Genomic DNA, 57671 nt, shown 5'->3' on the forward strand with positions numbered 1-57671 from the left:
TAGTCCTGTTCTGCCGCCTCGTTGCGGCAGAGCATTCTAAAGTTGGTGCCGATGCACCGTTCACCCCTCAAGGAGAAGCACGATGAGCACACCTGCGAATTTCAATGGGCAGCGCCCGGTTATCGATCCCAGCGATGCGGCCATGCTGCTGATCGACCATCAGAGCGGCTTGTTCCAGACTGTAGGCGATATGCCCATGCCTGAACTGCGGGCCCGTGCCGCCGCATTGGCGAAGATGGCCACGCTTTCCAAGCTGCCGGTCATCACGACGGCTTCCGTGCCGCAAGGTCCCAATGGTCCGCTAATCCCTGAAATCCATGAAAACGCGCCGCATGCCCAGTATGTCGCCCGCAAAGGCGAGATCAATGCTTGGGACAATCCGGATTTCGTGGCTGCGGTGAAGGCGACCGGCCGCAAGACGCTGATTATCGCGGGCACCATTACGAGCGTGTGCATGGCCTTCCCCTCGATTAGCGCGGTCGCGGATGGTTTCAGAGTTTTCGCGGTAGTCGATGCGTCTGGCACGTACTCGAAGATGGCCCAGGAGATCACGCTTGCCCGGGTTGTACAAGCCGGGGTGGTTCCCATGGATACCGCCGCGGTTGCTTCGGAACTGCAGAAAACCTGGCACCGGGACGATGCCATGCAGTGGGCCGAGATCTACACCAAGATCTTCCCGGCGTACCAATTGCTGATCGAGAGCTATACCAAGGCCCAGAACGTCGTGAAGGACAGCGAGGTGCTGGACTCCGCTCGCTGATCGCCCGTGCAACCGCTGTGTGAGAGATCGTTATGTCTTTTACACAGTTGGTCGCCAATTAGCTCAAGCACCAGGCCGGCACCGGATAGTTGGCCCATTACCCGCGCCGGCCTTCAACAATTCACTCGCTTTACGAACGAGTCCTCCGCAGTCAACCCCAAAAGCACCTTTCTAGCGTGCCGGTGCCCAGCTTGATTGCAGGCGCCACGCCGACGACGACCCGTCGACTCGCGCCATGTTCGCTCCCTCGTTGGCCACACATCGGGAAGCATCGTGAAGCCACCTTCCACGCGACGAACGACGCTCCTTCTTCCACGGACAGTATTCCATGCGATCACGTCGTTCCAAATGTGGAACTCAGATATGCGCTGGCGGCATCTATTCGACCGCTTGCGCTGAACATACTTCCGGATTTTCGCGCGGAGCCCGCCCTGGAGGTGCGCGAACCTGGGGAGTGTTCGGCACGGCGATGAAATCCTCATGGTTCGTGTTCACTTTCAGCGCCGCGCAACGTGTTACCAAAAGCAAGAATTACTTTTCATAAGGCTTTCGTCATGCTTCGATCCGTCATCATCATCCTGCTTTCCAGTGCGTTTGCCAGCGGCGCCGCGGGTGCCGCGCCCACCAGCGAGGACGCCTCGTGGTTCGATCCGATTCGTCTCGGGGTCGCATTGGGTGCGGGAGATGCGGCTTCGATTGCGCGCCTCGAGGCGCGATGGAACTTGAAGAACGACCTTTGGGCGACAAGCTCGCAGTCGATCCGGGTTCGCCTGGGTCTCGAGGCTTCCGTGGGTGGCTGGAATCCACATGGCAGCAACAGCAGCGTGATGGGCGATATCGGCTTTACGCCCATCTTCCGGATCCAGGGCTCGGGGCGCTCGGGTGCTTTCGCGGAGATTGGGGCAGGCATGCACCTGCTGTCGCGGGCGCGCATCTCGGACTCCAAGGTCTTCTCGACGGCGTTTCAGTTTGGCGATCGCATTGCCGCGGGCTATCGGTTTGGCGATGTGCTCGACTCGGAACTGGCGGTGCGTTTCCAGCACTACTCCAACGCCGGCATCAAGGAGCCCAACCCTGGTATCAACTTTTACATGCTCCAGTACTCGGTACGTTTCTAAAATTACTGTCGCGTTCGAATGCGGCTGGCTCACCGCATCCGTGATCGCGACAAGTGCCAGGGCGCTACCAATTCGGGCCGCGTAGCACAAGGCGCTGCAGGCGCCAGTCTCCTCCATTCGCCTCGAAATATATATAATAGTGGCCACTATCTATCATTCTGCGAGGCCATATGGGGCCGAGAGCCAAGTCGGCAAAGACCGTAGCTGGCGAAGTCGCCACTGCTTCGCCGGAACCGCCGGAACTGGGCGGCCGCACGTGGGCTTCCCTCCTCGAGCAGTCGGTGCGGGAGGACATCATCAACGGCAAGCTGCCGGCGGGCAGCAAGCTGCGTCTGAAGGAGCTTGCCGAGCGTTATCAGGCGGGCGTGATTCCGCTGCGTGAGGCCCTATCGCGGCTGTGCGCGACGGGTTTCGTGCTGGCCATCGACCAGAAGGGTTTCCGCGTAGCGCCGCTGTCCGTGGAAGAACTCCTGGACCTCACGCGCGTGCGGCAGCAAATTGACGCCAGTGCGCTGCACGATGCGATTGAGGCCGGCGATATTGCCTGGGAAGCGGAAGTCGTCGCCGCCCATCACCGGCTGACCCGTATTCCGATGGTGCTGCCCGGCAAGGACGGCGCCCTAAATCCCGAGTGGGAAGAGGCGCACGCCGGGTTTCACGAGGTGCTGGTGTCCGGCTGCCGCTCGGCGTGGCTGCGGCGTTTTTCGATCACGCTGCGGGACCAGACCGCCCGCTATCGCTTCCTCTCGCTCGCCGTGCCCAAGGCGGCACGCACGCGCGACGTGGCGGCGGAGCACGAGGCCATTGTCAACGCCGTCGTCGCGCGCAACGCGCGGGTCGCGTGCCGGCTTCTCGCCGATCATTTCCAGGCGACCACGGAACTTGTGCTGAAGTACATGCAACAGCAAAAAGCGAAGGCCGCGCCCGCACGCAAGCCGGCCGTGGCCACCGAACTGGCCGCCTGAGTGATCACCTGAGGCGCTCTGCGTGCGGGCATTGTTCTGGAGCGGATGGCGCTGTCCCATGAATGCAAATGCCAGTAATCTTGAGCAGCGCCCTGCTTCGAAGCGCTAGTGGGCTTTCACGTGCTGAGCCACACGGAGATCGCTGATGGCCGCTTCATGGGCTCGGCGTTCCAACTCTCGGACATGATTGGTGTGGGCGTGGCGTTCGGCAAGCGCCGGCGCTATTCCATGAGCTATCGCTTCCAGCACCTACCCAACGCAGGCATCAAGCAGCCCAACTTGAGGACGAACTTTAGTCTGGGCTACGCGCGCTGTCGGTTCTGACCCGCGGGGAGTACTTCCGCGGGCGCGTGATCTGCCACGATCAGAGCGATGGCGTCGTTGACCAGTGCATCCGTTTCGCTGTCGTCCGGACGCACGCCGGTAGCCAGGGTCCGGTGCAGCACGCTGGCCAGCACCATGCCGTGGAAGAGCCGGGCACTGACTTCCGGGCTGGCTGACAGCCGTGCGCCGGCCGCTTGTGACGTGGAGAGAAAGCCGGCGACATAGGCGCAGGTTGCCGCGGGGCCGCGTGTGTACCACGCGCTGCCGAGGGCCGGAAAGCGCCGCGACTCAGCGAAGATGAGCCGCAGGAATGCCAGATGGCGTTCCTCGAGTAAGGACTGCAGGAAGCTGTGCGCGATCTTCTGCAGGCCCTGCGCGGCGGTACAGCGCGACAGGTCTAGACTCGTCTCGGTCTTCTCGAGGAAGCAGTCACAGAGCCTTTCCACCACGGCCACGAAGAGCCCATCCTTGCCCCCAAAATAGCTGTAAACATTGGTCTTCGAGCCACCGCACGCCTTGACGATCTCGTCGAGGCTGACGCCGTCGTAGCCGTGTTCGAGGAACATGTCTGCGGCGATGCTCAGAATAAGTGCGCGTTTCTCTTCACCCCGGCGCGTCATGCGCAAGGGCGGGCGATGAGGAAGGTTGGCGGAGGCGCTCGGTGGTGATTCCATTCAGTTGCCAGGAGTTGAAAAAAGGTTGGTCGCCGGCGCCATGCTCAGTGGCGTCGGCTCCCGCGCAGTCTACCAAAAGGCCGGTCGACGGGACCCGCAGCGCGCGGTGGTGACTTCAAAAAATCCGAAGGCTATCTTCCAAACAAAATAGTACCATACGGTACGGTCTGATATATAGTTGATTCCGTGAGCAGCGCTTCGTCGCCGCCGGTGTAAGGGCTCGATACGGCGGATGCTTTTCCCTTCAGCTTTCAAAGGAGCAAGTGATGAAAACGGCAATGATTAGTGCAGTGGCGATGCTGGTGATGGCTTCCGCGGCCCAGGCAGCAACAGTGCGGTCGCCGGATGTCTACACGGATGGCGCGCGTGCGGCACATGCCTCGCTGCCCGTGGCCGAGGCGCTGCAGCGCTCGCAGGCCGGCCGGCTGGCGGACGAGCAGTTCCGCAAGATCGCCGTGCGCAAGGCAGACCCGTACCTGGATGGTGCTGCCCGACCGGTCGACCCTTTCACCGATGGCGCGGTGCGCCAGGTCGTCATGGATGACCGGCGGTCCTAGAAAAGACATGTTGGAATGGTCAAGGTACCGGCATTCGGCGGAATCCAAAGCTCTCCAAAGCGCACCGCAAGCCGCACCTGCCGGCGGCAAGCCCCCGGAGGAAAAAGCCTGTCGCCGGCCATCCCGACTTGGCCGCTGAGGCGCAGGCCCGATGCGATGCGGGCGTGCCAATGCGGGAATTCTCCGGCGGCCGTCCTATTCAATTTCCACCACATCGACCACTTGCTGCTGATTCTTGTAGCGGACTTCCTGACGCATGACGAATCGCCGCGCTGGGCAATACCAGTCGGTCATGTTGAGCACGGTCGGTTCCAGTTCGATATCCGTATCGACCAGCCGAAAGCTGCCGGGATCAACGAACTTGGTATATCGGATGGGCCAGCAGAGGAGTGTGCCGGTGGCAAGTTTCAAACGCTGCAGCGGCCCCACTGTCCGCTCGGACAAGGTCAGGCGGACATTTGAACCAGCGAAATCGGAGACCTTGGTGCCGGTGCGGCGGTCCACGATACGAAAGTCGTAGCGGGACATAAACGTTTCCGCGGGGAGTACCTGGCCCTCGATCAGCGTCGGCGGGTACAGCAGCAGTCCGTTCGAGTTGGTACTCATTTCCCCGACCAGCTCAGTGTACTGCCCGTGGGCCTGAACGCGCGCATTAAGACTACGCACGACCGGTTGTCCTGAGCGCTCGTCAATCACGAGCCGGTGACGCTGCACTGTCTCGACGGGCGGCCCCATCAAGCGCCGGAGGGCGGACTTGGAGTAGATATCCAAATCGAACGAACAAATGTCGCGCTCGAGGTCGTTCACGTTCCGGAAGAACGCAAGCGTGGTCATCGGGGTCAATCCGTCCGCCTCGAAGCGAATCCGCCCTCCGTCATGAATATAGGGCGCGTCGCATATCTGTCCGGCGTGCGCGCGGTGAGATGCGGTCCCTAGCAGGCCACTTGCGGCGAGCCAGGCGGCCGCAAGTGATCGCCAGCGCGGACTGCGCCGGCGAGTCAGCCATCCCGGTACATGGACGATCCTCCCGCGTAGTCCTTGGTCATGAACCAATTTCATATGGATAGCCGTGGAACTGGCAGCGTGCTCCAATCTGGCGGTACACCTGCCGATGACCGGTCCAGTGTAGCCGCAATCGGCATAGTGAGGTGTGCCGGCTCTGTTCGATAGGCACGTGAGCCCACGCAACGCCTCGCATGCATCCAGTTTGGCTCCAGTTCCGGAGGCTGGCTCCGAGAGTAGCCATGCCTGTAAAGGACGGCAGCCGCAGTGACATGCGACCGCTTACGTGGGCAACACCAGAACGTGCTTTCTGGGGCTTCCCCCTTTTGTGATGACCGCCTCATAGGCTTGCGGGGCGGCTTCAAAGCTCCAGGTCTGGACCTCAGGTGGCGAGAGAAATCCTTCATCGAAGCCGGCGCGCATCTGATTCAACATCGCGACGACGTCGGGGCCGGAAAGCTGCATCGTGTCGACTCCGATCAAGTGCTTAAGCCCATGGTAGAAGTCGACCAAATTAAAGCTCACGACCTGCGGATTGCTCGCGATGGCGATCTGACGCCCACCTTGACGCAAGGCGCTGATGCATTGCTCAAACAATGGCCCGCCAACAACATCGAGCGCAACGTCCACACCTTTTCCATCTGTCAGCGCGATGGCCTCCCTGGCGAGGTCCCGCTCCGTCGTGTCGATCATCGCATCGGCACCTGACGGATTTGCCAGCGACGTGGCTGCGCCAATGACACGCGCCTTGCGCCAGTGGGCGATCTGGGTGGCTGCGCGCCCGACCGCGCCAGACACTCCTGTTACTAGCACGGTCTCGCCGGCCTGGATCTGCGCGGCAGTCACCAGCCCGGACCAGGCGGCAAGGTAAGGTACACCAATGGTAGCAGCAGCCTCCATTGCCATGCCATTGGGTTTTGTGCTGACCCAGGTCGACGGCATGACGATGTACTCGGCATGCACGCCATCACGCGTCACGCCGAAGCCCGGGCCGCTTCCCCAGACTAGCTCGCCTTCGCGACCTTCGCCGTCAACAATGAAACCGGCAAAATCCCTGCCTGGAACGCGCGGGGTGGTGGATTTGAAATGGCCGGCGACATTCTTGACATCGCTGGGATTGATAGCCGTCGCCACGATCTTGACGAGAACCTCGCCTCTTTTCGGCGTAGGAATGTCGCGTTCCTGCAGCTGCAGCGCGGCGGGTGGACCGTACCGCTCGAAGCACCAGACTCTCATTTTTGCCATGACGGAAACTCCTTCGATGCGGAATGGATACGGTGTGGGCGCAGCCGGGGGATCGTTCCTGTTCAGACGGCAGCCCGGGGCAGCGAGATGTGCGGCTACTTCCCGGATGCCTCCCGACGTGCCTGAAGATGGTCCACGATCAGGTATCCGCAGGTCATCGACACGACCAGCAACGCACTCATGATCCAGGGAGGCGCAGGGGAGGGAATGCCGGTCGCACGGCACAGGAGGCCAAGGGAGAATGCCAGAAGGCCGGAGATCGTCTTCGCGTAGGTGGAATATCGAGCAGCGCATTGCCGAGCTGCACGCTCTGCCCCGGCTTGACCGGGGCCATGCGATTAACCGCCGACATGATACTTGCGCGAGCATTCTCTGCTTGCCACCGACTGAATGACATTGGTGTTCGAAGCGAGTTTAGAGGAAACCTCCGCAATGAAGTAGCCCGAATACCAAGAACACCAGGTTTCCAAAAATCGAACGATGCCGCCCGCATCGAGGCTCATCAACGCGGCGCAAAACCACGCAATTTGTCCGCCAGCGCCACAGCCTGAGGGTTATCCATTAAACATATATAACTATATTTTGTATATATTTCTGCGAATGATAGTTTTTCTGGGTAGCCGAACTTTCGGCATATGGAGCTTGAACCATGGAATTGGGTCTTAAAGGGCGCGTTGCGGTGATCACCGGCGCTAGCAAGGGAGTCGGCAAGGGTGTGGCGCGCGCGCTGGCGGCTGAAGGGGTGAACATTGTTCTCATTGCACGTGGGCGCGAAGCCCTGGTGCATGCAGCCAAGGAACTCGAAGAGACGTTCAGCGTGCGCGCGCTGCCGGTGGAGGCCGATGTTACCGACACCGGTTCGGTGCAGGCGGCTGCGGAAACTGTGCGGGAGCATTTCGGCTTGGCGCACATCCTGGTCAACAATGCCGGCGCGGCCATCCGCCGGCAGGACCGGGAGATCACGTGGGACGACAGCGACTGGATTAACCAGGTGCAGATCAAGTCTGTGGGCGCACTGCGCATGATCCGCGAGTTTCTGCCGCTGGTGCCGCATGATGGCACGGGCCGCATCATCAATGTTGCAGGCGCGTCCGGCACCATGGCCTGGATGCCTGCGCTGACCTATGGCCTGAACAACGCGGCGTTGATGCATGTCACCGGCTATCTGGCCGCCGATCTTGTCGACGAGAACATCACTGTGAATGCCATCGTGCCTGGGCTGGTCGGTACCGAGTGGCGCGAAGACTGGGCCGCGGCAACCGCGGCCCAGTCTGGCAAGCCGAAGGCCGAATGGCTTCGCGACTTCTGTCGCAGCAAGGGAATCCTCTCCGGCCGTTGGGGAACAGTCGAGGAGATTGGCGATCTGGCAGCATTCATCGCCTCGGACAGGGGGGGATACTTCAACGGCGCCAAGCTGGCCATCGACGGTGGCTTGACGGTCAATGCCCGCTGAATCATCCATCGCCTTGCCGAGCCACATCATGAATTCATATGACATCGGGCTGTTCATCGGCAGCTTGCGCCGCGACGCCATCAATCGTCGCCTTGCCACGGCGCTCATGCAAGTCGCGCCCGCCGAGCTGCGTTTTGGCTGGGGCGGCACTCGGAAAGTCGTCTCCTGTCTTCGTTTACTCGCCGCTCGTCGGCCTTGATTTTGTGGCCGCTCGCGTTGGGGCGGCATCGATACCGCTAGATCCCTCCTTTGAGTATGCTGCGCTCACGGTGTGGGGCGAGGTGGACGTTGCGGGGGAGAAGCTCGCCCCCGGTACCTTGCTGTACCTTGGCCTTGGCCGCGAGCATCTAAGCTTGCGCTGTGCCGCGCCTGCACAATTGCTCATCATCGGCGGCATCCCGTTCGATGAGGAAGTCCTGCTGTGGTGGAATTTCGTTGCGCGCAGTCCGGCCGAGATTGAGGCTGCGACGCATGACTGGAACAGCGGCGGCGCGCGCTTTGGCGAGGTCAAGGGCAGCGACTCGGCCCGACTGATCGCCCCCGACATGGCGGGGCTTCAGGTTAAGGGACGTCGCGGATGACGTCTGTTGCACATGCACGCGCCCATTCTGCGAATGGCGGGATCGCAGCCCCAAAACGTTCGATTCAGTGGAAGGACTAGTACATGATAAAAATTCTGGGGATTTCCGGCAGTCTTCGTGGGCAGTCGTACAACACGGCTCTGCTGCGGGCAGCGCAATCGCTGGTCGGCCCGGCTGTGGCATTCGATATTGCGACCCTGCACGATATTCCGCTATATGACGGCGATCTGGAACAGCAATAGGGGCTCCCCAAGGCGGTTGTAGAACTCAAGGACTGTGTCACGGCCAGCGATGGGCTGATGCTTGCCACACCTGAATACAACAATGGCGTTCCCGGGGTCTTCAAGAACGCCATTGACTGGCTATCCCGCCCAGCGAGTGACATTCCCCGCGTCTTCGGAAACCGGCCCGTCGCGGTAATCGGTGCCTCGGCCGGCAGCTTCGGTACCATCCTGGCCCAGAACGACTGGCTTCCAGTTCTAAAGACGCTCGGCACGCGCCACTGGACAGGTGGGCGCTTGATGGTCGCCAGGGCCAATCATGTCTTCGTCGAGTCAGGCGAGATAGCAGACGACACCGTGCGCCTGCGGTTGAAGGATTTTCTAGATGGGTTCCTGCAATTTGTTGAGTTTTCCCGGGTTCCTGGCGCTGGCGAGCAGTTACGCGGGTGAAGAAAGTCAGTTCAGCTAGAACGTGTAACTAGCCGCGATATAGGTGAAGTTTGTGTTGTGCCCGCTCACTGTGCTCAAGATCTTGGCAATATCCACATGTACGAAGCCGGCATTGATTAGAATGTGGCGGTGATCACGTTGGAGGCGCCAATCAGCCCGGCCTGATTGAAGTACGCCAACTTCGGAAATAGTCCGCTGTATGTGCCAAGCGTTCTGTCGTGTGGATTTCGGTCGCCGCTGCTGGCGGTCACCTTTAACCCACCCCGAGGTTTCCAGTCGTAAGCCGTTAATGCGTAGCCCGTATCGGTTGAAAAGCCCCACGCGCGGATTTGTTGTTGGGCGAAGGTTCCGAACTGGCCGAGCGCTTCCCAATCCCAATCCCAGCCGCCGCGGTGGCCAAAGATGCGTGCTCCGATCGAGTGCCGCCGCTCCACGCCCGTGCCGATTTTATACAGCGCATGGTCGTTCTCAAAACCAAGGTAATAGAGATCGAAACCGGAGTGTGGGATGACGCTGGTTGGCACTGTCGCGTAGACGCCCCAAAAACCCTGAGGATGGTTGGGTTGACCATCGAAGACACCGTCCCGCAATAGTTCGGGACGCGTGGCGAAGGCGTCGAGGCGAACCCGGTCGACTGTTCCGCCCAGGCGCACACCATCAAACGAGCGGCGAACGTTTGGCGCATCCCTGATTGAGATCAGGCGTTGCGCGCCAAAGGCCATCTCCTGGCGCCCAAGCCGCAGGCCGGGTCATCGTCGGGGCTGTCAGTCAACGGGAATCGCACGTCAAGGAACGCCTGTTGCACGTCAAACCGGTCACTATAAGGTGGAGCGGGTACATCTTTGCCTGGTGCCAGCTGATTCCCAAATTGTGCGAAGCCGCGGACAAGATCACCCGCATGCAGATCGGCATGGAATAGGGCACGGTGCAGCACGTAACTGTCGGCTTGCTTGCCTGGCACGACAAAATTGGTAGCCGAGTGATCCTCGAAGCGTTCCCGAACTTCGCCGCCGAGACTGAGATACCAAGTGGAGCTGCCTATCGGAATATATTTGATTGGATCCCAGAAGTCGTTCCGTTTGGCGGGGTCTTGCAGGTAGCGGTAGTCTTCATCGTAGCGCAACTGTTTGTAGGCTGGCGCCGTGCTTGTCATTGTTAAAGACTGATGTGTAGCAGCGTTTCGCTCTTGCGTGGTCAATCCGGCCACAGTCGGCATGCGGTTTGTGCCCCCTCGTCACGGGTGGGGGCGGGACTTGCCGTAACACCTATGCTTATCCCAAGGACAGCAGTGTACGCCTGATCGCTAGGCCGACAAGCAGATGTCATAGCTTGCGCACGGCAGATGCCCACCAGCGCCCATGACGACACGACACTCTGGGAGCGGGCAGTGAAAGCGGGACAGAAATCATTGCATGCAATGGTGGATAAATGGATTGGCGGAATACCAAGCCGTGTCACGCACATTGGCCGCGCGAATTCGAACGGTCAGCGTTATGCCCACGTCGAAGCGATCGGGCGCGCGGATGTTCTGGGTATCTACTTCTTCCGGCACGCTGATGGCTCCTGGGGGGTGTTTCCCTCAGTTGGTGGCGCGGTTGTAGCCGGTTAGCGTGCAAGTCTCTCGGGCAGGCTGTTGACCAATTCTGCAAATTGAACCTGCGAACCGAACCTAGGGGCCAATCAAGGCTCCAGCGTCGACCGTGTGCCATATCGATCGAGAGAAAACCTGCGCTTGCCTTGGTTTGGCCACTCCGCGCTCGGGGGCCAATCTGTCTAGGGGAAGGCGGCTTCCTCGGAGAGACATCCAGCTTCGATTTACAAAGTTGGCTGCGGTTGCGTAGTTGACGCACATGTCGCGCAGGATTCATGGTCTAGCGGCGGCCCTCGCGGGGCCTCATGCACTCGCCTCCGTACAGTCTTACTTGCCCTGTGAGATCCCAAGTATTTCGCTTTTGTTGGGGGATATTTCAGACAGGCATGCTGCTACAAGCAGCCGCAGCCGCAGCCGCAGCCGCAGCCGCAGCGGGAGCGCTACTGGAATGCGGCGCGTACCGGCAGGCTGTGAAGCCGTGCCATCCGCCGGCACTAAAACTTGGAGAAAGAAGTGCGTAATCTGTTAGATGCCTTCCACCTGACGGCCATGCCCTCCGAGGCAGGGGCATTTCGCGCGGATTCCTGGAGTTACTGGCGCCCGAGGCCGTCGGCGGCGCAGGGCTGCCACTGCCGGCACTGGCGCCCATCTTCATCGCCTCTGGGCGCTATGCAATGCCAGTGCCGGCAGCACAGAGCATCGCAGCGCGTGCGCCGCTGGGCGACGCCGGCTGGCATGGTCGCGCTGGCCGGAGCCTGCCCGCGCGCGCCGGACGGTGCACTCTGCGCTGCGCTGGTGCCGTTCGGCATGACCAGCGGCCATGTGCTCGCGAACGTAGATGGTGAACTGCTGATGCTCGACACCGCACAGGCACTGCGTGCGCCCACCGGTGTGTGCAGCAGGCCGTGCGGCACGCTGACCTGGAGCAGTGAGGCAGTGGCTGCTCGGCTCGGCCGGAATGGCGAAGAGGCACGCCTGTTCAGTGCGGCGATTCACGCAGCCGCCATCGTGGGCGCCCTGCACCGGCTGTTTGGCATGGCGCTGCATTACTGCAACGACCGGTCGCAGTTCGGCAAGTCGATCGGCAAGTTCCAGGCCTTGCAACATCAATTGAGCGTCATGGCCCAGCATGTGGCTTCGGCGGACATCGCAGCCGAAATCGCATTCAGCGATGCGTGTCACGTTCGCGAACGGCTGGCGGCAGCCGTGGCGAAGGCGCGCACCGGCATGGCCGTGCCGCTGGTGGCAACGGCGGCGCACGCCCTGCACGGCGCGATCGGCGTGACGGAGGACTACGGTCTCCAGCTGTTCACGCGCCGGCCGCGTGAACGGCGCGCGGCGGATGGCGCAGAGACGTTCTGGAACCGGATGGTCCGAGAAGCGCTGCTGGCCCGGGCGCAGACCTCGGTGGCGGATTTCGCGCGGACGACGCTCCACGCCGTGACGGCATGAGCGCGCGAAGCCGGCCCGCCGTGCGGCTGCTGCCGCTTCTTAGCGAACTTCGGGCGGAAGTTCGCGAGCGCAGCCGGCTCGCGCACGCGCTCACCCTCAAACGGGCAGCGAACGGCACGGAAGATTACTACCGGCATCTGGCCGACGTGTTCGATAGCGGGATTGAGAACGCCGATCCCCATGCGCGGATCGTTTGGTTCGCTTCCGCGACGGAGTTCGGCATGGCGATGCAACGCCATGTGGATCGATGCCGGGTTGCGGCGCAGGAGAGCGGATCCGATGCGCTGCGCGCGCTATTCTGGGCGTCGCTGCGCCGTATCCAGGCGCGGCGCGGCCATGTCCCCGAAATGCACGCGCCCACGCCCCGGCCGGCGGCAGCCAGCCCGATGGCGGCTCTGCCACTGCAGAACCTTTGCGCACGTTGTGATAGCCTGCGCCACGATGTACGCTGCGCCGATGGCCACGCCGCGCTGCGTCCCGTCGGCGACGTTCGCTGGCGCAGCTTTGGCGCAGGCGTCGTCTGCCAGACCAAGGAGCATCAGTGCGCTGCGTGCGACACGCGTTGGACCCGGCGCTGGAGCGCCTCGGATCCATTCACGGGGTGGACCATGACACGCCATGCCGCACCTAATCATAACGATTGAAGCAGCGATTGAAGCTGCGAGGAGAAAAAGTCCATGTCCGATTTTCTGATGTACGAGTAGGATGGTCACATCATTACGCTGACAATGGGCGACCTGGTACGGCGCAACCCCTGACCGGAAACACCGAGGCACCGGAGTTCCTGGAGGCCGTCGACCGCATCCGGGACGACCGCTCCGTGCGTGCCGTGGTGATCACCGGTAGCGGCTCGGCGTTTTCGTCCGGCGGCAATATCAGCGACATGGGCCACCATGCCTCTTGCCAGGTGCCCGGCATAGAGATCCGGCAAGACTACCGGCGCTGAATCCAGCACCTGCCGGCGGGGAGCTCGACCTGACGTGCACGTGCGACATCCGCATTGCCTCGGAGCAAGCCAAAATCGCCGAAAGCTTCGTTAAACTGGGCATCGCTTCCGGGGACGGCGGTGCCCGGCTGCTGCCGCGGATCATCGGCCTTTCGCGCGCGGCGGAGCCAACCTTTACCGGTCAGATGATCGATGCACGCCAGGCGCTGGAATGGAACTTGGTGTCGCGCGTGGCGCCCGCCGAGGAATTGCTGCCTACCGCCTATGGCATCGCACAGGCCATCGCCGGCAACCCACCGCAGGCGGTCCGGCTGGCCAAGCGGCGGCTGCGCGAGGGCATGCTTACCCGCCTGGATACCTTGTTGGAAATGTCGGCGGCGTTCAAGATGCCGTCGGACCAGACGGAAGACCATAGGGAAGCGGTCTCCGCCTTTGTCGAGAAATGTTCACCGTCGCTCAAGGGATAAGCACGGCGCAAGCCATCACTTGGCCTTGGCCGAGCCGAACTTACACACTCGGATCACTGAACCTCTTGGGCATCTGCCATCCGGTGCTGCGGCGCGAGATGTGCAGCGGCTGGATGCTGCAGGCGAGCGCAGCCACGTTGACTTTGGTGACCTGATTCGGTCCTCGTGCACCCGTCAGCAGGTCTACAGGATGGCGATGTCGTATGTCCAATCGGTCACATCGCTCTGGAAGCTTGCGGCGGCTCGCACTGGTGGGCGCGCAAGATTCAAAGCCTGGGACATCAAGCGACTCTGCTAAACCCGCTCTATGTCCGCTCGTTCGTACGAACCAACAAGACGGATGCTGCCGATGCACGTGCGATATGGACGGCGGCGCGTCAGCCGGGGATGCCTAGCGTGCCGGTAAAGACAGAAGACCAGCAAGCTCTGTTGGGCTTGCACCGGATTCGCTCTGAGTTGGTCGGCACGCGTATGCGCAGAATCAATCCGCTTCGCGGATTGCTGGGTGAATTTGGACTGTACTTCAAGATGGGGCGCCACGCCGGGTTGGCTGAGATACGCGCTTGTCGGAAAGAAATTGAGAAGACTGTGCCGCCGGTGCTGTGGTCGGCCCTGGCCCGGCAACTGGATGAAATCCGGCGCCAGGATGAGCAGATCTTGGAGATATATAGCACGAGATCGCCAACTGGCTAAGCAGTCATGCCGCGGGACAGATGGTGCAAGAAGTCCCCGGCATCGGTCCAATTACCGCCACGGCCCTGGCGGCAACCATGGGCGCTGCCCAAGCTCTCCACTCAGGCAGAGCCTTCGCTGCAAGCTTGGGGCTGATTCCGAGACAGTCGGGCTCTGGCGGCAAAGTCCAGTTGGGTGGTATCAGCAAACGGGGCGACCCGTACCTGCGGCGCTTGCTGATCCATGGGGCACGCATCGTGCTGACCCGATCCAAAGAACGGCCGGCCTGGGCCGAAGCCCTGCTTGCGCGTCGACCTACCAGCGTCGTGGTCGTGGCACTGGCCAACAAACTGGCCCGCACAGCATAGGCCTTGCTGGCCCATGGCCGCCATTACGACCCGCAGTACGTAAGTCAGCGACCGGTGTAAGCCGACCGCCCAGGAAAGAACTGCCACTTGATCGAATCCCTTCACGGCTGCACAGGATAAGGAGAAAGCGTGATCGCAAACTAGGTCGGACCGTGGGAACCCAAACCTGTTGCTCCCCTTGGGCCATCAAGCCCGCCGTGAGAGATTAGGACGTTCCCAGCTGCTTCCATCGAGACCGCGGTCATATCACCGCACAAGGCCGGATATAAGACCGCAGCCGATACCTAGCACGTCAAAACACTTAAACCAGACCCTGGCATCCGGGGCGGTGTTCATATAAGAGGGAGTAGGAGGCGTCGTCATTCCAATCGGCTTTGGAGCACCTCTTTGGCTTCGACCTATGCTTCCGGTGCTTTACTGAGCGCGATTGCTCAGATCGTCACCGACTTGCACTCCAAAAACTCGGCAAGGCCCTCGGCACCATATTCTCGCCCGTTGCCCGAAGTCTTGTACCCGCCAAACGGCACCGTGATATCCAGCATGGCTCCATTGATCCGCACCGACCCAACCCGCAGCCGAGCCGCCACCCGGCGTGCGCGTTCGAGGTTGCTCGATACGACATAGCCAGCCAGGCCAAATGCGGAGTCGTTGGCAATCGCAATGGCGTCGTCTTCGCCGTCATAAGGGATCATGGTCAGCACCGGCCCAAAGATTTCCTCGCGCGCGATGACCATGTCGTTTCGCACATCGGCGAACACGGTTGGACGCGCATAGAAACCGCGCTCCAGCCCTTCCGGACGGCCGGGGCCGCCCGCCACCACGCGCGCGCCTTCCTCGATGCCGAGGCCGATCATGCGCTGGATCTTTTCGTATTGCCCACGGTTGGAGATCGGCCCCATCTTGGTAGCGGGATCTGCCGGGTCGCCGACGACAACCGCGTTGGCAACCGCGGCGGCGATGGTGACGGCCTCCTCGTAGCGTTCGCGCGGCACCAGCATGCGTGTCGGTGCCACGCAGGTTTGCCCGGAGTTGACCATACACTGTGCGACGCCGTTAGTCACTGCTGCTTGCAGTTCGGCGTCGTCCAGGATGATCAACGCGGACTTGCCACCAAGCTCCTGCGCCACCCGCTTGACGGTGGGCGCGGCGCTGATTGCAACTTCCACGCCGGCGCGCGTGGAACCAGTGATCGAAACCATGTCCACGCCGGGGTGCGACGAGAGGGCGGCGCCCACGATCTGCCCCTCGCCATAGATCATGTTGAACACGCCGGCCGGCGTGCCGGCGTCGTGCATGATCTCCGCAAAGATGATCGCGTCGAGCGGCGAGATCTCGGACGGCTTGAGCACCACTGTGCAGCCTGCGGCTAGTGCCGGTGCCACTTTGGCAGTGATCTGGTTCAAAGGCCAGTTCCACGGTGTGATGAGCGCAGCGACGCCGATCGCTTCGCGGCGGACATAGCTCTTGGCATGCGTGGTCTCGAATTCGAAATGGCGCAGCGTCTCCACGGCGGCCTGGATCTGCGCTAGCCCGATGGGGGCATGCACGTTTTGGCACAGCGTGATGGGCGCGCCGATCTCGGCGCGCACGGCCTCGGCGATGTCGCCCAGGCGGGCGCGGTAAATCTCGATCACGCGTTCGAGCAGGGCGATCCGTTCCTCGCGGCTCGTATCCGACCAAGCCGGAAAGGCCGCCCGCGCGGCGGAAACGGCGGCGTGGACATCCGTGGCGGTGCCCATCGCCAGCTTGCCGGCCGGTGCTTCGGTGGCGGGATCGATAAGATCCACCAGCGTGCCGCCGGCGGACGGCTCGGCCCATCGTCCGTTGATGTAGAAATGGTTCAGCAACTTCATAGTGTTCTCCGTGGGTTCCCGGTAAGTCGGGTCGAAGGATGGCTCAGACCGGACGGTCACCGATGACAGTGGCCCGCATCATGTGCCGGATCGCCGGGAAATAATCTTGGACCGCGTAGTGTTGGGTGGAGCGGTTGTCCCAGAAGGCAATCGTGTTCCGTTGCCACTTCAGGCGCACCTGGTACTCAGGTGCTGCAGCCTGGCGGAAAAGATATTGCAGCAGGTCCATCTCGGCCTGCCGGAAGTCGGAGCCGATGCGATACGGCTGCTCCTTGGCGAAGTTGGCGAGGTGGGTCGTGAATCCCTCGTTGACGTACAGGATTTTCTCGCTGGTCTCGGGATGCGTGCGCACTACCGGGTGGACCGCCGGCGGGTACTTTTTGCGCATGGCCCAGTACCGATTGTCCGCCAGCGCCTGGCCAAAGGTGGGCATGGCGTCGTGCACGCCCTGGAGCCGGGCGATGCGCGCTTTGACGTCTTCAGGCAGGTTGGCATATGCCGCCGCCATATTGACCCAGATGGTGTCGCCGCCCACTTCGGGCGTTTCCACGCAGCGCAACATCGAGCCCATCGACGGGAGCTCGCGCCACGACACATCGGAGTGGTACAAGTTCTCGCGGCCGCGCTGCCCGCCGTCGCGACCAAATACCACCAGCTCAGGATGGTCCGGATGGTGGCCGATCATGGGGTGGATCTCCAGCTCACCAAAACGCCGCGCCACGGCAACGTGCTGGGCCGGCGAGATGTCTTGGTCGCGGAAGAACAGGACCTTGAACTTCACCAGCGCTCGGCGCAGGGCGAGATAGGTATCGTCGTCGAGCGGAGCGCGCAGGTCGATGCCGTCGATCTCCGCGCCGATGGTCGGCGTGGATCGCTTGACAGTGAAGGGCCAGTTCTCGGTGTCAGTCGCCCTCGTTGCAGGCAAGTCGGGGGCGGTAACAGCAGCTTGCATTTTGTGTCTCCTCTTCCTTGGGGTTGCTATCAGCCGGCATCTGGCGTTGGCATTGCGGCAGTTGCATACCGGCTGATGCGATTCGCGTCAGCCGGACTCCCTAAGGAGTTACCGGCATCGCGCTACGCGTGGCTTCAGTGGCGCCGCGCCGTCGCTACGCGCTAATCTGCGGAAACGCGCCGCATCTTCGCCGTGTCAAGGCGCATCAGCCCAAACGCGCCGCTGTAGAAGATATTGCCCTGCGGATCGATCTTGACGGGGGAATACAGGCCATTGAAGGTTGGGTCGCTGCCCGTGCGGATCGTCATCACTGTCTTGCCGGTGTCGAGATCCATGCCGATGTGGTAGCGGTCGTTCCACTTGCCGAAGAAGTAGCCGTCGATGATCGCCATGCGCCCGGCTCCGCTGATCATCGGCACCACCGAAATGGAGGAAACGTCCGTACGCACCCATTGCGTCTTCCAGCCGTGTGCCTTTTGCTGCCATTTGAGCGTGGCAACGCCGGCTGGGCCGGGGCGGGTGGCGCCGTTGATCAGGCTGGCGAAGGAACCCGAAGGGTTCAGCTGGGGTGCGTCCTTGGTAGGGATGTTATTGACAACGAAGGCATAGTCGCCGAAGACGGACACGGATTGCTCCGACTGCACTGACTCTATCCCCGAGCCCATACCGATCTCGATCTGGTCGGCAATACGAGGCGACTGCGTGCCGGGCCTTTGCTTCCAGTGCGGCGGGATCTTGTCCCGCCAGAACGCCACCAGGCGCATTGTCTTCGCGCCATCGGTGATGACAACCAGCTTGTCTTCGCCGGGGCCGAATCCCATCAGGGTCGGGGTCGAACCCGTGCCGTCGCCGATCTTGGGCGCCGGCATGCGGATCCCGCGGTCATATGGCGACTGCCACGCGCCGCTGGCCTCGTCGCTGTGGATCTTGCCCTCCTTGTCGACCACCAGCCGGTACATGGTCGTATTGGAGGCCACATAGACCGCGCCGCCATTGGCTTCGGGGCCGGTGGCGAAGCTGTTCATGAACAGTTCGTCGTTGCCCGCGACGGTGAAGACGTCGATCACTTCCAGCGTATCGCGGTTCAGTGTGATGACCTTGCCGCCCAGCGTGTTCACCACTAGGTAGCCGTTGTAGGTCATGCCCATGCCGAACAGGATGTCGGCAGTGATGCGCGTGCCGCGCGCAGCCTTCGCGTTGTCGAATAGCGAGGCTGGTAAGGTGGCGGTCTTCGGCGCCATCATACCGGACGCTGGCTCCTTAGGGTCTTCCTGGTCAATGCGGAAGATCTGACGCCCGCTGCACCCGACAAAAGCATCATCGCGGGTCAGCACTGCATAGACGGCGCCGTTGGCGATCTGGTCTTCAGCGAACGTCAGCATCCGGTTTGGCTGTGACTTCATGTACTCAAGCAGTCCGGCCTCGTCATGTGCGTCCAGGAATGTCTTCACGGCTGCGGCCTGAGCCCGTCGCTGCTCGGGCGTAACCGGCTTGTAGTTCGGCAGGCGGACCGGCACTTCGGTGTGAGCCAGCTCGACCAGCTTGCCGCCGTCGTCCACGCTCACCTTGCGCAACGAGAACCCGGCCCACCACCAGTAGATGTCCTTGCCAGCGACGCGGTCCGCAACCAGCGGCAGGCTGGCCGACTCATTGGGAATGACCTGCACCGACTCCGGCGTTATCTCGAAGGCGCCGCGGGGCACCGCGAATTCGACGCTGTCGGTGGCGGCGTCGTTCCAGTGCGTCTGGTTGTTGTACGACTGGGCGAGATAGGGATTCGCGACGGGGCCGGCAGGCGTGACCGCATTGGCCATGGTGCCCAGTGCCGCGAGCGTTATCGCCGCGGCCTGGCGGGCCTGCTTGAAACGCCGCGGGGCGGTGGAGGTATCGCGCCCGGTGCGGGCCTGCCCGGACTCTACGTTGTGTTTCATTTTGCTCACTTCCAGTTTCATGGTTCGAATGTCATCCTTCGGATCGCCGCCGCGTGGCGGTGCAATTTCGTATCACCTGGCGGCCGCGCGGATCAGGTCAGCCGCCCTCTCGCCAATCATGATGGCAGGCGCGTTGGTATTGCCGCCGATCAGGGTAGGCATGATCGAGGCATCGGCCACGCGCAGCCCTCCCACGCCGCGCACCCGCAAATCTGGGTCGACCACCGCCATGTCGTCGGTCCCCATCTTGCAGGTGCCTACGGGGTGGAATAYGGAATCGGCATGCTTGCGGATGTAGGCACGGATGGCTTCTTCGCTGCCCTCGCCGGCGCCAAACGCGCCAGTGAGCAACTCGGTGCCGCCAGCGCTTGCCAACGCCTGCTGAGAGAAGATACGGCGCAGTGCCCTGACCCCCGCTACCATGCCCGCCATATCAGCCTCCGCCGAAAGGAATCGCGGGTCGATCAGCGGTGCCTCGCGTGTATCGGCCGACTGCAGCCGTACGTGCCCCCGGCTTTGCGGGCGCAGCACGCAGGCGAGCCCGGTAAAGCCATGCTTCATCTCGCGCCGGCTCAATCCGGTGTGGGTGGGCGAGAGTCCGGGCATGAAATGCAGTTGCAGGTCCGGCTCGGGGAGACCTGCGCGGCTCTTTATGAAGGCGCCTGCTTCGGCCAGGTTCGAGCTGACCATCCCGGTGCGCTCACGCCGGTAGCGCCGAATTTCCGAGAGCATCCGGAATACGCCCCCCAGGCTGTAGCCGTACAGATCGGTCGAGCGGACCTGCTGGCAAAGGGTGATGTCAAGGTGATCCTGCAGGTTCTCGCCGACACCGGGCAGGTCGTGTACTACGGCGATGCCGTGGTCGGCCAGATGCGATGTGGGACCAATGCCAGAGGCCAGCAGCAACTGGGGGGAATTGAAGGCACCGCCGCTAAGGATGACTTCGCGCCTGGCGCACAGGGTCTGCACCGCGCCGGCGCGCGACACGCTCACGCCAATTGCGCGCTTGCCTTCGAATACCACGCGCAGCGCCTGCGTCTCGGTCAGCACGGTCAGACCCTTGCGCCCGCCGTTCATGGCGGCGTCGGCCGCGTTGCCGCCATGCAGGTAGGCGCGCGCGCTGTTCCAGCGTTCGCCGTTGCGCTGCGTGACCTGGTACAGGCCGGCGCCTTCCTGTTCCGCGCCATTGAAATCGGCGTTCAGCGGCAGGCCGGCTTGCACGGCCGCGGCGATGAAGCGTTGCGAGAAGGGGTTGGGCGTGCGCAGGTCGCTGACATGCAGTGGCCCGTCGCTGCCATGGTGCATGTCGTTGACGCGCTCGTTGCTCTCGCTGCGGCGGAAGTAGGGCAGGACATCGTCGTAGCCCCAGCCCTTGCAGCCCAGACGCTCCCAAAGGTCGTAGTCATTGCGGTGGCCGCGGATGTAGACCATGCCGTTGATCGAAGAACTGCCGCCCAGCCCTCGGCCGCGCGGTTGGTAGGAGCGCCGACCGTCGAGGCCCGCTTGCGGCACGGTGCGGTAAGCGTAATTGCGCGGCCCGCGCTTGGGTACCACGGCCGCCAGGGCGAGCGGCGTCCAGACGCTGTAATGATGGTCGTCCGGGCCGGCCTCCAGCAATGCCACTGTGACCGCTGGATCTTCCGCCAGACGCGCCGCCAGGGCACAACCGGCCGAGCCAGCGCCGACGATGATGTAGTCATACTCGGCCGCGACTGTCTGCGCGCGAGAATTCTGTGCTGCGTTGCTCATTCCGTTCTCTCGTATCGTGAAGCGTTGCTCGCCTGCCGACGTGGCCGTGCAAGAGACGAAAAAGCGCAATCGGGCACGCCGGGTTGCGCGTGTCTGGCAACTGGCGCCTCTGGGTGTCTCGCTCCGTATCTCTGGCCGGCGGTACGTTAGGCCGTACTCTTGGCGGTTCAATACTGCCACCACCTATCATAATAGGTCAAGAGGAGAGTGGCTATCCTGCTATGACAGGTATAATTCGCGGAACGCCAGCAGCGCCCCGGGATCGCCAGCCAGGTGACCCGGCGAAACACGAAGGACCCGGACCGTGACCACGCCCCAGCCCAGATTCAGACAAATCGAAGAGGAACTCCGCCAGCGCATCGTCGACAACAAGCTCGGTCCTGGCGCCAAGCTTCCGTCGGAATCCGAACTGATGGCGGAATTCGGCGTCAGCCGCATCACGGTCCGGCAATCGTTGGCCGGACTGCACGCTAGTGGCCTGATCGAGAAAGTGAACGGCAAGGGCAGCTTCGTCACCCGGCCCGCTGAGACATCGAACTTGGGGCCGCTAACGGGCTTCTATGAGTCTTCGCGCGCGCAGGGAAAGCTTGCCTATGGCAAGTTGGTCTCGGTGCGCAAGGTCAGGGCGCCGGCGTTTGCCGCAGAAGCACTGGGCCTGAACACTGGCGATACGCTACTTTGCGCCACTACTCTGCGGATGTCGAATGACGAGCCCGTGGCCATCTTCATGATCATGGGAGACGAGGCGGTGATCCGTGCGTTGGTGAAAGAAGACCTTGAAACCAACGATGTCATGGCGATCTTCGAGAGCCGGATGGGTTACCGGCTGAAAGAAGTCGCTACCGTAAGCTCGGCGATCCCTGCCGCCGGGGATGTGGCGCGGCGGCTGGGGGTCGCCGACGGGACCCCGCTGCTACGTCTGCGGTGCACTCCGATCGATATCCGCGGCAACGCGCTTTGCACCTCGGAACTGCTCTTCCGGGGCGACCGCTATTCCCACAAGGCTAGGATGACGCGCTAGCCGATGCCACTGATGGGCGTCGTTCGCGCGCGTGGCGCTATGACAAGATATCGGAATTAGATTCTGGCAATTCGATTGGGATGACGGTGTGGCTAAGGCCCATGTCCTGATCCGGCACATGCAAAACGGCCAGGACGGCGACCCGGATGTGGCGATAGACACCTTGCCGTATCCGGGATCGGTACACCTTTGATGGCTTAGCAGGTCATCGGGAGGCGTGCGATTCCCCTGATCGCTCGCTTTAGAAAATCTGGCGCACACCAACGGTGACGCCGACCATACTCTTCTGTCCGGTCATTTGCGGGTAGTTGAAGGCAAAGGCAGTCGCCGAGCTATCGAAGCTCAGGCCGCCATTTCGCGCGTAGCCGGCCGACAGATACACGTCCGTGCGTTTGCTGAAGTTGTAGTCCGCAGTAAAGCTGTACTGCTGCATGTTGGCGGGGTTGGTCTGCGGCGCGCCGACTGCCGCGCGCGCCGACTTGACGTCCGCGTAGTAGTAAGCAAGTGACAAGCCCAGCGCCGGCGTGGCCTGGTAGTTGAAGCCAGCCCACCAATAGTCATCGCGCAAGAGCGTGCTCCCACTGCTGAAGTCAGCCTTGTTCCGGCGGTAGCCGCCCATGACTTTGAGCGGACCTGTGGTATAGCTGCCGGCGGCGGCAAACTTGCGTACCGCGCCGGGCTGCCCGGTGGTCACGGCCGGTCTCCATTGGTCATACGCCAGTGATGCCCCGAATCCGTTGCTCAGGTACTGCAGCGAGGCGCCATAGGCTGTGTTGTCGCTGAAGTGCCCCGGCGTTTCGCCTGCGCCACCGTTGGCCAGCGCGGTGCTGRCATTCAACACCGAAACGCCGGTCCCGAAAGAAAAATGCGCCACTGTCTGGAGCCCGCCGAACCGGCCGGTGTACTTGACCATATTGCTTTCGCGGTAGTTCAGACCCATCCACCAGATGCCCGGCTCATAGGTGGCGGCAAACCGCAGCGGCGAGAAGTTGGCGAGGCCATCGAAGAAGCTGGTGTACTGGCGGCCCAGCGTGACCTTGCCGTAGACGTTGTTTTGCAGCCCGACAAACGACTGGCGCCCGAACAGCAAGCCCGACTGCAGGTTGCCGGTATCGGGCTGGAAGCCGCCTTCCAGCACAAACAGAGCCTGGTTGCCGCCGCCGAGCTCCTCCACCCCGCGCAGGCCCCAGCGCGATGCTGACAGGCCACCAACGCTGGGCTGTGCAAAGCGGCTGCCGCCGACGTTCGGCGTCGCCGGCGATGCTGCCACCCTATTGACGTATTCCACTGAGGCGTCGATCACGCCATAGAGGGTAACACTTGATTGTGCCTGTGCTGCACCGCTCATAGCGCTCAATGCAGCCAGGGCGAATAATGATCTCTTCATGCTATGTCTCCTCCTCGTGCTTTTTGTGAATGCCAATGACGCCAGCTACTTGCCGCTAGGGCGCACACGCATTCATTCGTGCATGCGCCGACGCTCGCGCTGCATTGCATTAGAGCGTGGAGGGCTTTTCGCGAACCCACCCAAAAGGAGTGGATCGCTGCAATGTTGGCTTTAAACCCGGAAAGCMGCTGCGAAGCAGTGAGTACCTATTGACGGACGCGGCAGATTGATTCTTGTGATTTCAGCAAGCCAGAATGGACTTGCCCGCAATGCGTGGTACCGACTGGGGGGCTGGTGTGGCCGGGGCACGCTTGGCGTGCCCGGTAGCGGGTAGTGGGGGTAGTGGGTGACGGCGCACCTTTCAGCCGAGAGGAAGGGGTTGCGGGCCGGCTGGCGGCCGGCGCTGACATGCGTGACAGGCCGATGACCGCAATGGTTGCTGCCATCGGCCGGGAAGGCGGTCCGCGTTGTGCGCCCCCCGCAAGCCGTCCTACGCTACTCCGCGCCCGTGCTGCTCCCAGTATGGCTTGCGCAGGTCGTTCTTGAGGATCTTGCCCACGCTGGAATGCGGAAGGGCTTCGCGGAATTCGACGCTGCGGGGACACTTGTATCCCGCAATGCGCTCGCGGCAGTGTGCCTGGATTTCCTCCGCGGTTGCGCTCGTGCCCGGTTTGGGGACGATCACGGCGTGTACCGATTCGCCCCATCTCTCGCTGGGCACGCCAATCACCGCGCACTGGCCGACGGCAGGGTGGCTGGCGATAGCGTTCTCCACTTCAGCCGAGTAGATGTTCTCGCCGCCGCTAACGATCATGTCCTTGATACGGTCCACTACATAGACGAGTCCTTCCTCGTCCATGTAGCCACCGTCGCCCGTATGCATCCAGCCGTTGCGCACCGCTTCCGCCGTGGCTTCGGGCTGATTCCAGTAGCCGAGCATGACGTTGCCGCCACGCACCGCGATTTCGCCGACGGTGCCGCGCGGCACCTCCTTGTCGGACTCGTCGACGATCTTGACCTCGACACACAGGAACGGTTTGCCCGCCGCCCGCATCTTGCCGCTGATGAAGGCTTCCTCCGTGTGATATTCCGAACCCAGCATGGTTGCCAGCGGGGAGAGTTCGGTCATGCCATAGCTCTGCGTGAAATCCACGCCCGAGAAAGCTTGCTGCGCCCTGCGCAGCAGCGTCTGGGAGATTGGCGACGCGCCATAGCCAATCCGCGTCAAGGAGGAGGTATCCAGGCGGGAACGTTCTTCGGGATGCTGGTCTATCCAGTCGATCAGCATCTGGAGCATCGTCGGGGCTAGCGTGAGCTGCGAGACGCGATGGCACGAGATGGCTTCCAGCGTTGTCGGCGCAGTGAATGCAGGTACCACCACGTGGGTGCCTCCACTGAGGAACAATGCGTTGACGGCGGCGAAGTTGGCCAGGTGGAACATCGGCATGGCATGCAGGTATACCGCATCCGCGCCGCAGCGGCCCGTCGTCAACTGCGTCAGCGCGGAGATGCCGAGATTCGAGTGACTTAGCATGACCCCCTTGGGAAACCCGGTGGTGCCGCCCGTGTAGAAGATGCCGGCAAGATCGTCGCCATGTCTCCAGGCATCTTCGATCGGATTGGCGTCGGCGATCAGTTGCTCGAAGTCGAGCATACCGGCCGGCGTTTCGGCGTCGCCTGCGTAGATCAGGTGACGTACGGTTCGCGCTTCATCGGCAAGCTTCTCGCCGGCGGCTTTGAAAGTATCGTCGACAATCAGGATCAGGCTGGCTGAGTCATTCAGCGCGTACAACATCTCCGCATGGCTCCAGCGGATATTGACGGGATTGAGGACACCGCCGGCCCAGGGCACGGCCATGTCGTACTCGAGATAGCGCGCCGAATTGATAGAGAGCATCGCCACACGCTCGCCGTCCTTCACGCCGAGTTCCCTCAATGCGCCCGCAAGCCGTGCGACGCGGTCATGGAGTTGCGCGAAAGTCAGGGTCTTGTCCTGGAAGCGAACTGCAACGGCGTTCGGGCGCTGTTGTGCGGAACGGTGCAGGCCTTGGGTCATGTACATGCTGGTCTCCGTTGCCCCGGCATGCGCTGCGCTAACAGGCAGGCGGCCGGAGTCTTAACGTTATCGATGCGTTGAGGTGCCCTTGGGCCCTCGCGGATGCAGGAAAATTATGTCGTAGGTGCCGCTGGCGGAACCACCCCGAAACGGGGGGTGCCGATCTGCGCCGCACCATGCAGGATGCCATCGCTGGCTTATCTCCCTGGTGTGCATCATCGAACATCGGGAGGCCGGGAAGTTGCCACTGCGCCTATATTGGCGATATGCCCGCCTTTCGCAAGTGGGAAGTCCAGTCAATGGTGGACGGCATGTGGCCTTTCCCCACGGTGCGCGGACGGTGCATTTTAACTGTGCGGCACGAAATGCCCACTCGTTCAGGCGCGGTTCGGAAGCGGAGGGGCACCCGCGCTCCGCCTTGCGTACGCGAACGGCGTACCCGACTTCAGTTCCATCCGGCGCGCCGGACGAGAAAGCCAGAGACATGACATCTATGGAACCACCACCGTCCCCCGCTGCCACTCGGCAGGTCCCGCCCCGCCTCAGCAGCCGCACCATCCCGCGCAATCACCTCGTCGCGCGTCTCATGCAGGAGCAGTACCGAAGGCTGGCGCTCATTACCGGGAGTGCTGGATTCGGCAAGACCATGCTCCTGGCGCAGTGGCGCCAGGAGCTCGTCAAGTCGGGTGCGGACGTGGTGTGGCTGCCGCTCGCTCCCGATGACAACTCGCTGCCGCAGTTCTGCGCCACCTTGCATGCAGTGTTGCAGCAGGCAGGCCTGTTGCCCGATGCGGATCTGGTGATGCTCGGCGCGTTAGATGGCGGGCCGCATGAAGTGGCACGGATCCTAGTCAACGCCCTGGCGCACTGCCAGTCGGAGCTATATCTGCTGATCGATGATGTGCACCATGTCACGGACCCCGCCACTATCGCGCTGATTCAGGCCTTGGTCGATGCCGCAGTGCCCGGCTTGCACCTGACGCTGGCTTCCCGCACCGCGTCGCCGTTGCTGGTCGGGCGGCTGCGCGCCATGGGCGAGCTGACGGAGATTCGCGGCGCGGAGTTGTTGTTCGATTTCCAGGATGCGCTCTGTTTCCTGAAGGTCCATCTGGATCCGAGGATCGATCTAGATACCGCCAAGCGGATTCATGACCAGACGGAGGGCTGGGCGATCGGCCTGCAACTGGCATCGATCGCGCTGAAGGCAAATCCGCGCGGGCGCGCGCGGTTGCGCTCGCCGGGACCCAGGAGCGCCGATCTCGCGGCTTATCTCTCCGAGGACGTGATTGCGGATTTGCCGCCGGATCTGTTCGCTTTCCTGTTGCGTGTCTCGGTGCTGCGCCGTTTCTGTCCGGAGGCCGCGGCATTTGTCACGGAATTCGCGCGCGCGGCGGAGATGATTGCGGAAATCGATGCGCGCAATCTCTTCCTGCTGCCCGTGGACACGAAGGACCAGTCTCACTGGTACCGGTTCCACCCGCTGTTCGCAGAGTATCTGAGCAAGCGCCTGGAGCAGGGCGGGGCTGACGTGCGCCGTCTGCACTGCCGCGCGGCGCAATGGTTTGCGCAGCATGATGCACTAGCGGAGGCCATGCATCATGCGTTATCGAGTGACGCGTTCGAACCGGTGGTGCTACTGATGGAACGCTCCACGCCGCCACTGAGCAGCATCATCCAACTCAGCGGATTCCTGCGATGGGTGGAGCGCGCGCCGCCGGAGCGGATTGCGCGGCATCCCCGCCTGTCGCTGATGGCCGCCTGGGCCTGTGTCATGACGGGGCGGGCGTCCACGGCCGGGAAGTGGATCTCCGCGTTTGAATCGGCCGGTACGGCGCCGAAAGATTCGTCGCAGATCGGCTTGCTGAAGGCCATGCTCGCCGTGCAGCATGATGACGTGGAGCGAGCGCATGTCATCTTGCGCTCGCTGGAGGAGGCGCGGTTTGCCCCACCGTTGGCGCAGCATCTGCGCGTTGCCCTGACCATCCGCTGCCTGAGCGCGGAAGGACGCCATGCCCAGGCCCGCCGTCTTTACAACGGGCCGGCGGCACGCGCCACCCGCCTCGCGACGGCCGAACTGGCGCTGATCGCCGGCGCCGCCATGGCCAGTAGTTGCCTGCTGGAAGGCAAGGCGAACGAAGCCGAGCGGATCAGCGCAAGTGCGCTCGAGCAGGCGGAAACACACTATGGCCGCCGCTCGGTCAGCGCTTGCGTGTGCGCGGTTGTGCTGGCCGACGCGCTCTATGAGCTGGATCGACTGGACGGCGCGAGCGAGGCGCTAGCGAACCGTCTCGACATGCTGCGCATTTCGTCCCCCGACATCATGCTGCGTGCGGCGCTGTGTCACGCCAGGCTGTTGCTGGCGGATGGCCTGCGGCGCCAGGCAGTGGACTATCTGGTCGAGGAAGAGGCGCACCTGCGTAATCTCGGCATTGATCGTGGCGCGGCACACCTTGTGGCCGAGCAGTCGCGCATCGTGCTCGGCGATGGCGACCTGCGCCATGCGGAATGCCTGCAAGCTTCGCTTGACGACCTTGCGCAGCGCTATGCCGGCACCTGCCCGCGCGATGCCGACATCGGCATGCACGCGGCGCGGTCGCGCGCCCGCCTTGCGCTGGCGCGGCACCAGCCGCAGAAGGCGCTGCAGGCGGTTGCCGCGATGCGTGGCGCCGCTACGCGCTACGGCCGGGGCGCGTTCCTGGTGAGCGTCGATTTACTGGAAGCCCAGTCGCTGGACGGGCTGGGGCGCGAGCCCGAGGCAACCGAATGCCTGCGCGCGGCGCTCGCCGCGGGATACCGGCTGGGACTGGTGCGGACCATCAGGGATGAAGGCCCGAGGGCGGTAGCCATGCTGCAGCGCCTGGGGGGCGGCTACGACGAAGCAATGCCCTCCTACCTTGCCCGGCTGACCGGGCCGGCGACCAGCGTTACGCGGGAAGGCACGCAGACCGGCAAGGGTGCGCTGGCTCCGGCGACCACGGCGGCCGAGTGCTCCGTGCTGACCTGGCGTGAGCAGGAGATCGTGGCGTTGCTGAAGCAGTCCATGTCAAACAAGCGGATCGCGCTCACGCTGAACATCAGCGTCCAGACCGTCAAGTGGAACCTCAGGATGATTTTCAGCAAGCTCGATGTATCGAGCCGGTACGAGGCCATCGTTGCCGCGCGCAAGTTGGTCCATGGCACGGAGCCTGGCTGAAGGGCCGCGTCGTATCCCATGCGGGCCGCCGCGGTGACCCACCCTTCGCGAGGGGGGAGATGTGCACACCGTTGGCCTATGCTCTACCCGTTTGTACAAGACGTCGGCTCCAGCCGGCTGCTCAAGGCAAGACGGGACATGCGTCGCGTCCACAGGATCAGGGAAGGGACTGGTGCGCTGGGGAGCGCCCGGCTTGCTGTCGGCGTCCTCCCAACTATCTCCATGCTCTCCGGCTGTCGGCGCCGACGGGCATTTCGCTCCGGCCTGCGGGCCAGGGCCTTTCTATTCCTTTGGCGGTGCGAATAGTCGGTTCGCGCGGCAATACCAGCCAGGCGCGCCGGGTCGATGGCGCTCCTGGCGCAACTGTAAAGAAAGAAGCGTTCTCGTATCGTAGACGCCATAGCTCGGAGGGACACAGGATGCAACAGGCAAGACGCCGCGTATTGCGGCTGCTGGCAGAGGGAACCGCGGCCGCAACGCTGACGGGGGTGAACATTGGCACCGCGGCGGCACAGCCTTCCGCCTTCCCAAAGCGCGTGGTGCGGTTGGTGTGGCCCTATAGCGCGGGCGGCACCGGCGACCAGTTCGCGAGGGGGCTGGCCGAAGTACTGGCAAGTACGTGGGGCAAGGCCGTGATTGTCGACAACCGTCCGGGTGCGGGCGGCATGATCGCCGCGGACATGGTTGCCAAGGCCGAGCCGGACGGCCACACCTTGTTGATGGCGCTGACCAGCGTGGTGCAGACGCCGCTGCTATATGGCAAGCCACCTTACAACCCGGTACGCGATCTTGCCGCCGTCTCGGAACTGGCAACCATCCACCAGACCTTGGTGGTCCATCCCGACCTGCCGGTGACCAGCATGAAAGGCCTAGCCGAGTATGCGCAGAAACTCGGCAAGCCCTTGCCATATGGCACCGTCGGCCTGGGGTCAAGCAGCCATTTGCAAATGGAGGTGTTTGGGCGCAATGCCAAGGCGGCGCTGATGCATGTGCCATACAAGGGTGAGGCGCCATTGATGACGGACCTGCTCGGCGGCCAGGTGCCCGTGGGGCTAGTCGCCGCGGTCACTGCCCGCCAGCATGTGCGCACCGGCAAGCTCCGGCCACTGGCGGTAGGTGGCGCGGGCCGCTCGCCTTTGCTGCCGGACGTTCCCACCTTCCAGGAGGCGGGCTTTTCTGGGATGGACCGAACCGGCTGGTTCGGGATGTTCGCGCCGGCGGCCACGCCGCCGTCCCTGGTCCAGCGGATCTCGGCTGACACCAACAAGGCGCTGGAGAATCCAGCCCTGCGCACGCGCATGCTGGAAGCAGGCATCCTGGTCAAGGGCAGCACGCCGGCCGCGTTCTCCCAGGTGGTCCAGCGCGACCAGGTGTACTGGGGCGAGCTGATCCGTTCCGCCGACGTTCGGCTGGACTAGGGGCGCATGACTGGATGTAGACGGGACCTGCCGTGAATGGCGGGCCTCGTACTGCACCGGGGCGTCAGTCCAGCTTTGCTCCGGTCATCTTGATCAAGCGTTCCCAAGGCAATGTCTCATGAGGGAAGCCTTTTGGCTCTCGATCCCGATTGCCGCGCCGGTAGCGCGGCAATGTGCCTTTCCTGCTGGGCTGCATTGCTACTATCACTACTACCCGACCCCGCCACCATGCCGAAGCGGTGGTAGGGGCGGACATTCATACTGTGGGTTGCGCCTTGCCAGCGTGCAATCACGCGGTAAGCGCAGCCCTTGACTCACAGCGCCACGACGGCGTCGCCGAGAATCTTCACTTCGCCATATTGGTTGGCCGTCTCGATGTGCAGCTTAACGCGGCGCTCGCCGCCGGCCTCGAACTTCTCGACGACCTTGCCGGTGCAGGTGATCTGGTGGCCGAGGTGGGTGATGCCGGCAAAGCGCGCATTGAACTCGCGCACCTGGGCCTGGCCGACCCACTGAGTCAGCAGGCGGCCGAGATAGGCCATCGACAACATGCCGTGCGCGAACACGTCCGGCATGCGGCCCTTGCGGGCGAAGTCGATGTCGATATGCATCGGGTTATGGTCGTTCGAGGCTCCGGCGAACAGTGCCAGCGTGGTGCGGTTGATCGGCGCCAGTGCCAGTGCAGGCAGTACGTCGCCGACCTGGAGGGTGTCGAAGCTGGGCGTGGTCATGGTACAGTTCTCCCGATTATCCGTTGCGGTGTACCAGCACATTGCGTACGTCGGCGACGTGTTCGCCGCGCTGGTTGGTGACGCGGCTCTCGCGCACCAGGAATGAAAGGGCGCCGCCTTTCTTCTCATACACGTCGGTGATCTTGCTCTCGAAGGTGAGCGTGTCGCCGGCGTAGGCCATGCGGTGGTAGGTGAACTGCTGTTCACCGTGCAGTACGCGCGCCAGCTCGATGCCGGCTTCCTCGCGCCAGTTGCTGGCCGGGCGCGCCAGTTCCAGCGAAAACAGGAACGTGGGTGGCAGCGGCAGCGTGGGGTGGCCGGCGTCACGCGCGGCGGCTTCGTCGAAGTAAATGGGGTTGGTTTCGCCGATGGCCTTGGCGAAGAAACGCAACTGCCCGGCCTCCGCGGTAACGTGCAGCGGCGGGAAGGCCATGCCGATGATTTTCTTGTCAATCATGTCGATGTATCCGGTTCAATGGGGTCATATCGAAATCAGCTCTTCTGGTAGACGGTCACCACGCAGGCGCCGCCCAGGCCGAGGTTGTGTTGCAGGGCCACGCGCGCGTCAGTGACCTGCCGGTCTCCCGCGGTGCCGCGCAACTGATGGACCAGCTCGAAGCATTGCGCCAGGCCGGTGGCGCCGAGCGGATGCCCCTTGGAGAGAAGACCGCCTGAGGGGTTGGTCACGTAGCGTCCGCCATAGGTGTTGTCGCCGTCGTTGACCATCTTCTCGCCTTCACCCTCGCCGCACAGGCCGAGCGCTTCGTAGGACAGCAACTCGTTCTGGGCGAAACAGTCGTGCAGTTCGACCACATCGACGTCCTGCGGACCGATGCCGGCTTGCTCGTAGGCGATGCCCGCAGCCTTCCTGGCCATGTCGAAGCCGACCAGGCGGATCATGTCGTTGGCGTCGAAGGTGCTGGCGGGGTCGGTCGTCATGGCCTGGCCGGCAATCCGCACATCGATGCGCAGGCCCCTGGCGCGGGCGAACTTCTCCGAAACGATCAGCGCGGCGGCGGCGCCGCAGGTCGGCGGGCATGCCATCAGGCGAGTCAGCACGCCGGGCCACATCACCTTGTCGGCCATCACTTCCTCGGTCGTAACGACGTTGCGGAACACCGCCAGCGGATTGCGCGCGGCGTGGAGGCTGGCCTTGGCGCGGATCTTGGCGAAGGTCTCAAGTTTGGTGCCGTACTTGCGCATATGAGCCTGGCCGGCGCCACCGAACAGGCGAAGCGCGTTCGGCACTTCGATCTGGCCGAGCAGCGCATCGGCCTGCGTCTGGAAACGCTCCATCGCGCCGGCGCGGTCCGTCCAAGGCGACTTCAGCGCGCCTGGATTCATCTGTTCAAAACCAACGGCCAGCGCGCAGTCTACCGCGCCGCTTTCAACCAGCTGGCGCGCAAGGAACAGCGCCGAGGAACCGGTCGAGCAGTTGTTGTTGACGTTGACCACCGGGATGCCGGTCATGCCGACCCGGTACAGCGCCTTCTGGCCGCAGGTGGAGTCCCCATACACGTAGCCGGCGAAGGCCTGCTGCACATCCTTGTAGTCGAGGCCAGCGTCTGACAGGGCCATGGTGACCGCATCGCCTGCCATTACGTCATAGGGGGCGCTTGTACCTGGCTTGCTGAAGGGCACCATGCCCACGCCGGCAACGTACGCTTTATTACTCATAGTCTCTCTCCTTGGGGATTTCGATTGAGGCGAGTGGGGCGCGGACCCCACTACGTCGGTGTGGCCGGATGACGGCTCAGAGCTTGCGCGTGATGATGTCTCGCATGACTTCGTTGCTGCCGCCGTAGACGCGCGTGACCCGAGTGTCCACGAAGGCGCGTGCGATCGGGTATTCGAGCATGTAGCCGTAGCCGCCATGCAGTTGCACCATGTCGTCGATGCACTTCCACATGGATTCGGTGGAATACAGCTTGGCGATGGCGGCTTCCTCCCCGGTCAGGCGGCGGCGCATGTGTTCGCCGAGGTAGTAGTCGACCATAGTGCGCAGCGCCACCGACTGGGCCTTGACGTCCGCCAGCTTGAACTTGGTGTTTTGGAAGTCCCACACGGTCTGGCCGAAGGCCTTGCGGTCCTTGACGTACTCGAGGGTCTGCTCAAGCAGGCGCTCGACCTTGGCGGCGGCGCTCACGGCGACGATGAAGCGCTCCTGGGCCAGGTCGTGCATCAGGTAGGCGAAGCCCTTGTTGGCCTCGCCCAGTAGGTTGCTGGCCGGTACGCGCACGTTGTCGAAGAACAGCTCGGCGGTGTCCTGCGAGTGCATGCCCACCTTCTGCAGCCTGCGGCCGCGGCGGAAGCCCTCGCGGTTGGTCTCGACCATGATCAGGCTGATGCCCTTGGCGCCGGCTGAGGGGTCGGTCTTGCAGACCACCATCACCATGTCCGAGCAGAATCCGTTGCTGATGAAGGTCTTGCTGCCGTTGATGACCCACTCGTCGCCGTCGCGCACGGCGGTGGTGCGGCAGGCCTTGACGTCCGAGCCGCCACCCGGCTCGGTGATGGCCACGGCCAGGATGGTTTCGCCGCCGCAGATCTTCGGCAGCCAGCGCTCCTTCTGCTCCTCGGTGCCGAGGCGTGCAATGTACGGGGCAACGATGTCCGAGTGCAGGCCGAACGAGATGCTGACACCGGTATAGGCCATTTCCTCGGCGATGATGGCCGCGTGGCCGAAGTCGCCGCCGCCGCCACCGTACTCGGTCGGCAGCGCGGTGCACAGCAGGCCTTCGCGGCCGGCTTTCAGCCAGGTCTCGCGGTCGACGACGCCATCCGCGAGCCACTGCTCCTGGCGCGGCACGCACTCGCGCTCCAGGAAGCGGCGCACGGTGGTGCGGAACTGCTCATGATCTTCACGATAGACATTGCGGAGGACTTCCACGTATGACTCCTGGCAAGAATGGGAATGGGTTGTTGGGGCCGCCGCGAGACCGGATGGACCGGTGCCGGTCAAGCCCCCGTTTCAATGATCCGGCGGGTTAGTTGTAGCCCCGCACGGCAATGCCGTCGTACAGCGCCTGCTCGGCTGGGTTGGCATGGCTTTCCTGGGCGAACTTTGCGGCTACTCCGCCGATGGGCAGCGTATGCGGCTGGCCATGCGGAGGCTTGCCGGCCGACATTGGATCGGGCCGCTCAGACAGATGCGCTCCTTCGGCATTGGGCTTCTCTTTCATGTCGTAATCTCCTCATGCCCGGGCCGGCAGCTGGCCGCGCGGGCCAAGCGGCGCTACCCTGGCTATACCCTGCGCACGCACGGCAAGGCATCGGACCCTGTCAGATCGCGCCGCTGCCGCCGCCGCAGATCACCACCTGGCCGGAGATATAGTTGGACTCGGGGGTGCAAAACAGGTAGACGGCGCCTGCCGCTTCCTCGGGCGTGCCCGCACGGCCCAGCGGAATGCGCGTGGCGGCGCCGTCGAGCATGGCCTTCTGCACGCCGACCTTGATCTCGCGGCCTTCGATACTCACGGTCTTGCTCTCGCTGCCGGCCAGCGCTTCAGTCAGGCGCGTCTCGATCAGGCCGAACGCTACGGCATTGACGTTGACCTTCAGGCGGCCCCACTCCTTTGCGATGGTCTTGGTCATGCCCAGGATGCCGGCCTTGGCCGACGAATAGTTGATCTGGCCGGGATTGCCGCCGGCAGCGCCCGAGGAGATGTTGACGATCTTGCGGAACACTTCGCGGCCGTCGGCCGCCTCGGCCTTGGCGGCCGCGCTGATCACCGGGTAAGCGGCGCGCAAGATGCGGAACGGCGCGGTCAGGTGGCAGTCCATGATGGCGTACCACTGCTCGTCGCTCATCTTCTGCACCACGTTGTCCCAGGTGTAGCCGGCATTGTTGACGATGATGTCGATACCCATGTAGTTCTCCACGGCGGTCCTGACGAAGCGTTCGGCGAAGTCGGACGCGGTGACGCTGCCGACGCAGGCCACGGCCTCGCCGCCGAGCTTGCGGATCTCTTCGACCACGGCATGCGCCGGTTCTGCGTCCAGGTCATTGACCACGACGCGCGCGCCGTCGGCGGCGAGCTTCAGTGCCACGCTGCGGCCGATGCCGCGACCCGAACCCGTTACCAGGGCAACCTTGCCATTGAGTTTTTTCATTGAACTAGTCTCCAGTTCCAATTTGGTGGATAGTGTGTCGGAGGGGCCGGCGGCGTCTCTTTGGTCATCCAGAACCATCCGGCCGCCTTGCACGCTGTTGCCATCACGGCCTGCCGGCGTGCAGCACGGACAGATCTCAGCGTACCGGCCTGTCCCGCTTCGCAACCCTCCTCGAAATGGGGGGGAGGGTGATTTTTGCGTCGCAGAAAGCGGATCCCCGTGCACTCACCCCAGCGCTCAGCGCGGGTCCCTTCAGTTCGATCAGCAGGTCTTTGGCCGCAATGCGCTCGCCGGGCCGGACATGCACTGCCTCGATTTCATAGTCCCGCTCGGCGACGATGTGCACATCCATTTCCAAGGCTTCGAGGTAGAAGGGCGCACTTGGGCCGGGGGCGGCATCTCCGGGGCGTGTCTCGGGTGGCTTGGTGCTCTTCCCCCCTGACCCTCCTCGCCGCGGGTGGGGTCGGGAGCGCCGCACCGTATTAGCCTGTGTGTCGTGGCCGGGTGGCGGATGACCTGCCTGAACGAATCACCAAAGAGGAGACGCGATGTTGTCAGGTATCAGGATTGTGGAGATATGCGGGATTGGTCCCGGGCCGTTTTGCGCCATGCACCTGGCTGACTTGGGTGCCGACGTGATTGCCGTCGAGCGCGAGGAAGCGGGCGGCCGCGGTAGCCCCAGCTTGCTCAATCGCGGCAAACGCTCGGTGGTGGCAAACCTCAAGACACCCGAAGGCCGGGAAGCGGTGCTGCGCCTGATCGAAGGGGCTGATGCGCTGATCGAAGGCATGCGCCCCGGCGTGATGGAACGCCTCGGCCTGGGGCCGGACGTGTGCCTGGCGCGCAACCCGAAGCTGGTCTACGGGCGCATGACGGGTTGGGGCCAGACCGGGCCGATGGCCCAAGCCGCCGGCCATGACAACAACTACATTTCGCTGTCGGGCGCGCTCTATTACAACGGCACGCCGAAAGAGCCGCCGTCGTCGGCCATCACAGTGATTGGCGACGTGGGCGGCGGCGCGCTCTACCTCGCCGTCGGCTTGCTGTCGGGCATCCTGAAGGCCCGCGAGACGGACCAGGGTACGGTGGTGGACGCCTCGATCGTCGACGGCTCGGCGCATATGCTGCAACTACTGCTCGCTACCCGCGCCAAGGGGTTGGTGACCGGCGCGCGCGGGGAGAACGTTCACGACGGCTCGCACTTCTACGGCACCTACCGCTGCGCGGACGGTGGCTTTGTCACGCTGGGCTCGCTGGAGCCGCAGTTCTATGCGTTGTTGCTGGAAAAGCTTGGGCTCAAGGACGATCCGCGCTTTGACCAGCAATGGGACCGCAAGCGCTGGCCGGAACTGCACCAGCACTTCACCGAGGTGTTCGGCAGCAAGACGCGCGATGCATGGTGTGCGCTGATGGAGAACACGGATGTTTGCTTCGGCCCGGTCCTGAGTCCGCAGGAGGCTGCGCAACATCCGCACAATGTGGCGCGTGGCATCTACTTCGAGCGGGAAGGCTTGCTGCAGTCATCGCCGGCGCCGCGTTTCGATGGCCAGGTACGTACGCCGGGGCCGATTCCGCAACGGGGGGAGCAGAGTGAGGAGATCTTGTCGGCGTTGAACAGCGCTGAACCGGGGACGGTGTGGCGCGCGTAGGGCGTTCTCGGAAAGCCGTTGTGGTTTGCGCTCTCGTGCTTGCAGGAAGGCGCCCGGCATGGCGCATCAGATGATTCTGGCCGCTTTCAGCGTTTCCAGTTGCGCACTCGTGATGCCCAGCCCGCCGTAGATCGCCTCGTTGTTTTCACCGGTAGCGGGGCCGCTGCGAGGCGGCCGAGGCGCGTACCCGGAGAATCGGGGCACCACGCAAGGCGCGGGTATCGTGCCCAGGTCGCGGTCCTCCATGCGGACGATCGCATCACGGGCACGCAGATGGGGATCGTTGACTACATCGGCGATGCTGAAGACCTTGCTGAACGGTACTTCCCGGGCTCGCAGTGCCGTTGCTACGTCTTCATAGGATTGCGCGGCAAACCACGCGGCAATCATCCTGTCCAGCGGCTCGATATTCCGGATTCGGTCGGGATTGCTCCTGTACGCGGCCGATTCCGCCAGTTCCGGATGCCCCATCGCATCGACGAGACGCCGGAACGTGGCATCCGATGAGGCAACCAGTGACACCCACACGTTGTCGGCGGTGCGGTACATATTCGAGGGAGCAGTATAGGTGGCACGGTTGCCCGCGCGCTCGCGCACTTGTCCCAGTTGCTCGTATTCCACTGCAAGCGGCTCCAAGACGCGCAGCAGCGCCTCGGTGGCGGAGAGATCGATCTCCCGGCCCGGCGCGTCCGGGGCTCTGCGCTTGTCGGCGATCGCCGTCGCAATGGAGAATGCGCCAAATAGTCCGGCCACCATGTCGCCGACCGGGTAGTTCATGTGCATCGGGCTGCCGCTCTGTTCGCCGCACAGGTTGGTAAAGCCGCTCATCGCTTCGAAGATCCGCGCGAATCCCGGCTGGGATGCGTAGGGGCCGGTTTGCCCGAAGCCGGTCAGGCGCATCACTGTCAGGCGCGGGTTGGCTGCGTGCAAGGTGCCGATATCCAGTCCCCATCGGTCCAGCGTCCCCGTGCGGAAGTTCTCGACCAGTACGTCAAACTGCGGCAGCAGGCGCAGGAAGAGTTCCCGGCCTTGCGGGGTTCTGACGTCGAGCGAGATGCCCTTTTTCCCGCGGTTGGTCACTTTCCAGTAGAGAGAAAGGTCGCCTTTGACCGGGGCCAGCCCGCGCAGCGGGTCGCTTCCGTCCGGCAGTTCCAGCTTGACCACCTCAGCGCCCATGTCGCCGCACAGGGTGGCGGCGAAAGGACCCGCCACGACGGTGGCCATGTCAAGGATGCGCACGCCGCTTAGCGGGCCTGCCTGCGAGGCCTGCGGGATCTGCCGGGCGGCGGTGGAGTCAGTGTGTTTCATGTTGGGTTACCGGGTCTCTTGAAGTCGGGCAGGACCAGCGTGGACCAAGTGGAATGGGCATGCAAGGATGGTTCCGCACAGCGAAACCGTTTTGATCCATCATTGACTTGGCTACCCGACGGATACCACGATGGAACCCATCAAGAGCACACTCGCCATGGAACAGACTCTGATTTCCGGCCTCGCTTGCACAGAGGAACTCTCCAGCGACCGACAGTTCGCGACCAACCTGGCACGCGGCGTGGAGGTCCTGCGGGCATTCACGCCAGTCCGGCCAATCCTGGGCAACCAGGACATTGTGGTCAGCACCGGACTGCCGAAAGCCACGGTCTCGCGATTGACCTACACGCTGTGTTTGCTGGGCTTTCTGAGCCGGGTCCCTAACACGCAGAAGTATCGCTTGGGCGCGGGGGTACTGGCGCTGGCGTATCCGATGCTCGCTGGGCTGGCCGTCCGGCAGGTAGCCAGGCCGCATATGGAGGCCATCGCCCGCGAAACCGGCTGCACGGTGAATCTCGGCATGCGCGACCGGCTTGCTGTGGTGTATGTCGACAGTTGCCGGCTGGACCCCGCCAACGTGTATCAGCCGGATATCGGCAGTACACGCCCGATACTGTCCAGCTCAATCGGGCGCGCGCTGCTGTTGGGCAGCAGCGCGGAGGAACGTACTGCGATACTGAACCGCCTGCGCGTGGACGATCCCGAACGGTTCAAGCTGGAGAAGCCGATGTGGACGCGGGACCAGCAGCATTTCACAGCGCGCGGCTTTTGCATCAGCCGCGGCGAGTGGCGGCCGGAGATCCATGCGATCGCCGCGCCGGTCCGGCAGAACGCGCAGCAGGAGCCGTTTGCACTGAACTGCACGGTAGCGGCACTACGGGACAAAGACGGATTTCTGGAGCGAGATGTCGCTCCGAAATTGCTAGAGGCCGTGCGGCAGATCGAGCTTGGCTTGATGCGGTAGGGCGCCACCACCTGATAAACGGCACGCAGAGGCCGCAGAAATCTTCCTGACGGAGACGACAATGAATGGAACGAATTATCCTGCCCGCCTGAAACGCGGCCTGCTCGCCTGCGCAATGCTGGCAGGCATCTTGCCGATGGCAGCCGGGGCGGCGGAGGACGCGGCGCGTTATCCGGATCGGCCGATTCGGATCATCGTGCCGTTCTCGGCCGGCGGCGTGGTCGATTCGGTAGCGCGGATCGTCGCGCAGAAAATGGCGAGCTCACTGGGCCAGGCCGTCATTGTCGAGAACAAGGCGGGCGCGGGGGGCGCGATCGGGACGGACGCTGTGGCCAAGGCGGCGCCGGACGGCTACACATTGCTCGCCGTTAGTCCAAGCCACGCGGTGGGGCCGTTGCTGAATGCCAGCATCACGTGGAGCGCGGAACGCGACTTTCGGGCGATCGGCGGGTTCGGCATGATTCCCAACGTCATCGCCGTGCCGGCATCTTCCCGGCTGATGACGCTGAAGAGCCTGCTCGACGAGGCCCGGGCGCACCCCGATACGCTGACGTACGCCAGCGCTGGCATCGGCACCTCCAATCACCTGGCAACCGCGCTGCTGGCGCAGAGCGCTGGTGTTCAAATCACCCATGTCCCCTATAAGGGGCAACCCGAAGCGTTGAACGACTTGCTGGGTGGGCGCGTCTCGATGATGGCAATTACGGTTGCAATCGCCCAGTCCCACGTTAAGGCCGGCAAGCTGCGAGCGCTCGCCGTGACTTCGTCCAAGCGCTATCCGGGGCTGCCCGATGTGCCCACGGTGGCGGATGCGGCGGGCTTGCCAGGTTACGAGGCCGGCGCATGGTTTGGACTTGTAGCACCGCGCAAGACACCGGAGGCCGTCGTACGGAAGCTGGCCGCTGCAGTGGCACAGGGCGTCGCCTCTCCCGATGCCGCTGGCCACCTTGCGGAGCTTGGCATGGACGTGTCTCCACAGACAGCATCCGCGTTCGACCAATACGTTGGCGCCGAGTCGCGCAAATGGGCCAAGGTCCTCAAGGCATCCGGCATCACCGCGCAATAACTTCTCACCAGAGGTTCACATCCCATGATCACAGACCCGTCGGGCCTGCACGCCTTGTTGGCGGATATTCGCCGTTTTGTGCTTGAAACTTGTATGCCACTGGAGGCCGGGATTGACCAGAGCGACACGATCCCCGAGGCCGTGGTGCGGGAAATGCGCGTGCTGGGCCTGTTCGGCCACAGCATTCCGCAAGCTTATGGCGGCGCCGGACTCACTGCCGAGGAACTGACGCTCGTCAATATCGAAGTGTCCCAGGCAGCGACCGTGTTCCGTGCGCGTTTTGGCGGCAATACCGGCATTGCATCCGAGTCTCTGGTATCCGACGGCACCGCGGCCCAGAAGGCACGGTACTTGCCGCGGCTGGCCTCGGGTGAGATGACGGGTTGCTTTGCCCTGACCGAGACGGAATCCGGCTCCGACGCGACCTCGTTGCGCACGGAAGCCATCCGGGAGGGGGACCACTACGTCCTCAACGGGTCGAAGTGCTTCATCACCAATGCGCCCCTGGCCGACCTGTTCACGGTGTTCGCCAGAACGGATCCCGGCAAGCCAGGTGCGCACGGCATCAGCGCTTTCCTGATCGAGCGCGGTACACCGGGGCTGAGTACCGGGCCGGCCGAGCGCAAGATGGGCCAGCACGGTTCGCCGGTGGGCGACGTCTACCTCAAGGACTGCCGTGTTCCGGCCTCGGCCATTGTGGGCGAGATGCCTAACCAGGGCTTCAAGACAGCGATGAAGGCGCTCAACAAGCAGCGTATCAACCTGGCTGGTCTGTGCATTGGCCCGGCGATCCGGCTCGTCGACGAGATGGTCCGCTATGCCGGCGCTCGCGAGCAATTCGGCCACCCCATCGCCGACTATCAGTTGGTGCAGCAGATGATTGCCGACAGCAATACAGAATTGCATGCGGCGCGTGCCCTGGTGCTGGAGACAGCGCGCAGGCGCGACAACGGCGGCGACGTGACCATGGAAGCGTCGATGTGCAAGATGTTTGCCTCCGAAATGGCGGGACGCGTGGCCGATAGGGCTGTACAAGTCTTTGGCGGCAGCGGCTACATGGCGCGCACCGTGGCCGAGCGCTTTTATCGGGATGTGCGCGTGTTCCGCCTGTATGAGGGCACCACGCAAATCCACCAGCTCAATATCGCCCGGCGCACCATGGCGGCGCGCGCCGATGCGCTCGATATCGCGGAGTCCGGGAAATGAGCGCGGCCTACCGGCCGCTCGCCGGCATGCGCGTGGTGGAGTTCGCGACCGTCGGAGCGGTGCCGTTCGCCGCGCTGCTGCTGGCGCAGCATGGCGCCGAGGTGCTTCGGATCGCGCCGCCAACCCCGCGCGACCTCGGGGTTCCGGTTGCGGCAGCAGGTGACATTGCGACCTGGGACCGCGATTCCGTGCAATTGAATCTGAAAACGGAGGCGGGAAGGTGCGATGCACTGGATCTTGTGGCATCGGCCGACGTGCTCATCGAGGGTTTCCGTCCGGGGGTGATGGAACGCCTGGGCCTTGGACCGGAAGCGTGCCACCGGCGCAATCACCGCTTGATTTACGGTCGGCTCACCGGCTGGGGACAAACGGGACCATGGGCCCATGTGGCCGGGCATGACATCAACTACATTGGCATGACGGGCGCGCTGGCAGCAATCGGCGAAGCCGGGGGCCGTCCGGTCCCGCCGCTCAATGTACTGGGCGACCTAGCCGGGGGTGCGCTCTACCTGGTGGTGGGGATACTCGCGGCGGGCTGGGATGAGTCGCGCAAATTGCAGGGTTGCGTCATTGACGCCGCGATGGTCGACGGCAGCCTGCATACGCTGAGCGCTGTCTTCGGCCGGCTGGCACAGGGTGCATGGCAGCCAGAACGCGGTAGCAATGTCATTGATGGCGGTGTGCCATGGTATCGGACGTATGAGACCGCCGACGGTAAGTTCATGGCTGTGGGCGCCATCGAGCAACGCTTCTATGACGCATTCGTTGCAGGGCTGGGCTTCGCGTTGGCGGAGCTGCCGTCGCGAAGCGAGCGTCGCAACTGGGCCGAGTTGGAGCACCGCTTCTCCACGCGGTTCAAGATGGCTCCGCGCGAGCATTGGGAGCGCATATTCGATGGCACCGATACTTGCGTGACGCCGGTCCTAGATCTGACTGAAGCCTTATCTCACCCCATCCATCAGGCGCGTCGTGATGGTCGACTCGCGGAGACGGCTGGGGCACGCCCTCAAATTGCGCCACGGTTCTGCTGGTGCTGAGCGCGCCCCGGGGTAGTCCGTGGGCTGGCGGCCGTTCCCGGTGTGTATGGGTGTCGTGGTTGAGTCACTCCACGCTGCCATTAGCCACTCGTCGCACTGGGCCTCGGTGTCGCCGTGCAGCGTAGAGGTGTGCCGGGTCAGCGCGGACGCGCAGGCGCCTGCGACTGGCCCGCCGCGAGATCCCGCAAGCGGCCTACCGCCTCGTCCCGCCCGGCTACGTTGAGCTTGGCGTAGATGTTTTTCAGGTGCCATTTCACGGTCTCCGGCGTGACACTGAGTACCCGTGCGATCTTCTTGTTTGGCATGGCCTGCGCGAGCAGTTCTACCACTTCCGCCTCGCGCTCGGTGAGAGCAGGCATCGCGCCAGCCGGATCGGCGGGCGCGTCGGCCGAAGGCTCGCCCACGGTCTGGGCGGCGGCAGCCAGCAGGCGCTGGACGTAAAACGTGAGTACTGGGTCGAGCACTTTCTGCTGCATCAGCGCATTCAGCTGCTCGGGTACGCGCGACGAAACATCGAGCAAGGTGCGCACCAGCCCAAGCCGATGACCCAGGCGCACTGCCTGGAGGAGGTTTTCGCTTGCCGAGCGGGTGCGTCCGCAGGCCTGCTCGACCAGCGCGAGCTGCATGCGCAGGCTGGCCACGCGCCGCCAGCGGCCGCTCGCCTCGGCCATTGAGATGAGCGGTACCAGCTGGGCAAGCGCGGCTTCGAAATCCTTGCGGTGCACGCACATGTCGATGCGCGCGCGTCTGGCCGCGACAGTGATCTCCCATGAGGGGCTGTGGGTGGCGTCGGCGTAGCGCACGCCGAGCCTTCCCAGCTGTGCCAGTACCGCTTCGGCCAAGTCCGGTTCGCCCTGCTGGAGGTGCCAGCGCAGGCGCGCGCCCAGTGCGTGTGCGAGGAGCCTGTCCAGGCCATGGGTGGTGGCGTATTCTTCGAGGCGATCGAGATAGGCCCGCGCTTCCTGGTAGCGGCCTGCGCGCCAGTGTGCGGACGCCAAGATCAGCAGCGCCCGGAACACCGTATCGGGTATCGAGATGCGCTCCAGCACCTCAATGCGTTCCTCCAGCATCCGTCGCGCGGCGTCGATTTCATTGAGTTCATACATGGCATCGCCCAGCAGGCCTGCGGCCATGCAGGCGACGCCGATGAAGGCTGCGCCGTACTTCTCCGCCTCCTGCAGGGCATCGCGGAAGATGCGCTCGGCGCGTACGATGTCGCCTTCCAGCGCGTGGCTCATGCCGCCCAGGCAGCGTCCCACCAGGCTGGTGCGCGGCGCGGCCTCGCGCCTGCCCTCGTCTTCCAGCACCTTGCGAGCCATCTCATACTCGCCGCGGTACATATACATCCACGACAGCACGTTGCTCCGCCCGGCGAGGGTGAGGTCGTCGGCGTCGGCCGGCACGCGCTGCAACTGGGGCAGCAGGGCCACCACCGCATCAGTATCATCGCGCTGCAGCGCCAGGCCGGCGCGCAGCAGGACCAATGCATAACGCTGGCCGATATCGAGTTCGCCACGCGTGGACGCTGCCTCCAGCTGTTCGATGGTCTGCGCGACGGCGTCCAGGTCGCGCGCGTACAAGCGTAGGTGCGCCAAGAGCAGGCGCAGGCTGAAACGTGCATTCACTTCTTCGGCCGGCAGCCGCCGCACGAGGGCAGCTACTTGGCTCAATTCGCCCTGCATGTATAGGTCGCGGGCGCAGGTCTCCACCAGATCGGCCGCGGCCTGCGGTTCGCCTGCTTGCACGGCTTGCCGCACTGCCTCATCGATATGGCCATGCTGTTCGAACCAGCGCCAAGCTGCTGCATGCAGGGCGCGCCGCTCGTCGTCGGGCAGGGCGGACAGGCGGGCTTGCAGCACCTCGCGCAGGAGTGGATGCATTCGGTACCAGGTCTCGCGGTCGCGGCCGCTGATCTGCGTGATGAAGAGATTCTCGCGGTCGAGATGCGCAAGACGCGCCATCATGCGCGCGACGGCGTGCGGTGTTCCCAGCAGGGTGGCGCACAACGGCGCGGAAAACCGGTTGCAGATCGAGATGCGGGTAAGTAGCTCTAGATCGTCCGGCACCAGCCTTTGCAGTACCTCGCGCTCGAAGTAGCTGGCGAAAGCGCGCGCATCGCGCACCTCCATGCGCGCGTATTGCGCGCCTCGCTTGGTCTTGAGGTCGAGGGCGAACAACTGCAAGCCGGCGATCCAGCCGTCGGTCAGTTCGTGCAGCACCTCGGCATCGCGCTTATCGATTTTGCCGAGCTGCTCGAGCAGAAAGCGTTCGGACTCGGTGGCGGTAAGCCGCAGGTCGCGCAGGTCGAATTCGCTCAACAGTCCCTGTGCGCGCACGCGCGACAGCGACAGCGGGAGGGCGCTGCGCGAGCCGAGCACCAGGTGCAGTTGCGGCGGCGCGTAATCGAGCAGGCACTGCAGGGCTTCGATGATGCGCGGATCGTCGATGTGCTGGAGGTCGTCGAGCATCAGCACCAGTTCGCGCGGCCTGCTTGCGACGCCATTGACCAGGGTGATCACCCAATGCTCGATTGCCGATTCCTCGCTGTCGCGTCCCATGAGCAAGGCAGCTTCGCGCACCATCTTGGCATCCACTTCTGCCAGGCTTGCCAGGAGGCAGTCGAAGAAGCGGGTGGGCTCGTTGTCCTCGGCGCCCAACGAAAGCCAGGCCACGTCGAAGTCAAGTGACAACAGCGCCTGCCGCCATGCCACCAATGTGCTGGTCTTGCCACTGCCGGCCGGCCCCTGGACCACCACGCAGCGCTGGCGCCTCGCATCGAGCATCCGCGCCAGCAGCGCTTCGCGCGGCATCAGCCGACGCGCGCCGCGCGGCGGTACAAGCTTGGTGCTGGCGATAGACCTGGCTGCATGGCCGGTGGAGACGGACATGCCTTCGGACGTGGGACAAGAGGGGCGCATTGGTGCTGGCGTGGTGATCAACTTTAGTGTTCCGCTGGCTTGCCGGCATCGTATGCGGCTGTGCAGCTGATTCCGGAGTAGAGGAGATGAGGCAGATTATAGTGCCGTGCCGGCGCGGTACGTTTGGCGCCTCGGCAAATCCAGGGAAAGTAAACTTCTCGCTGGACGCCTTCCGTGACATCAGTCGCCTGCCACCCTGGCCGGCGCCATCCTGCCCACTTTGTCTTCAGGGAGCACCGCGGGAGTGCGGACGTCTTCGAGCTTGCCCCCGCCAGCGGCGCCGGTAAGTGCGAGAAGACTTGTATCGCTCGACAGAGACTTTTATCTCTCTTTCTCACGGAGCCCAGACACCGGCACACGCCGCATCCTGGGTGGCTTTTTGCCACCCGCGTCCATGCCGATAACTACTCTTATCAGCATGAGGATTCGGAATGCAAAATTGGTCGGTTCAAGATTGGGTCAGACAGATTTCCAGCGAAATCAACGGCTTGTGTTAAGACTAGGTTCGGTTGGCCAGCCGTTGCGGGAGCGCAGCCGACCGGGTTATGTGGTCATTGCCGGTACTGCCTGATCGTCTCGCAACGGGCCAGCAAAAAGTTCGGAGAGTCGCGGCTCGGCGTGATGCTGGAAAACACACCTCGCCTTGGCACGTTGGCCGCTACGCTGCAGACGTGGCAATCGGCGACAGGAGGGGCGGGGCGACGGTACACCGGACTAGAGGGGTAATTACGGCGGAGGAGGTGGTCTGTACACTCTGGCGCAATCCTGGTTACCGTGACCCGTGCAATGGCGCAGCGATTCGAAGGCTCCCTTCCGGAGCGGTTTCATCTTTCTGGCAGTATTGGCGGCAATGCGATCCAGCAACTGCGGGTCGAGGCGATACGCGGTGGCCTGGATGTTGAAGCGGAGACCGACGCACGAGGGCGCGTGGTGGCATTCGACGTCGTGGTGCCTAGCGGCGAACGCATCCGTGTGCTGCCCAGTGGTGCGGACCCGGATGAGGCCGACACGCCCGTGCTGGTGACCCCGAAAGCGGGCTTTCCCCGTGACGGGGCGGGATGGGATCTGGCGTTGCGCCGCGGCGTGCACTGGCTGTCGCCGCTGCCGCAGGCGGCCGACGTCGTGGACGCTGAGGCCGCACGACAGCGTCGCGACGCCGCGGTGCTGAGCTGGCGGGACCAGTTTGCCTTCCGCGAGGAGGAGGTACTGGCGGATGGCGTCGTGTCGCCGGGCTTGCGCGGGCCCCAGATTGGCGCGCTGCACGCGGTGCTCGCGCACTGGAAGGTGTCCGACGACCCGGCCACCGTGGTTATGCCAACCGGTACGGGCAAGACGGAAACTATGCTGGCGCTGCTCGTGGCGCGGCGGATTCCGCGCCTGCTCGTTGTAGTGCCCTCGGATGCGCTGCGCGGGCAGATCGGGCGCAAGTTCCTGACACTTGGCTGGTTGAAGGTGTTCGGCATCGTCGGCGAGGCGGCGCATCTGCCCGTCGTCGGCATGCTCACGGAGATGCCCCGCACCCGGGAAGACGCTGATCGCATCCTGATGCAGTGCAACGTCCTGGTCACGACGATGGCGATCGCGAACGGCATGAGTCTGCGCGACGATGCGCTGACGAATTGGGCGTCGCACGTGTTCATCGATGAGGCCCATCACGTTGCGGCGCGCACCTGGGATGCCTTCAAGGCTCGCATGGCGAACGCCCGCATCCTGCAGTTCACCGCGACACCCTTCCGTCAGGACGGCAAGCTCGTGGACGGCAAGATCATTTTCAACTATCCCCTTCGCCGGGCGCAGGCAGAGGGCTACTTTCGTGCCGTGACGTTCCGGCCGGTGATGGAATTCGATCCGCTGCGTGCCGACGCAGCGATCTGCGCAGCGGCCATCGAGGTGCTCGATCGGGACCGCGCCGCCGGTCATGATCACCTGGTGATGGCACGTACCGCCTCGATTCCGGGGGCGGAGCGGCTGCATGCAATCTACCAGCAGATGGCGCCCGAGCACCGCCCCGTGCTGTTGCACAGCCGGCAGGGGGCCGGCACCCGACAGGCGGGTCTCGCTGCCTTGCACTCGCGTACCTCGAGAATCGTCGTGTGCGTCGACATGCTCGGCGAAGGCTTCGACCTGCCGGCCCTCAAGATCGCGGCCTTGCACGACATGCACAAGAGCCTAGCGATCACGCTGCAGTTTACCGGCCGCTTCACGCGTTCGGCGCATGGCATTGGAGAGGCTACCGTCATTGCCAACATTGCCGACGCGAACGTGGAGCAGAAGCTGCAGGACCTCTACGCTGAGGATGCGGACTGGAACGAACTGCTGCGTAAGCTCAGCGAAGGGGCGACCCAACGCGAAGTGCGCCGTTCGGATTTCGTCGACGGGTTCCGGGAGGCCAATCCGGTCATCTCGCTGCAGAACATCTTCCCCAAGATGAGTGCTGTGGTCTTCAAGACCGACTGCGCGGCGTGGCAGCCCGAGGCCATCGTGAGGAAATTTCCCGCCGGCAGGCTGTATGCCGGCCCGTACATCAATCGGGAGGCGCGCACTCTAATCGTCGTCGCGCGCGACCAGCTCCCGGTGCCCTGGGGCGACATTCGCGATCTCAAGGAAACGTTCTGGCATCTATACCTGCTGCACTGGGACGCAGACAGCGGCCTGCTATTCATCAACAGTTCAGACAACAGTTCCGTGCACGAGGATCTGGCGACGGTGGTGGCCGGTGACACGGCGCGACTGATCCGCGGCGAGACGATCTTCCGGTCGATGCACGGTCTGAACCGCTTCGTGATCATGAGTCTGGGCTTGCGACATCTGCTGAACCGCAACATCCAGTTTTCCATGCACAACGGAGCCGACGTGGGCCAGGCCCTCGCCACCGCCATGCGGGAGAACAAGGCCAAATCGAATCTATTTGGCAAGGGCTTCGAGCATGGTGAGCCGGTCACGTTTGGGTGTTCTCAGAAGGGCCGAGTGTGGTCGCACCGCGTAGCCTACGACCTATCTGACTGGGTCGATTGGTGCCATGGCGTCGGTGCCAAACTCAATGATGCGACTATTGCGACTGAGGACGTGTTCCGCAACGTTGTGATCCCGCGGGAGGTCGCCGCGCGTCCGGAGACGGTCGCCATCGCGGTGGAATGGCATCCCGAACTGCTCGCACGACCGCACGAGCGGGTATTGATCCAGATGGGGCAGGAGGAGGTGTCCTTCTATGACGTCGGTCTAACGATCACCTCCCACGAATTGGCCGGACCCGTGCGGTTTGCCGTGGTGGTCGACCAGACTGGCGCGGCGGCGGGGTACGAGGTCCGGATCACCGACGGGCGTGCGGCGTTTGTCCAGGTGTCGGGCCCAGAGTTGGGCATCTCGGTGCGGCGCGGGGTATTCCTCCCCCTGGTTGAGTGGTTCGCCGATAACCCGCCGACCGTCTATTTTGCCGATGGCACGCTGATGGTGGGCAACGAGCTATTCCCGCTGCCGGATGCGCACCGGCGCGTGCCTTTCCCGCTGGAGCGCATCCTGACATGGGACTGGGCGGGAACCAACATCCGCATGGAGTCGCAACGCGAGGAACGTCGCCCGGTATCGATCCAGCGCAAGGTGATTCTGGCCCTGCTCGCGGAGCCTCCCGCGACCCGTTTCGACGTGGTGTTCGACGATGACGGATCGGGCGAGATTGCCGATGTGGTAGCGCTGCGGGTGACCGGACACACGCTCCTCGTGCGCCTCTATCACTGCAAGTTCTCGAGCGAGGACGCGGCAGGGGCGCGAGTCAAGGATCTCTACGAGGTGTGCGGCCAGGCGCAGCGCAGCGTGAGCTGGAAGGGCATGGCCGCGAGGATGCTGGACCGGATGCGCCGGCGCGAGGTCGAGCGCAACCAGCAGGGCGGTACCCGCCTGGATCAGGGCGAACTGGCGACGCTGCACGACATCGCGCGCCGTCTTAACACGCTGTCGGTCGACCTGGAAATCTTTGCTGTGCAGCCCGGGGTGTCCAAGCGAGCAGTGAGTCAGTCACAGTTGGCTCTGCTGGGCGTGACGGAGAACTATCTGCGGGAGACCTACGACGCGCCATTCTGGCTCATTGCCCATCCGTAAGACGTGGCAGCCATGGCAGCGTGGAGTTTCCGGAGCGCATCGGGGCACACGCCAGATGCGATGGGGCGCGGTAGCCTTCGGGCTCAGGTCGCGTACAGGCTCTGTCGTTGCATAGCGCTACGGAATGGTTTGCGGCAATATCTTCGGACTGTGTGCGACCAAGCAGATCATGTCGAGTGGCGGTTTCTGGCCGGGAAGGAATGAGGATTCAACCGGTGAACGCGACGGCCAGATAATCCAACATCTCCCTGGTGATATTCCACGTGGGTATCAGCTGGCGGAGATCCGTCATAAACGTGGGGTTGCGAGCGGCCCCTAGTTATGCCGCGTCCGGGAGGCGGATGGCCGTCCCCGCCTCAGAACCCACGATAGAACTTCTCGACGTCCTGTAAGCGTCTGTCGCGATCTGCCGTGCTGTATAGCGTCGTTGTCGCGATGGAGGTGTGTCCCAGGTAGCCTTGCATGACGTTGAGCGCCATGCCGGCGGCAAGGCCGTGTGAGCCGAATGCATGCCGGAACGCATGCGGGTGAATCCGGCGCATGTCCGCCCATAGTTCGGGATTTTCCTGGGCCAGATGGGTGCCAAACTTCTCCGCCGCGTCGCTGACCAGTTGTCGAAGACCGCGGTCGCTATAGCCGTGCCGGCATTGTCTCTGCTTTGACCTGGCGCGCGGCGTCTTGAGAATGGCAAGCGGTGCTATCAAAGGCTCTTCCGATGGCGCTGGATCAATCGCCGTTCTGTCCTGCCAATGCGCCTCCAGCGCTGCCACCAGGCGCCGGCTGATTGGCACCATACGCTCCCTGTTCCCTTTCCCGAGCACGCGCAACTCACCCCAGACGGCGCACTGTTCCGCTGATGAGCTGTTCGCCTGGCGTGGGACCAGATTGGTGCGTGTCGCATGAGCAGCCTCCGAGCAGCGCATGCCAGTCTCGCGCAGCAGTAGTATGGCGACGCGCAGCAGCCGGCCGCGTGGGCTGAGAGAGGCCTCCGCGTCTAGCCAGACGCTCATGGCATGCCAGATACGCATAGGAACGGCTCGTTCCACTTGCAGAGCAGGCTTAGCTGTTCGCTGCGCGGGCACGCCGCCCCAGGGATTCGCGACCAGGTAGTGCCGGTCGGTCAGCCAGGCGCATAGCGACGCTAGCACGGTTTCGCTATAGGCTCGGCTGCGCGACGACAGCGGCGCGGTGAAGGGGCGCCATGCGGGGTTGCTGATGGCGAAGCTGCCGACATGGATCGTGCGCGCTGAGCGCGGTCCACACCAGCGTGCCGCCGGCTGCGGATCGGCTAGGAATGCGCGATAGGCGATGCACTCGTCGGTAAGGGCACTGGAGAAGGCCTTGCCGCGCTCAAGGATGATCCAGGCCAGAAAGCGCTCGGCTTCCTTGCGATAGGCGCGATAGGTCTGGGAGTCCGCCGGCCAGAGCGATAGCCAGGCCTGGATCGCTTGGTAGTCATCCCGCGCACCGATCATGCAGAGATCTCGCGGCGCGCGATTGATGCCGTCCGCGCCATCGAGCGTGGGCGGCAAGCGTATCGCCTCTAGCGGCACCGCCGCGCCGGAGCCGGCCTGCAGCGGCGCGGCTACCGCCGGCGTTGCAAGAGCGGTGCCAGTGACGTGCGCGCCGAGTTGCCCGATCGACGCACTGTGCTGGACAAGGATTTGCACAATGCGCCCGGCGGCCAGTGGGCCGATGCGCGGCACGTGTCGCCACCAGCTGCTGCCCCGCCGGTTGCACAGCGCGGCCAGATCCGCCAAGGTTACGACGCCGGCCGCCCGAAGCCGGCGCGCCAGCGGCGCGGCCAGCCACAATCCGACGTCATGCTCGGGCAGCGGCTGCGGCGTGCCCATGCTTTCGAGGCAGCGCACCGCCTCGATCGCGCGGTCCATGCTCTTGCCTGAGCGTCCGGGCGTGGCCGACGCATCGGCCAGGTCCTCGCGACCGTGTAGGCGTGCGCGCTGTACCAGGGCGTCACGGATGGTGTGCAACATCGCCAGTGTTGCGCGAGGCCCGGGCACGTCGTCGGGGTCTGTTGCTAGCCAGCGGCCCGCGATGACGTCAAGCGGCAATCCCTGCAGCCAGGCCCGCAAGGCCGCATAGTGGACGCGAGTGAGCATCGTCGGCGCCACGTTATGCATCATCGTCTGGTCATCGAGACGGCCTGCGTTGCGTCCCGCTCCATTATGGGTTCACCTCACCGCGCATGTCTGCGCAAGCTCGCAAGAGCCGCTCGATATCGTGATCGGTGTGCCCGGCGTTTAGCGTCAATCGGACCAGGGAGTGGCGCTTTGGCGTGGCCGGGGCACAAAAGACCGCGCCGAACACCCCGCGGCGCTGCAGGGCGTCGCGTAGCCGCAGCGTATTACGCTCGGTGCCACTCTCCAGCGCGATAATCTGCTCGGTGCCTTCGGAGAGCGCGTATCCGAGGCGAGTCAGTTCACGGCGGACATAACGAGCCGTCTGGTGAAGCCGTGCACGCCGCCCATGCGCCGTGGAAATGAAGGGCAATGCGGCGTCAAACCAGGCGATCTCGTGCGCAAGCAGGCCCGAGCTGAAGATGGCTGGGCGAGACTCGCATGCGAAATACTCTTTGAACTCGCTCGAGCATGAGATGAAGCCGGCCCTGCCGGCAAAAGCCTTCGCAAGCGATGCAGTACGGAAGTGCACTCGTTCAGCCAGGCCCAGCTCGCAAACCAGGCCGCGGCCGCCGGGGCCGTGCGTACCGAGGGCGTGGGATTCGTCGACCACGAGGATCGAGCCCGTTGCTTCGGCTAACTCGACGAGCGCTGGAAGCGGCGCAACACTACCGCTGGTGCTGTAGACCGAGTCGACGGCGATGACGCCGGCACCGTGTTTGGCAAGCCGCGATCGCGCGTGCTGGACGTTGTTGTGCAGGAACGGAACGAATCGAGCCCCAGCTGCTAGCGCGCCTTCGCGTAGCGAGGCGTGCGCGTGCATGTCCAGATACACGGGAATATCGGGGGCTGCCAGGGACTGGAGCAAGCCAACGTTGGCCGCCCAGCCGGATTGGCAGATCACACCGTCTTCGGCGCCGATGAAGTGGGCAAGGCGGCGCTCGAAGGCGTGCTGGGGCGAGTCGCGATGCAGGAAGGCCGATGATATGAGCAGCTCGCGCTTATTGTTGAGCAAGACTTGGGCTTGCTGTTGCCGCAGGGCGGGCTCGTCTAGCAAGCTGAGATAGTCGTTGCTCGAAAAGTGCAGGGCATCCGGTGGGGGTGTCATGTCGCGGAGTGGATGCGATCCACCCCATGCGTTCTGCAAGCGGTCCACGTAGTACTCGCGCAGGCGTCGCGCGACGAAATCCGGGAAGCGGTGCGGGGCGCTACGGCCTTGCGCATCGCGTAGCTGGTGATCCAGATTTGTCATGGTGGGGTTGATTGCGGCTGTGGCAGCCATTGGAAATGCCGGCAAGCCGGGAATCCGGTACATCCGAGGAAGCGGCGGCCGGAGTCCTTCATGACCCGGCCGATCAGTCGGCCGCCRGCACAGCTGGGGCAAGGCGAGCCGGCGACAGCAGGCACTGGCGCCGCCGCGCTCGCCGCCAGGGGCTTCGCCGCCTGGCGGGCTGGCCCAGGTAGGTCCTGACGAGCGGTCTTTCCCTGTACGTCGGCTGGCCGCACGCCCGGCTTGCCGCCTTCATCCGGTTGGGTGTAGTTGCAAGCTGGAAAGCCGCTGCAGCCCCAGAAGGGTCCTCGGGAGCTGGTGCGCTGTCGCATGGGCTTGCGGCAATTGGGGCAGGGATAAACAGGGCCGGCCGTTGACGCCGAGGTGGCGCGCCGTTGTCCAGGTCGGCCGTCGACGTCTGGCAGCGTGGCGCTGCAGTCTGGGTAGCCTGAGCATCCCCAGAACGGCCCCTTGGCGCTCTTGAGCGATCGCATGGGCTTGCCGCATGATGGGCACGGCACAGTGCTGTCCGGCCTGGCGTGAGGCGTGCCCGGTCGTTGTGGCGCCGTACGTACGACGGACTTCAAGCGAGCGATGAGCTCGGACAACCAGGTGCCAAGCTCCCCCTCAAAGACCTCAAGCGCCAGGGTGCCTGCTTCCACCTGCATCAGGCGGTCTTCCCACTCGGCAGTGAGCACCGGATCGGCCAACTGCGGTGCGTTGGCCTCGATGAGCGTGATCAGGGCCTCGCCTCGTGGCGTGGGCAAGACCTGTTTCTTCTCCGTGGCCAGGTAGTCGCGCTTGAACAGGTTTTCGATGATGGCCGCGCGAGTGGCGTCGGTACCGATCCCTGCCTTCTCCTTGTTGCGCATGATCTTGCGCAACCGTTCATCTTCGATTTCCTTGTCGATCGATTCCATGGCGGCGATCAAGGTGCCTTCGGTGTAACGCCGGGGCGGCTTGGTTTTCCTGGAAACGGCATCGCAGTTGAGGTTGCGCGCGGCATCCCCCGTTTGTGCTGGCGGGAGGGCTCCGACATCCTCCGCCGGCGGAGCGTCCTTGGTATTCGGCTTGTCCTGGACCTCGGGATAGGCACGCTTCCAGCCTGGCACTTGTGGCGTTTTGCCGGAGACACGAAACCGCTCGCCGGCGCAGATCACCTCGATCACCGTCTTGTGGAAATGAAAGTCCCCGAGGAACTGCGCCAGGTAGCGCCGCACGATCATGTCGTAGATCGTCTGCTCGGATTTCGACATATTGCTGACCGAAACCCGAGGATTGAGAGATGGGACGATCGCGTGGTGGGCGGTGATCTTGCGGTCATTGAAGGCTTGCGAGGTGCTGCTTGGGTCGGCGCAAGACAGCAGGCTGGCCAGGTCAGGCCGTGCGGCCCGGATGCCCTGCAGAACCGTAGCCGTTTCTGCGAGCATGGAGCTAGGCAGGTACTCGCAGTCCGTGCGTGGGTAGGTGGTCGCTTTGTGTTTCTCGTACAGCGCCTGGCAGGCGTCAAGGACAGTCTGTGCTTTGATGCCATAGCGGGCAGAGGCCTCACGCTGCAGGCTGGCGAGGCTGAATAGCCGGGGCGGTGCTTCGCGCTCCGGCCCGGCCTCAACATGATCGACTCGACCAGGCTGGCCCCGAACCTTGTCCGCGACGGACCTGGCGGTCGCCACCTGCGCCACGTGGCCATCCGGGTCCAGTAGCGTCGACGCCGGGCGCCAGGCCATCGGCACTGGGACACCGGCGAGCTCGAAGCTTGCCTGCAGCTCATGGTAGGCCTTCGGCACGAAGGTGCGGATCGCCCGCTCGCGGCGCACCACCAGGGCCAGCACGGGCGTCTGTACGCGCCCGAAATGCAATGTCCCTCCTTTGCCACCAGTGCCGAAGCCGGTGGTGAGCATCATGGTCACGTTCATGCCGGCGAGCCAGTCGGCGCGCGAGCGACCAAGGCCCGCGGCATACATCGGCGCCGTTTTGGCGCCCGGGAGCAGTTTGCCGAGCGCCTTGCGCACAGACGCATCGTCGAAGGCAGATAGCCACAGCCTGGAGACAGGGCCCCGATAGCCGGCGGCCTGCATCATCTCGCGGGCGATGACCTCACCCTCGCGATCCGCATCGGTGGCGATCACCAGTTCGGACGCTTGCTTAAGCAGGCGGATGACGACACCGTACTGCGTCTTCACCGCTGGCTTGACCTCCAACCGCCACTGCGCGGGGATGACCGGCAGCAGCTCGGGATCCCAGCGAGCCAAGCGCGGCTCGTATGTTTCCGGCTTGGCTTGTTCGAGCAGGTGGCCGATGCAATAGGTGACCGTCACGCTGTCACCCGTGAAGCATCCGTTGTCGCGCTTGCGCGCACCGACGTGTCGGGCGATCTCGGCGGCCTGGGATGGTTTTTCACAGAGGAAGAGTTTCATAGCATCGATCCTCAACGCAATTCACTACGTGAATCAAGCGGCATGTTTGGTGCTGCGGAGTTGGTGGCCGAGAATGACGATTCGACGGATGCGTTGCCTGGAACTTGGGAAAACTCTCATTGCGGATCAGTATCGCTCCTATGCCCTGAGATCCGAGGCGATGGTGCCGTCCGGCGCATAGTTGACGGTCCGGCTTCCAATGTCATGGGCGGCATCGCGCGCCAGTTCCTGCAGCAGCCGGTTGGGGACGACCAGATCCAGGTCGGCAAGCTTGGCGGCGTAGTACAGGAGATCCGTGCACCGGGTTACATGACGATCCAGCAGGTTGCTATACAGATACTCGTCCTCGGCATCCTGGGGCAGATCCGTGTAGCTCACCACCAGGAAGTGTCGTTGCAGGGGGCGGTCCCATCCCATTAGGATGCAGACTGGGCGCCCATGATGGATCGATTGATAGAAATGCTGGCTCATGGGGCTCCAGATGTCAGTGGGCGGTCGTGCCAGGGTCAGAGTCCAGCGGAGCCGCCGCGGTGAACTCGATGCCAGAGGGAAACCGTCCAGTGGCTTCGAGCGCGCCAAACAGCGGCAGGTGCATTCGGGAATCGATGCAGCATGGCCGGGGCGGGTACGGCCGAGACCCCTGGCGCAGCGGCCGCACGGCTCAGTCGAACGGACGGTCGTCGTGGTTTTCCAGCGATGGGTTGTCGCCCATATTGCCAGTGACTTCAATGATGTTGGACATTGTCAAATACTCCGTGAGATGAGCGATCACTGATTCGGTGGCGTTGCGGGGCGTTGATGCTCACAGCAGTCGCTCCGTGCCGGCTCCACTCTTGTTGGCTTGCAGTGTCCGGAGTTGTGCGCGCAAGGCGCGTTCGGAATGGTTCAATTGCTCGGCCTGCAGACCCGCGCGGTTGAACCAATGGCGCATGGTTGGCTGCAGGCGGCGGATCAACTTCAGGGCGCGATCGGCCGTCAGATGCTTGTGATCGGAGGCGCGCCACCGCAACGTCACGCCGTAGCCCTTGCGGGTGTACGTTTCGAGGTAGCAGGGGCGACCTTCGACAGCCTTGGTCTTGATCGATAGGTCCTTCATCTTTCCGTGGATGGAGTCGAGTTGTTCCATGATGTCGCGTTGCCAGCGCATGTCGCTGTGTGCTCGGTAAATATCGTTGAAAGATAGCGGCGCACGTCTTGTGAATCCACTTAAAACCTGCGGCTTAACATGCAGGTTTCTTGTTGACATAGCGAGCGCCGCGTGAGCCCAATCAGAGGCCGTGGCAGTGGGCGCGAGCGGCACGTATGGTGTCTCCCGGCTGCCGCCGATATCGCGATGCAGCAACGCTGCTCCGCAAGGACCAGGCGTGTGGTTGGGCTACGGCCGCTAGCGATAAGGATCTTTGGTTTGTGGTTCGCCATCGCAACATTCAGTTATATGGAACTGCGGTGACGGGCCTGCTTGGTCGCGAGGAAACGGGGCGGCGGCATGAAGCCAAGGCTGGCGCGGAGCGCGGACGGGACGTCGGCGGCGAACGTGTCGCCAGCTAGAGCCTTCATGCGGTCAATCCTGGCTCGCATCGCTGTGAACAGACTCGTGTCGAGCATCGCCATGACGATCGCGCAGGCAGGCAGGCGCGCCGCTGCCATTGCAAGCGGTGCGGGAGAAGCACATTCGGCCTGGGCCGGCCGATGGGCGCACCGCAGACTCCAACGCCCTGCCCCTTACCCTTAAAGCCCTTTGTGCAACACACTTGTTGACAGAACACAGGCTCACAGCAGCGGCTCCTCATCGTCTGGCGCAGTCTCCGCTGTCAGCGACACGTTCTGGAGCACATCCCGCTGGGCAGCCGTCAGTCCGACACGGCGCTTTGTATGGCGGGGCAGGATCTCGCCGGTGAAGACCTCCCGCTTCACTTCCCCGAGCAGTTGCGTTGCGGCACGCACGCGTTTGCACGCAGCATCATCCAGGTCGCTCCAGTCGGCTCGGCATAGGCCTTTGAGTCCGTCGTCCATCAGCTTGCGCTGCGCAGGGATCAGCTGTTCGAAGATGGACCGGACCCGACTGGACAACTTGTAGAGGCTTTCCCGGCCTTCCTTGTCGTTGATCCGGGATTTGGCTGTCAGCGTTTTGATCAGTCTGGCGTAGAAGTCGAAGTCAAGGATCAGCTCGGCGACCATGTAGCCGTAGGGAGATCGAAAGCCCAGCTCCACGTCGATGGGCTTGCGGGATCGCATGACGGACAGTTTCAAGCCACGTTGCTGGCTTTGTTCCAGCAGTCGATTCCTGGCGGCAATCTCGGTCTCCAGCGTGCGGCGCAGGCTGTCAATGCGTTCGGTGGTAGTGATCAGGAGT

General features: G+C 63.6%; 50 protein-coding genes and 3 pseudogenes (2 of these 53 cut by a window edge). 24 read left to right on the plus strand and 29 right to left on the minus strand.

Features of this window, described 5'->3' with window-relative positions; genetic code table 11:
- The 5 genes and pseudogenes from AB4061_RS19840 to AB4061_RS19860 all read left to right on the plus strand — a co-directional run.
- Positions 1-3 carry the final stretch of a pirin family protein gene (locus AB4061_RS19840; RefSeq protein WP_441636753.1) on the plus strand. It extends 864 nt beyond the left edge of the window, so only the last 3 of its 867 coding nucleotides appear in the window; its start codon lies beyond the left edge, outside the window; it ends in the stop codon at positions 1-3.
- A gap of 79 nt (positions 4-82) precedes the next feature.
- Positions 83-760 (plus strand): isochorismatase family protein, encoded by a 678-nt coding sequence (locus AB4061_RS19845; RefSeq protein WP_441636755.1) that lies wholly within the window; start codon positions 83-85, stop codon positions 758-760.
- A 554-nt stretch (positions 761-1314) separates the two neighbouring features.
- Positions 1315-1878, plus strand: a complete 564-nt coding sequence (locus AB4061_RS19850) for an acyloxyacyl hydrolase (RefSeq protein ID WP_441636757.1) — start codon at positions 1315-1317, stop codon at positions 1876-1878.
- Between the two features lie 170 nt (positions 1879-2048).
- The gene (locus AB4061_RS19855) at positions 2049-2843 is read left to right on the plus strand and encodes an FCD domain-containing protein (protein WP_441636759.1); all 795 of its coding nucleotides are present in this window, start codon (positions 2049-2051) and stop codon (positions 2841-2843) included.
- Positions 2844-2945: 102 nt separating this feature from the next.
- Positions 2946-3167: pseudogene (locus tag AB4061_RS19860) on the plus strand (acyloxyacyl hydrolase); the annotation flags it as partial.
- Here AB4061_RS19860 and AB4061_RS19865 read toward each other — a convergent pair.
- Positions 3146-3841, minus strand: coding sequence for a TetR/AcrR family transcriptional regulator (locus AB4061_RS19865; RefSeq protein WP_441636761.1), 696 nt, complete (start codon positions 3839-3841; stop codon positions 3146-3148). The pseudogene AB4061_RS19860 and the gene AB4061_RS19865 sit on opposite strands and share 22 nt — an antisense overlap.
- Positions 3842-4107: 266 nt before the next feature.
- Between AB4061_RS19865 and AB4061_RS19870 the strand changes: the two genes are divergently transcribed.
- A complete protein-coding gene (locus AB4061_RS19870) occupies positions 4108-4398 on the plus strand; it encodes a hypothetical protein (protein WP_441636763.1) in 291 nt (96 codons plus the stop codon).
- 195 nt (positions 4399-4593) lie between these two features.
- Here the strand turns inward: AB4061_RS19870 and AB4061_RS19875 are convergent, their stop codons facing one another.
- The 3 genes from AB4061_RS19875 to AB4061_RS19885 form a co-directional block, all read right to left on the minus strand.
- A complete protein-coding gene (locus tag AB4061_RS19875) occupies positions 4594-5232 on the minus strand; it encodes a hypothetical protein (RefSeq protein ID WP_441636764.1) in 639 nt (212 codons plus the stop codon).
- A gap of 450 nt (positions 5233-5682) precedes the next feature.
- Positions 5683-6645 (minus strand): quinone oxidoreductase family protein, encoded by a 963-nt coding sequence (locus tag AB4061_RS19880; protein WP_441636766.1) that lies wholly within the window; start codon positions 6643-6645, stop codon positions 5683-5685.
- 95 nt (positions 6646-6740) lie between these two features.
- Entirely contained in the window at positions 6741-6905 is a 165-nt protein-coding gene (locus tag AB4061_RS19885; RefSeq protein WP_441636864.1) for a DUF1427 family protein, read from the minus strand.
- A gap of 389 nt (positions 6906-7294) precedes the next feature.
- Here AB4061_RS19885 and AB4061_RS19890 point away from each other — a divergent pair, with 389 nt between their 5' ends.
- The 4 genes and pseudogenes from AB4061_RS19890 (at position 7295) to AB4061_RS19905 (ending at position 9350) form a co-directional block, all read left to right on the plus strand.
- A complete protein-coding gene (locus tag AB4061_RS19890) occupies positions 7295-8098 on the plus strand; it encodes an SDR family NAD(P)-dependent oxidoreductase (RefSeq protein ID WP_441636768.1) in 804 nt (267 codons plus the stop codon).
- A gap of 28 nt (positions 8099-8126) precedes the next feature.
- Positions 8127-8297 (plus strand): hypothetical protein, encoded by a 171-nt coding sequence (locus tag AB4061_RS19895; RefSeq protein WP_441636770.1) that lies wholly within the window; start codon positions 8127-8129, stop codon positions 8295-8297.
- Positions 8298-8301: 4 nt separating this feature from the next.
- A complete protein-coding gene (locus AB4061_RS19900; protein WP_441636772.1) occupies positions 8302-8679 on the plus strand; it encodes a pirin-like C-terminal cupin domain-containing protein in 378 nt (125 codons plus the stop codon).
- Between the two features lie 83 nt (positions 8680-8762).
- A pseudogene (locus tag AB4061_RS19905) lies at positions 8763-9350 on the plus strand (NADPH-dependent FMN reductase).
- A 116-nt stretch (positions 9351-9466) separates the two neighbouring features.
- Here the strand turns inward: AB4061_RS19905 and AB4061_RS19910 are convergent.
- The 3 genes from AB4061_RS19910 to AB4061_RS19920 form a co-directional block, all read right to left on the minus strand.
- Complete coding sequence (locus AB4061_RS19910; protein WP_441636774.1) at positions 9467-10072, minus strand: alginate export family protein; 606 nt, start codon at positions 10070-10072, stop codon at positions 9467-9469.
- The gene (locus AB4061_RS19915; RefSeq protein ID WP_441636776.1) at positions 10048-10503 is read right to left on the minus strand and encodes an alginate export family protein; all 456 of its coding nucleotides are present in this window, start codon (positions 10501-10503) and stop codon (positions 10048-10050) included. Before AB4061_RS19915 ends, AB4061_RS19910 begins: the two co-directional genes overlap by 25 nt.
- A gap of 252 nt (positions 10504-10755) precedes the next feature.
- Positions 10756-10902 (minus strand): hypothetical protein, encoded by a 147-nt coding sequence (locus AB4061_RS19920; RefSeq protein ID WP_441636778.1) that lies wholly within the window; start codon positions 10900-10902, stop codon positions 10756-10758.
- A gap of 774 nt (positions 10903-11676) precedes the next feature.
- Between AB4061_RS19920 and AB4061_RS19925 the strand changes: the two genes are divergently transcribed.
- From AB4061_RS19925 to AB4061_RS19945, 5 genes and pseudogenes are all read left to right on the plus strand, one after another.
- Complete coding sequence (locus AB4061_RS19925) at positions 11677-12393, plus strand: acyl-CoA dehydrogenase family protein (protein WP_441636779.1); 717 nt, start codon at positions 11677-11679, stop codon at positions 12391-12393.
- Entirely contained in the window at positions 12390-13037 is a 648-nt protein-coding gene (locus tag AB4061_RS19930; RefSeq protein ID WP_441636781.1) for a hypothetical protein, read from the plus strand. Before AB4061_RS19925 ends, AB4061_RS19930 begins: the two co-directional genes overlap by 4 nt.
- An 84-nt stretch (positions 13038-13121) precedes the next feature.
- A pseudogene (locus tag AB4061_RS19935) lies at positions 13122-13806 on the plus strand (enoyl-CoA hydratase-related protein).
- 165 nt (positions 13807-13971) lie between these two features.
- The gene (locus tag AB4061_RS19940; protein WP_441636783.1) at positions 13972-14499 is read left to right on the plus strand and encodes an IS110 family transposase; all 528 of its coding nucleotides are present in this window, start codon (positions 13972-13974) and stop codon (positions 14497-14499) included.
- 77 nt (positions 14500-14576) lie between these two features.
- Complete coding sequence (locus AB4061_RS19945; protein ID WP_441636866.1) at positions 14577-14846, plus strand: transposase; 270 nt, start codon at positions 14577-14579, stop codon at positions 14844-14846.
- 431 nt (positions 14847-15277) lie between these two features.
- Here AB4061_RS19945 and AB4061_RS19950 read toward each other — a convergent pair whose 3' ends face one another.
- The 4 genes from AB4061_RS19950 to AB4061_RS19965 all read right to left on the minus strand — a co-directional run bounded on the left by AB4061_RS19950 (position 15278) and on the right by AB4061_RS19965 (position 21331).
- Entirely contained in the window at positions 15278-16699 is a 1422-nt protein-coding gene (locus AB4061_RS19950) for an aldehyde dehydrogenase family protein (RefSeq protein WP_441636785.1), read from the minus strand.
- A 43-nt stretch (positions 16700-16742) separates the two neighbouring features.
- Positions 16743-17651 (minus strand): TauD/TfdA dioxygenase family protein, encoded by a 909-nt coding sequence (locus tag AB4061_RS19955; protein ID WP_441636787.1) that lies wholly within the window; start codon positions 17649-17651, stop codon positions 16743-16745.
- 161 nt (positions 17652-17812) lie between these two features.
- The gene (locus tag AB4061_RS19960) at positions 17813-19582 is read right to left on the minus strand and encodes a hypothetical protein (RefSeq protein WP_441636789.1); all 1770 of its coding nucleotides are present in this window, start codon (positions 19580-19582) and stop codon (positions 17813-17815) included.
- 72 nt (positions 19583-19654) lie between these two features.
- Positions 19655-21331, minus strand: a complete 1677-nt coding sequence (locus tag AB4061_RS19965) for a GMC family oxidoreductase (RefSeq protein ID WP_441636790.1) — start codon at positions 21329-21331, stop codon at positions 19655-19657.
- A 304-nt stretch (positions 21332-21635) separates the two neighbouring features.
- On the opposite strand from AB4061_RS19965, the gene AB4061_RS19970 reads away from it, so the two are divergent.
- Positions 21636-22352, plus strand: coding sequence for a GntR family transcriptional regulator (locus tag AB4061_RS19970; RefSeq protein ID WP_441636792.1), 717 nt, complete (start codon positions 21636-21638; stop codon positions 22350-22352).
- A gap of 241 nt (positions 22353-22593) precedes the next feature.
- Here the strand turns inward: AB4061_RS19970 and AB4061_RS19975 are convergent, their stop codons facing one another.
- Both AB4061_RS19975 and AB4061_RS19980 read right to left on the minus strand, forming a co-directional pair.
- Positions 22594-23739 (minus strand): porin, encoded by a 1146-nt coding sequence (locus AB4061_RS19975; protein ID WP_441636794.1) that lies wholly within the window; start codon positions 23737-23739, stop codon positions 22594-22596.
- A gap of 490 nt (positions 23740-24229) precedes the next feature.
- Positions 24230-25801 carry a long-chain-fatty-acid--CoA ligase gene (locus AB4061_RS19980; protein WP_441636796.1) on the minus strand — a complete coding sequence of 524 codons (1572 nt, stop codon included), beginning with the start codon at positions 25799-25801 and terminating at the stop codon, positions 24230-24232.
- Positions 25802-25919: 118 nt separating this feature from the next.
- On the opposite strand from AB4061_RS19980, the gene AB4061_RS19985 reads away from it, so the two are divergent.
- Both AB4061_RS19985 and AB4061_RS19990 read left to right on the plus strand, forming a co-directional pair.
- Positions 25920-28988, plus strand: a complete 3069-nt coding sequence (locus AB4061_RS19985) for a LuxR C-terminal-related transcriptional regulator (protein ID WP_441636798.1) — start codon at positions 25920-25922, stop codon at positions 28986-28988.
- Positions 28989-29407: 419 nt separating this feature from the next.
- Positions 29408-30406 carry a Bug family tripartite tricarboxylate transporter substrate binding protein gene (locus AB4061_RS19990; protein WP_441636800.1) on the plus strand — a complete coding sequence of 333 codons (999 nt, stop codon included), beginning with the start codon at positions 29408-29410 and terminating at the stop codon, positions 30404-30406.
- A gap of 314 nt (positions 30407-30720) precedes the next feature.
- Here AB4061_RS19990 and AB4061_RS19995 read toward each other — a convergent pair whose 3' ends face one another.
- The 7 genes from AB4061_RS19995 to AB4061_RS20025 form a co-directional block, all read right to left on the minus strand.
- On the minus strand, positions 30721-31137 hold the full coding sequence (locus AB4061_RS19995; RefSeq protein WP_441636802.1) for a MaoC family dehydratase: 417 nt from the start codon (positions 31135-31137) through the stop codon (positions 30721-30723).
- A gap of 16 nt (positions 31138-31153) precedes the next feature.
- Complete coding sequence (locus tag AB4061_RS20000; protein WP_441636804.1) at positions 31154-31594, minus strand: MaoC family dehydratase N-terminal domain-containing protein; 441 nt, start codon at positions 31592-31594, stop codon at positions 31154-31156.
- Between the two features lie 35 nt (positions 31595-31629).
- Positions 31630-32814 carry a lipid-transfer protein gene (locus tag AB4061_RS20005; RefSeq protein WP_441636806.1) on the minus strand — a complete coding sequence of 395 codons (1185 nt, stop codon included), beginning with the start codon at positions 32812-32814 and terminating at the stop codon, positions 31630-31632.
- A gap of 76 nt (positions 32815-32890) precedes the next feature.
- The gene (locus AB4061_RS20010) at positions 32891-34027 is read right to left on the minus strand and encodes an acyl-CoA dehydrogenase family protein (protein WP_441636808.1); all 1137 of its coding nucleotides are present in this window, start codon (positions 34025-34027) and stop codon (positions 32891-32893) included.
- 97 nt (positions 34028-34124) lie between these two features.
- On the minus strand, positions 34125-34319 hold the full coding sequence (locus AB4061_RS20015) for a hypothetical protein (RefSeq protein WP_441636810.1): 195 nt from the start codon (positions 34317-34319) through the stop codon (positions 34125-34127).
- Between the two features lie 100 nt (positions 34320-34419).
- A complete protein-coding gene (locus AB4061_RS20020) occupies positions 34420-35250 on the minus strand; it encodes an SDR family NAD(P)-dependent oxidoreductase (RefSeq protein WP_441636812.1) in 831 nt (276 codons plus the stop codon).
- Positions 35251-35386: 136 nt separating this feature from the next.
- The gene (locus AB4061_RS20025) at positions 35387-35602 is read right to left on the minus strand and encodes a hypothetical protein (protein WP_441636868.1); all 216 of its coding nucleotides are present in this window, start codon (positions 35600-35602) and stop codon (positions 35387-35389) included.
- 196 nt (positions 35603-35798) lie between these two features.
- Between AB4061_RS20025 and AB4061_RS20030 the strand changes: the two genes are divergently transcribed.
- Positions 35799-36899, plus strand: a complete 1101-nt coding sequence (locus AB4061_RS20030; protein ID WP_441636814.1) for a CaiB/BaiF CoA transferase family protein — start codon at positions 35799-35801, stop codon at positions 36897-36899.
- Positions 36900-36965: 66 nt separating this feature from the next.
- Here AB4061_RS20030 and AB4061_RS20035 read toward each other — a convergent pair whose 3' ends face one another.
- Entirely contained in the window at positions 36966-38207 is a 1242-nt protein-coding gene (locus tag AB4061_RS20035) for a CaiB/BaiF CoA transferase family protein (protein WP_441636816.1), read from the minus strand.
- Positions 38208-38337: 130 nt separating this feature from the next.
- On the opposite strand from AB4061_RS20035, the gene AB4061_RS20040 reads away from it, so the two are divergent.
- The 4 genes from AB4061_RS20040 to AB4061_RS20055 all read left to right on the plus strand — a co-directional run bounded on the left by AB4061_RS20040 (position 38338) and on the right by AB4061_RS20055 (position 42480).
- On the plus strand, positions 38338-39171 hold the full coding sequence (locus AB4061_RS20040; protein ID WP_441636818.1) for an IclR family transcriptional regulator: 834 nt from the start codon (positions 38338-38340) through the stop codon (positions 39169-39171).
- A 61-nt stretch (positions 39172-39232) separates the two neighbouring features.
- Positions 39233-40237 carry a tripartite tricarboxylate transporter substrate binding protein gene (locus AB4061_RS20045; protein ID WP_441636819.1) on the plus strand — a complete coding sequence of 335 codons (1005 nt, stop codon included), beginning with the start codon at positions 39233-39235 and terminating at the stop codon, positions 40235-40237.
- 24 nt (positions 40238-40261) lie between these two features.
- Positions 40262-41443, plus strand: coding sequence for an acyl-CoA dehydrogenase family protein (locus AB4061_RS20050; RefSeq protein WP_441636821.1), 1182 nt, complete (start codon positions 40262-40264; stop codon positions 41441-41443).
- Positions 41440-42480, plus strand: a complete 1041-nt coding sequence (locus tag AB4061_RS20055; protein ID WP_441636823.1) for a CaiB/BaiF CoA transferase family protein — start codon at positions 41440-41442, stop codon at positions 42478-42480. Before AB4061_RS20050 ends, AB4061_RS20055 begins: the two co-directional genes overlap by 4 nt.
- Positions 42481-42617: 137 nt before the next feature.
- On the opposite strand, the gene AB4061_RS20060 is transcribed toward AB4061_RS20055, so the two are convergent.
- On the minus strand, positions 42618-45368 hold the full coding sequence (locus tag AB4061_RS20060) for a LuxR C-terminal-related transcriptional regulator (protein ID WP_441636825.1): 2751 nt from the start codon (positions 45366-45368) through the stop codon (positions 42618-42620).
- Positions 45369-46184: 816 nt separating this feature from the next.
- Between AB4061_RS20060 and AB4061_RS20065 the strand changes: the two genes are divergently transcribed.
- Positions 46185-49493, plus strand: coding sequence for a DEAD/DEAH box helicase (locus tag AB4061_RS20065; protein ID WP_441636827.1), 3309 nt, complete (start codon positions 46185-46187; stop codon positions 49491-49493).
- A 356-nt stretch (positions 49494-49849) separates the two neighbouring features.
- Here AB4061_RS20065 and AB4061_RS20070 read toward each other — a convergent pair whose 3' ends face one another.
- The 7 genes from AB4061_RS20070 to AB4061_RS20100 all read right to left on the minus strand — a co-directional run.
- Complete coding sequence (locus AB4061_RS20070) at positions 49850-51637, minus strand: phage integrase family protein (protein ID WP_441636829.1); 1788 nt, start codon at positions 51635-51637, stop codon at positions 49850-49852.
- A 40-nt stretch (positions 51638-51677) separates the two neighbouring features.
- A complete protein-coding gene (cqsA, locus tag AB4061_RS20075) occupies positions 51678-52883 on the minus strand; it encodes an alpha-hydroxyketone-type quorum-sensing autoinducer synthase (protein ID WP_441636831.1) in 1206 nt (401 codons plus the stop codon).
- Positions 52880-55318, minus strand: coding sequence for a DNA topoisomerase 3 (locus tag AB4061_RS20080; protein WP_441636833.1), 2439 nt, complete (start codon positions 55316-55318; stop codon positions 52880-52882). The genes cqsA and AB4061_RS20080 overlap by 4 nt, the downstream gene beginning before the upstream one ends.
- Positions 55319-55456: 138 nt before the next feature.
- Entirely contained in the window at positions 55457-55789 is a 333-nt protein-coding gene (locus AB4061_RS20085; protein ID WP_441636835.1) for a hypothetical protein, read from the minus strand.
- A 331-nt stretch (positions 55790-56120) separates the two neighbouring features.
- Entirely contained in the window at positions 56121-56444 is a 324-nt protein-coding gene (locus AB4061_RS20090; protein WP_441636837.1) for a hypothetical protein, read from the minus strand.
- 305 nt (positions 56445-56749) lie between these two features.
- Positions 56750-56929 carry a hypothetical protein gene (locus AB4061_RS20095; protein ID WP_441636839.1) on the minus strand — a complete coding sequence of 60 codons (180 nt, stop codon included), beginning with the start codon at positions 56927-56929 and terminating at the stop codon, positions 56750-56752.
- A 159-nt stretch (positions 56930-57088) separates the two neighbouring features.
- Positions 57089-57671: the 3' portion of a PFL_4669 family integrating conjugative element protein gene (locus AB4061_RS20100; RefSeq protein WP_441636841.1), read on the minus strand. 455 nt of this gene lie beyond the right edge of the window; only the last 583 of its 1038 coding nucleotides appear in the window; its start codon lies beyond the right edge, outside the window — the gene reads right to left on this strand; its stop codon occupies positions 57089-57091.

It is taken from the genome of Cupriavidus sp. YAF13 (assembly GCF_052113425.1).
In the GTDB taxonomy this organism is placed as follows: Bacteria; Pseudomonadota; Gammaproteobacteria; order Burkholderiales; family Burkholderiaceae; genus Cupriavidus.

Bases quoted from the DNA above. Each gene is read 5' to 3' on its own strand.
- AB4061_RS20090 (WP_441636837.1), bottom strand. From the start codon at position 56,444: ATGGAACAACTCGACTCCATCCACGGAAAGATGAAGGACCTATCGATC.
- AB4061_RS19880 (WP_441636766.1), bottom strand. From the start codon at position 6,645: ATGGCAAAAATGAGAGTCTGGTGCTTCGAGCGGTACGGTCCACCCGCC.
- AB4061_RS20050 (WP_441636821.1), top strand. From the start codon at position 40,262: ATGATCACAGACCCGTCGGGCCTGCACGCCTTGTTGGCGGATATTCGC.
- AB4061_RS19850 (WP_441636757.1), top strand. From the start codon at position 1,315: ATGCTTCGATCCGTCATCATCATCCTGCTTTCCAGTGCGTTTGCCAGC.
- AB4061_RS19910 (WP_441636774.1), bottom strand. From the start codon at position 10,072: ATGGCCTTTGGCGCGCAACGCCTGATCTCAATCAGGGATGCGCCAAAC.
- AB4061_RS19895 (WP_441636770.1), top strand. From the start codon at position 8,127: ATGAATTCATATGACATCGGGCTGTTCATCGGCAGCTTGCGCCGCGAC.
- AB4061_RS20005 (WP_441636806.1), bottom strand. From the start codon at position 32,814: ATGAGTAATAAAGCGTACGTTGCCGGCGTGGGCATGGTGCCCTTCAGC.
- AB4061_RS19980 (WP_441636796.1), bottom strand. From the start codon at position 25,801: ATGTACATGACCCAAGGCCTGCACCGTTCCGCACAACAGCGCCCGAAC.
- AB4061_RS19915 (WP_441636776.1), bottom strand. From the start codon at position 10,503: ATGACAAGCACGGCGCCAGCCTACAAACAGTTGCGCTACGATGAAGAC.
- AB4061_RS20025 (WP_441636868.1), bottom strand. From the start codon at position 35,602: ATGGATGTGCACATCGTCGCCGAGCGGGACTATGAAATCGAGGCAGTG.
- AB4061_RS19855 (WP_441636759.1), top strand. From the start codon at position 2,049: ATGGGGCCGAGAGCCAAGTCGGCAAAGACCGTAGCTGGCGAAGTCGCC.
- AB4061_RS20065 (WP_441636827.1), top strand. From the start codon at position 46,185: ATGGCGCAGCGATTCGAAGGCTCCCTTCCGGAGCGGTTTCATCTTTCT.
- AB4061_RS19845 (WP_441636755.1), top strand. From the start codon at position 83: ATGAGCACACCTGCGAATTTCAATGGGCAGCGCCCGGTTATCGATCCC.
- AB4061_RS20000 (WP_441636804.1), bottom strand. From the start codon at position 31,594: ATGATTGACAAGAAAATCATCGGCATGGCCTTCCCGCCGCTGCACGTT.
- AB4061_RS20070 (WP_441636829.1), bottom strand. From the start codon at position 51,637: ATGATGCATAACGTGGCGCCGACGATGCTCACTCGCGTCCACTATGCG.
- AB4061_RS19930 (WP_441636781.1), top strand. From the start codon at position 12,390: ATGAGCGCGCGAAGCCGGCCCGCCGTGCGGCTGCTGCCGCTTCTTAGC.
- AB4061_RS20040 (WP_441636818.1), top strand. From the start codon at position 38,338: ATGGAACCCATCAAGAGCACACTCGCCATGGAACAGACTCTGATTTCC.
- AB4061_RS20015 (WP_441636810.1), bottom strand. From the start codon at position 34,319: ATGAAAGAGAAGCCCAATGCCGAAGGAGCGCATCTGTCTGAGCGGCCC.
- AB4061_RS19925 (WP_441636779.1), top strand. From the start codon at position 11,677: ATGGTCGCGCTGGCCGGAGCCTGCCCGCGCGCGCCGGACGGTGCACTC.
- AB4061_RS19875 (WP_441636764.1), bottom strand. From the start codon at position 5,232: ATGACCACGCTTGCGTTCTTCCGGAACGTGAACGACCTCGAGCGCGAC.
- AB4061_RS20055 (WP_441636823.1), top strand. From the start codon at position 41,440: ATGAGCGCGGCCTACCGGCCGCTCGCCGGCATGCGCGTGGTGGAGTTC.
- AB4061_RS19870 (WP_441636763.1), top strand. From the start codon at position 4,108: ATGAAAACGGCAATGATTAGTGCAGTGGCGATGCTGGTGATGGCTTCC.
- AB4061_RS19890 (WP_441636768.1), top strand. From the start codon at position 7,295: ATGGAATTGGGTCTTAAAGGGCGCGTTGCGGTGATCACCGGCGCTAGC.
- AB4061_RS19995 (WP_441636802.1), bottom strand. From the start codon at position 31,137: ATGACCACGCCCAGCTTCGACACCCTCCAGGTCGGCGACGTACTGCCT.
- AB4061_RS19945 (WP_441636866.1), top strand. From the start codon at position 14,577: ATGGGCGCTGCCCAAGCTCTCCACTCAGGCAGAGCCTTCGCTGCAAGC.
- AB4061_RS20095 (WP_441636839.1), bottom strand. From the start codon at position 56,929: ATGGCGATGCTCGACACGAGTCTGTTCACAGCGATGCGAGCCAGGATT.
- AB4061_RS20060 (WP_441636825.1), bottom strand. From the start codon at position 45,368: ATGTCCGTCTCCACCGGCCATGCAGCCAGGTCTATCGCCAGCACCAAG.
- AB4061_RS20085 (WP_441636835.1), bottom strand. From the start codon at position 55,789: ATGAGCCAGCATTTCTATCAATCGATCCATCATGGGCGCCCAGTCTGC.
- AB4061_RS19960 (WP_441636789.1), bottom strand. From the start codon at position 19,582: ATGAAACACAACGTAGAGTCCGGGCAGGCCCGCACCGGGCGCGATACC.
- AB4061_RS20045 (WP_441636819.1), top strand. From the start codon at position 39,233: ATGAATGGAACGAATTATCCTGCCCGCCTGAAACGCGGCCTGCTCGCC.
- AB4061_RS20030 (WP_441636814.1), top strand. From the start codon at position 35,799: ATGTTGTCAGGTATCAGGATTGTGGAGATATGCGGGATTGGTCCCGGG.
- AB4061_RS20020 (WP_441636812.1), bottom strand. From the start codon at position 35,250: ATGAAAAAACTCAATGGCAAGGTTGCCCTGGTAACGGGTTCGGGTCGC.
- cqsA (WP_441636831.1), bottom strand. From the start codon at position 52,883: ATGACAAATCTGGATCACCAGCTACGCGATGCGCAAGGCCGTAGCGCC.
- AB4061_RS19865 (WP_441636761.1), bottom strand. From the start codon at position 3,841: ATGGAATCACCACCGAGCGCCTCCGCCAACCTTCCTCATCGCCCGCCC.
- AB4061_RS20035 (WP_441636816.1), bottom strand. From the start codon at position 38,207: ATGAAACACACTGACTCCACCGCCGCCCGGCAGATCCCGCAGGCCTCG.
- AB4061_RS19950 (WP_441636785.1), bottom strand. From the start codon at position 16,699: ATGAAGTTGCTGAACCATTTCTACATCAACGGACGATGGGCCGAGCCG.
- AB4061_RS19990 (WP_441636800.1), top strand. From the start codon at position 29,408: ATGCAACAGGCAAGACGCCGCGTATTGCGGCTGCTGGCAGAGGGAACC.
- AB4061_RS19955 (WP_441636787.1), bottom strand. From the start codon at position 17,651: ATGCAAGCTGCTGTTACCGCCCCCGACTTGCCTGCAACGAGGGCGACT.